Below are 44456 nucleotides of genomic sequence, written 5' to 3'. Positions count from 1 at the left end.
CCCTACCTCCCCCACTCATTCACTAGGTTGTAGCTGATTAGGTGTTTTTTTCAAGCTAATACTTGCTGCACCTACCGTAACCAAGATAACTCCGATCACTTGGGCAATATTTAGGGATTCTTGTAGCATTACCCCAGCAAAAATTACGGTTAAAATTGGGACTGTAGCTCCAATTAAAGAGGATACAGGAGTGCCTAGGTTACGAATGCCAAAATTATTGAATAAGTAACCGCACAAAGTCAAGACACCTAATATAAAAGCACTTAACACCAATTCCAGGATATTCGATGAGCTAATTGCTAAACCTAAATTACTGGGTAAAGGGATGATTAAGCAAATAAAACTTAATAACAACATGGTAGTGAAGTTAATTGAAGTCAAAGATACTGGATGTAGTTTGAGTTTAGTAGCGCATATTCTCGTCAGAATAACATAAATTGCAAATGCTATCCCGGACAGAATGGCCGTGGTGCTTCCTAGTGAGGTATTATTCACCCCTACAGACTGACTGCCTAAAACTAATAATTCACCACAAAAAATTGCTGCCATTGCCCCTGTTACCATTAAACTGGGACGTTCCTGAAATAGAACCCAGGATAGGAAGACACTCATAACTGGATAGATAAAGAAGAGGGCGATCGCTATTCCTGTTGTGACTTCACCGATAGCAATGTAAATAAATACCTGGGATAAAAATAATAAACAACCGCTAATTACTGACAAAAACAAGGACTGTTTAGTTTTGTTCTGAACAGGGGTTGCATTTGCCCGTAATGAAGCAAATAAATTTTCTAGCTCTTGCCAAATAGGAGGATGTAATATCGGCGATAAAAGTAACATTAATGGTACAACCACTAATAAACGTAGCATCAAAATTAAGAAAATATTCCCCAATGTGGGAAAGATTAACTGTTGGGTTGGCAATCCGCCCAAGGGGTTAGAAGCTGTAAAGAAAATTGCTTTAATTGCTACATTATAAAGAGACGAAACCACTGTAGACAAACAGATCAAGAGGAAACCTATTTGCAACTGTGACCAGTTGGGAGAGGTGCGGGATCTTTGTTGTCTAGGAGTTTCTGGTTGTCTAGGAGTTGCTGGTTGCTGAGGAGTTGCTGGTTGTTTAGGCGTTGTTTTTTGTTTAGATGTTGTTTCGCGCCTTAATTTTGGTGTTGGCGGTCGTCCTGTTGATAAATTAGGAGTTAAAACAGAAACTGGTTCAGGTTTTGTCTCTCCTAATGTTGGTGCTGTTAATACTTTAGAAGTCAAAACAGCACTAAGTTCAGAGTTTTTGTCTTCCAGTGATGTATCTGGATTTACGAAAGAACTGAGTTCAGGGCTTTGATTTTCCGGTATTGCTGGTAAATCTGGATTTACGAAAGAACTGAGTTCAGGGCTTTGATTTTCTGGTATTGCTGGTAAATCTGGATTTACGAAAGAACTGGGTTCGGGGCTTTTCTCTGTTGGTGAAGATAATATAACCGCATTGGCTGCTGATGTAGAATCACCCTGTGGGGATTGGTGAGGAATTAAAGTAACTGGTTCGACAATGATTTTTTGTGAGGATTTTTCCCCATTTCCATTTTGATGAGTTATGGCTTCACCACGCAGACTATCAGCTAGTTGTAAAACTGTGGGTGGGCCCCCTGTTATTACCTTGAGAGAGTTTGCATCTCGATTTTTTTCTACTTCACTGCGGAGACGATTTACAAATTCTGCTAATATTGCTTCCCCTTGCTGTTGTTGGCTATACATCCGTGACAACTGTTGGGAAAGATCACCTTGATAGTTTTTGAGTTCTTGTAATAGGGAATTAAAGGCAATAGTGACGTTATCATCCAGACTGTCTAGCATATTAGTGACATTCTGTCCGATTTCATTAACTGTATTATTATTTATTTGAGCATTTTGCAACGTGACTAGATCAGAGGGATTATATTCTACGGCTTGAGTAGCTAAAGTTTTTAGTGAGGATTGTAATTGGGAAGATATGTGTTTGGCTAAAACTTCTGCTAATTGACGGATTAATACTTGCTGTTCCGTAATTTGCCGTGATTGTTGTAACTGTTCTTTTTCCTCAATTAACTTTTGAATATCGGTAGATAGTCTGGTTTTTTCAATTTCTAAGCGTTTTACGTCTTCCTGTAACGACCTCAATAGATTTTGTTGAAGATTTTCTAAATCCTCAACTACATCCCATAGGGCATTTTCTGCGGCTCTGGATAGCTCACCTCTAATGCGTGGGTTTTCTGGTCGCTTCTCAAATCGCCCCATCAGTTTCTAGCCTCTAACACCTTGATGATTAAGTTGCTGCCCCGGATACCAGACCAACATCTGTATTAAGTTTCCTTGAGAAAAGACAGGAAACTGAACAATTTCACTGAACTTATAAATTTAATTAACTTATTACAAGATTATTATCTATCATTTTTTTCAGGAATGATAGTGATGAAAGTCTTACAAATGAATACCTAACTACAAGCATCAAATCAGTGCGGAATACCTATTGATTGATAGTTGCCATTGATTTTGCCTTTGGAACGAGGGGTCAGCCTATGGCCTTAACATAAGTCTTGTTGTTCTCGAAGAGCAAAAAGCTGTTAACTGGGTAGGAAGCCTATACTTACCCGCAAGGGAAGTGTAGGTAGTTCACTGCCAGAAAATTGCCATGAGGGTAAAAATAGTGGCACTCAGGGCGGCACTGATGGGGACTGTAATTAACCAGGCCGCAGCGATATTTTGGATAGTAGCAAATTTTATTGATTTAATGTTCTGTACCAGTCCAATACCCACAACTCCACCGACAAGGGCGTGGGAGGTGGAAACGGGTAAACCTAAGCGGGAAGCTATTAAGATGGTGATGGCTGTGGCCAGTTCGGCACAAAATCCGTTACTAGGTTCTAAGGAAATAATATTTTCGCCGATGGTAGCGATAACTTTTTTACCCCAAACTGCTAAACCTGCGACAATCCCCATCGCACCGAGAACTAGAATCCAGAGGGGAATGGTGAGTTGATCACTGGGGACTTTACCTTGTTGATTAATGTAGGAAATTACTGCTAGGGGGGCGATCGCATTACCAACATCATTAGAACCATGAGCAAAGGCCACGAAACAAGCACTCAAAACTTGAAATTTGGCAAATAAACCTTGAATTTTATTGTCAATTTGACTATTTGCCAATTGTCGCCAACTGATCAAAGTCAAGCTAATTGCAGCCATTCCACCGATGAATAGGGTGATGTCATGGGGGGGAATATTCAATTTTCCCTCTGTGAGTAAGAACTGACTCAGAGGTTGAGTGATTGTGGGGAGAACGATAATGCCAAATACACTCAATAGCAATGTACTTAACCAGGGAATCCATTCCTGTAACTGGGATAGGGGCTGGGGTTGGTTAAAAATCCAATGTTGAATCAGACTATAAAACCCAGCGGCGATCGCGCCACTAATTATTGGTGTTAAAATCCAGCCAATGGTAATTAAACCAATGGATGACCAATCTATTGCTTCTATTCCTAAAGCTACCCAACTAAAGCCAGCGATCGCTCCCACAATGGCATGAGACGAAGACACAGGTAAACCCCTAGCTGTAGCAATTTGTAGCCAGATCCCAGCCGTTAGCAGTACCGCTATCATTCCCATCACTAAAGTTTGTGGTGTCGTCACAAATAAGGCTGGATTAGCGATTTTCGTGCCAAGGGTAGATGTTACCTCTTGTCCAAACAAGACAGCACCCAGAAACTCTAACACCCCAGCAATAATGATTGCCTGTTTGAGCGTAATAGCCCCAGAACCCACAGAAGTTCCCATCGCATTAGCAACATCATTTGCACCCAAATTCCAGGCGACATAGAAGACTAAAAGAGCGACTATCGCAGTTTGCAGTTCCATAAAATAAACCATTCACACCTGTTAACAGGTAAAAATTGTCATGAATGATTTACATTTTCCATTTTTTTGGCTATAAAAATCTGGACGAGCTATAAAACTCGACACACTCAACAAAACTTAATTTTATCTATGTTTGATATTTTCACAAAATTAAGCTACCAAGCTCTGCAATCAGGGAAGAATTACTTTGCTTTTGCTCACAAAACCGTAAGTTCACAGATCAAAAACCTAATTTATCCATCACTTCAGCCCAATATCAGTCCTTTATCCCCGAAATTGCTCACACAACTTCAAGACAATATGAACCAGTTATTGGCAAGAGACTGGGAAGATAGTCAAGCAGGTGTGTATCCCCAAAATTTATTATTTGATAATTCTTGGGACGATTTCTTCCGTTACTATCCATTAATATGCTTAGACTTACCAAACATCTGGGAACGCATTAAAAACCGAAAATATCAAGAATTTTCTCAAGAAATAGCCACAGACAACTATCCCAGCTACTATTTACAAAACTTCCATTACCAAACAAATGGCTATTTGAGTGAACTGTCCGCCAATTTATATGACTTACAGGTGGAAATTCTGTTTGGTGGCTCAACTGATGCCATGAGAAGACGCATCCTCTGTCCTCTCAAATCCCAACTAACAGCATTTGACCATATTCCCCAAGAACAACTCCGAGTCATAGATATTGCTTGTGGTACTGGACGAACACTGAAGTTAATCAGAGCAGCTTTACCCGACGTATCTTTATTTGGTATAGATTTATCCTCAGCCTATTTGCGGAAAGCCAACGAACTATTATCCCAAATTCCTGGAGAATTACCGCAACTCGTGCAAGGAAATGTCGAAGAGTTGCCTTATCGAGATAATTATTTTCATGGCACAACTTGTGTTTTTCTGTTTCATGAGTTACCAGCGGCAGTTCGTCAAACTGTAATTGAAGAGTGTTTTCGGGTCACAAAACCAGGAGGCGTTTTTATCATCTGTGATTCCATTCAAGAAAATGATCTACCGGAGATGGAATTAGTTGTCAAAAACTTCTCAGAGACTTTTCATGAACCTTATTACAATCATTACGTTACAGATAACCTGGTAGAGCGGTTAGAAAAAGCTGGATTTGAGCAAATAGAAACCCAAGTTCACTTCGTCAGTAAATATTGGATTGCTCACAAACCAAGTCACTAGAAATTCAGTATTCACAATGAAGGTTGATAACTAAGAAAAGTTTTCTTTTTCCTCACTTCCGGTAATTGTTCCCACCTACTAACGCCCAATGTGTACCGGGCGCGATTACCACAGGTGAGATTGGTACGTGTATTAGTGAATTGGTCACCAATACACGCCAAGGTTTGAGTAATTACCGGATGTTTTGATGAAATATTGAACAATTTTCGAGAGATGAAGTGCTGTAACTGTCTATGTTTTTAGCAGAGAAATTGCAATACTGATAGCTTGCGTGACGACGCAGTAGCCGTGGGACTGATCAAAGATATAGTGCTTGTAACTATCTATATCTGGTGTCAGTGAAAGGGAAATTTACAAACGATAGAATCAAACAAGTGTAGTGCTGTAACTGTCTATATCGTTTCGATTCAAGAAGTGGTATGCAGGATTTAAAAGATCCAATAATCCGGTAATATCATTTCTGGGTTGGCAGGTTTTACGCTTTGACGCTTCCATAACAGAACTGAAATTGCCAACTTATCCATCTAATCCTCTACGACCACTACCTCGGTGAGGATTGGGCTTTTCGGGTTGGTTGGGGCTAGGTTTGGAGTTATCAGCCAGGTTGAAACTCTGGTTTAACACCAAAGGTGAAAGCTGGTAATCGGACTTAGCCATTGACAGAGCGGAAAAACGAGTCTGTACTGCTTCGCAGTTAAAAGCTAAGGAGCCAAGGACCAGACTCGATACTAAAAGTGAAATGGCAGCACGCATAGTAGATGTCTATTTTAGAACTCTCTACTTCACTAATACTTAACTTTTATATGTCTGTCCGGAAAATTCGGGAAAAAGTATTGTAGTTTACTGAATAAATGTTCATTTTATACTTCTTCAAGATGCTCAACAAGTAACCAATTTCCAGAGAAATTTGGTCGCCCCCAAATCTTGAGTATTTTTTCTGGGGTCAAAGCTTGCAGTTGTTGGTCTATATCAGATTTCAACGTCACAAGCTGCCAATTTGTTGTAGTTAAATTGGTGTCATTTGTAATATTAAATTGGTAATTTTGCTCACCCAGTCGTCGGAATTTGCCTGTAAAGCAGTCGAGATCTAATTTATTATCTTCATCGACTAAAATACAAGGACAGTTACCATCGGCAGGATAAGCTTCTGGGTGGTCTAAATAATAAGTTTGCCAGTACAACCAATCGGGATGATTAGTTAATAAGTTAAACAAGGGAACAATTGGGCTAGGTGCATCGTCGTCTGTCAATAATGCAGCCTGCAAACTCTTCACTGGTAAATCCCTGGGTTGACATTCTAGCACAATACAAAGAGAAGCTGCCATACCTGCCGCTTGTCCAATTCCCATGACTATTGGTTGAAGTCTAGTAGCGCCGTTAGCGATGTGGGAAACGGAAATGTTTTTTTCACAAACTAGCAAACCATCTGTAGTAGCAGGAACCAGGGCGCGATAGGGGATAGTGAAGGGTGTTCCTGTCCATCTTCCACCCCAGCGGATAGATTTAGGTTGCAGTGAGAACTCTACACCAGGATAATGGTGATCGTTGGCATAGTTACCAACAGCGATAGCATCAGAAAATGGTAATGCGGTATTACTGTTGGCTAAAGGCAAAATATCCTGTTCACAAACGGTAGTTAAGCCTACTAGACGGCGACTTTCCCGATAATAGGGATGGAGGGCAAAGGCGGAGTTAGGATGGGGAAACAGGTTTTCTGCTAATCCGTAACGCCTACCAAACTGGGTTTGAATGAAATGGGCAAAATTCTGACTGTGCCAATAACATTCTTGCACAAATTCGCGCTTTTTCACTGAGTCTAGCAACCGATTGGCATTTTGGCAGTAATCGTTGCCCGCAATAGGCCAGTTAATCATAAATCGATCTGCTGGTAAGCGTCCATAGTTCAAAAATTTTTCTGGACTATAGTTATCCCAAGCTCCTGTAAACTGAGATGGATCATAGTTAGGGGCTGGAAGAATTGCTGGGGCGGTATTTTCGCCAAAGTCTTCCATGACTACTACCCAGGTTGGTGCTTGGACTGGATAAGTTTGGGTCAGGGAGTTAAAATTTGTTGGGGCGCTGGGTTCTCTCCATTCTGACTGTAATTCCCAACCCCAACGGTAAGGTATTTCTCCTAATGCTAATAAGTCTCCTAATTCTGTGCCGTCAAGGATAATTTTGGCGTTGACGGTGAAATCTGCAAAGCGGACACCTGTGATACAGTCTTGGGTTCGCAACACTGCTAATGGCACTTGTCCCGAAATCCACTGAAGATTCGGTAATTCTCGCACCCAGTCGGCAAATATTTCTGCACCTATCCGCGGATCATAACTGAAAAAGCTGACCCAACTATGATCTAATCCCCCTGGTTGTCTACGTTGCAATTCTTGTAAAAAAGCTCCCCATAAACCTGTTTGCAATGCTTGTAATTCGTTTCCGTCTGGTGCAGATACACCGGCAGAGGTTAGCATTCCTCCTAACCAGGGAAATTCACTCACAAGGATTGTTTTTACACCTCGTCGTGCTGCTTGGATAGCAGCCGCTGTTCCACCTGTGCCTCCACCAACTACTAGGACATCTGTTGTATAGGTTTGATTCATAATATTAAGTCAATTGGTTATTGGGTATGAGGAGACGTTTATCACAGATCATCCGGTTGTGATTCAGTATTAATTCTTGCTTTGCTGGTGTATATTATTCAATATTGAATTTAGATAATTTATGAATAATATCTTGCGAATAGGGACTTTGCTGAGAGAACGTTACAAAATTATCGATCTTTTATCTCATCATACTGGTTTTGGCATTACCTATAAAGTTAAAGACTCTAATCATCCAAATCAACCAATTCGGATTTTAAAACAACTCAAAAAACCTACTGCATCTAAATTAGATATTGAAAACTTATCTATTTTACAACAGCAAGAAATATTAAATCAATATTGGCAAGAATATTTAAGGCTGTTCAGAATAGAAACGCAAGCATTAGGTAAACTTGGTGAGAAACATGAACAAATTCCCACAATTTATGAACGATTTTCAGAAGGTGGAGAAGAATTTTATGTACAAGAATATATTGAAGGAAATTCTTTAAGTCAAGACGTCAGACAAAATCAAAGATTATCAGAAGAAAAGACGATATCTTTATTAATTGAGATTCTAGAAGTCTTCGAGTACATTCAAAATAATCCTGGTTATGCAATTATTCATCGAGACATCAAACCAGATAATATTATTCGCAGAAGTAGTGATAATAAATTAGTTATCATTGATTTCGGTTTAGCGAAAGAAGTAACCGTTCCGGGAATAAAAGTAGGTTCAGTTATGGGAGGAACAAAAGGATATATTGCACCAGAAATATTATTGGGAATAGTATCTTTTGCTAGTGATATTTATTCTATTGGTATGATTGGAGTCTTTGCTATCACGGGAGAAGATCCCAGTTATACACCTTTACTAGCTGAAAATTGGCGAACAAAAGCAAATGTACGTCCTGAATTTGCTGATATTTTAAATAAAATGATTTGTGAGGATTATACAAAACGCTTTCAAACCGCCAAAGAAGCCTTACAAGCATTAATGGGAAATCAAGCACCCCCACCTCCAGCACCTCCAATTCCCTGGAAATTAATTCTTGGCACTATTTCAGGAATCATCCTGATTATTAGTGTAGTTATGGCTGTTATGTCCATATTACCCAAATCTAATGATCAACTAATAGCTGATGGTAAAGCCAAATCAGGACAACTAACATCATCAGATCAAAAAGAGTTATCCAATAATAAAACTTATGATGTTTATACTTTTAAAAGTGATCAAAGACAATATTTAACAGTGCAAATAATCAGCAATGATTTTCAACCACAACTCACGATGATGAAACCAGATGATAAATACTTTAATCCTGTATCTAATGTAGGAACAAAAGATAATGATTTCACCGCTTCTATTATGGTAGAAACGGGTACTTATCAATTTAAAATTACATCAACAAAAGCAGCAAGTGGTAATTATGTAATTAAAGCTTGGGTGACAGATAGGTAATTAGTGATAAAATCCCCATATTCATCCTGTACATCCTTAAATCCTGGACATCCTGATTCAGACAATAAAGATAATAATCCAGCACAAAGACAATCCCAATTATGAAAAGTTATCAGTGGCTATTATTTCCAAGTATACTCATTTTAAACCTCACATTCACAGCGTGTCAAAAATCTGAAAAGGTTGTTTTCTCCTGTGAAACAGACGGTAATGGAGAACCTGTTGCTAAGGTTAAATACCAAGACAAAACGCGAGATTTAATAGAGTGGAAACGCACGAATTTTGTAAAAGCTGGTTTTCCTCCTCAACGAAGATGTCAGGAAGTAACACCAAAATTACAAACTGCTTATGATAATGGAAGTTTGAAAGATTTAACTTGGGGTTATTCTGAAGCTGAAAATGACCCTCGCAAACTCTTAAAGTCTTTATGCACCAGCACAGGCAAAGATTGTCATACTTTGATTTTAACATTATTAGATACAGATGATGCTGATGTGGAATTAAAATCTTTTACTGCGGTGTTAAATGGTGATGCCTCCAAAGCGTATCTAACTTCTTCTTGTGCAGTAAAACCTCGTAGTAATTTAACTTGTACTGTTGATATATTCAAAGTGTTTAATAAATAAAGATAGGAACAAAGCCAATAAAGCCAATAAAGCCAGGGAATAAATTCCCTGTCTCAAAGCTAAAGTCGGTTAAAACCGACTGAATGGAAGGATTTTTTGGATTTTTTAGTCCGTTTTAACGGACTTGCGCTATTAGACTGGGAATTCATTCCCAGGCGGGTTATGAAGCAAATCGAAAATTAGCCAATAACCAAATTATCAAATACCAATGGAAGAATTTTTTAGTCCGTTTTAACGGACTTTCGCTATTAGACGGGGAATTGATTCCCCGACGGGTTATGAAACAAACGGAAAATTAACCAACAACAAAATTACCAAATACCAGGATTACCATCTATGAAATTACACAAATTATCCCATTTATTATTATTCTTTGTTCTCCTATTTCCCGCTTCTCCTATTATTATCAATGGTTGTAATTCTTCCTTGTTCGCACGCAAACCAGGGACTTTATCAGAATCAGAATTAAAAGATGTCTTAAAAGAAATTACTGTAAAAGTCCTAGTTGATGATAAAGAAGCAGCTTCAGGAACTATTATTAAAAAACAAAACGGCTTTTATACTGTTCTCACTAATTATCATGTGATAGAAAATGCTAAATCTGTGAAAGTTGTCACTCCAGATAATCAAATTTATCCCGTTGAATTTTCTAAGGTAGATAGACAAGATAATAAAAAAGATGATTTATATGATTTAGCTAAATTGACTTTTAGCAGTGAAACCACTTATTTAGTTGCTGGTTTAGGGGAAGAGAATATTAAACCAGGAGAAAAGGTTTTTGCTGGAGGATATGTTAAAGGTAATTTGCAAACTACCAAAGGTACAGCGAAATTATTTTTAAATCAGCCGTTAATTAAAGGACAACAAATAGCCTATGATAATGATATTCAACAGGGGATGAGTGGAGGAGCAATTATTAATGAAAAAGGTTATTTGGTGGGGATAAATAGTAAACTTGCTCACCCGGTTTTACAAACTGATTTTCGATATTTACAAGGTGAACAACCTGATGAGAAAACTTTAAAGGAATGGGGTAATTATAGTTGGGGTATTGCAGTTAATTTAGTGGATGAAGCTGCACCTGATTTAGCTTTGTTTCCTGAGAGGGTAATTAGGAAAATTGGCGGTATTCCGGCTAAGGTTTTAGATATTGCTAAACAGTCTTCGGTGCAGATTAAACAGGCTAATGGTGGTATTGGTAGCGGGGTAATTATTGCTAAGGATAATGATATTTATTATGTGCTAACGGCTGCTCATGTGGTGGAAAATAAACAGGAGTATCAAGTTGTTGCACCTGATAAACAAGTATATAAGGTGGATAATCAGACTATTCGCACCAGACAGGGACTTGATATGGCTGTTTTACAGTTTCGTAGTTCTCAGGTTTATCAAGTTGCTACTTTGGGGGATTATAAATTGTCTGATAAAGCACAATATGTATTTCTTTATGGTTGGAAGGGGGAAGAATTAAATCATCCTTCATTATTTAGTGTGGGAACTATTGAAACAAATACAGATTTTTGGGCTAAACCGAGAGGGTATGAATTAGCATATAGCAATCAAGGGTATCCGGGTATGAGTGGCGGGGGGATTTGGGATACAGAGGGGAGATTAGTTGGTATTCATAATTTTGCTGAAAAGGATGTTTTAGGATATAGTTTGGGTTTGTCTATTGAAAGTTTTTTGTTCTATCAAAAGGATGGGTTATGGCAGTTACCCCAAGCTAAATTAACTGTAGCTAAAATTGAACCAAAATCATCTGATTTTAATTCAATTAATTTAGCATTCTTCCCAAATATTTCAGCACCTGACCCTGTGAATGGTAGTGGTAAAGATTGGCTGAATTATGGTATTCAATTATGGCGCATTGCTGATATAGATAATGTAATTGCAGCGATGGAAAATGCCATTGGCAAAGATCCAAATTCTTGGCAAGCTTTTTATAATGTTGCTTGGATTTGGCGAGGACAGAAAAAATATGATTTCGCTTTAGCTGCTATCAATGCAGCAATTAGAGAACAACCAACTTTTTATCGTTCCTATTTATCAAAGGGTTCGATTTTTCAGGCTTTAAAACAATATGAAGATGCTTTGTTAGCATTGCATCAAGGAATTACGGAAGCTAAAACAGACAATATAGTTGATTTTTCACTTTATCAAGTGCGGGGAGAAATATTTGGTGAGTTGAAAAAATATGATCAGGCTATTGCTGATTTTACCCAAGCTATTACCATTAATCCTCAATTTGCAGCAGCTTACTATAATCGTGGGGTTGCTTATAGTAAACAAGGAAAGACTGAGTTAGCTATTGCTGATTATACCCAAGCTATTATTATAAATTCTAAGTATGAAAATGCTTACTATAATCGAGGTAATGCTTATAGTAAACAAGGAAATTTAGATCAAGCCATCCAAGATTACACTCAAGCTATCACTATAAATCCCCTAAATAGAAAGGCTTATTATGGTCGAATCCTAACTTATATTCTCAAAGGTAATAAACAAGAAGCAATTAAAGATTTAGAAACTGCAAAACAACTATTTCAACAACAAGGTAATACACAAAATGCTCAAAAAACACAAGAATTATTGAATTAATTATAGCTACTATTATCTTTATTTTACCTTCTATTCTCCACCCATACATTAACCAACCCTAATCAAAAACAACCAAACTAACACCACAACCACTAGTACAGGTTGGCGCAAATAACATGACCATTAAAAGCTCCGAAAATTTGATTGACCACAAGGCTAAAAAATGGTTCATTCACTTACGCCGCAGGGTACTAGCTGCTTCTGCTAACCGAGAATCAAGAATTGCTAATTTCCCTTACCTGAAACTACAATTAGAGTATAATTAAATAATGCCAATATGCCAGCCAAAGATATCTACCATAACGAAGTCAAAAACGCATTGATAAAAGACCGTTAGACTATCACAGATAACCCTTATATTATCAAATACGAGGATGCCGAACTATACGCAGACCTAGCAGCAGAAAAACCAATTGCCGCAGAACGTCAAGGACAGAAAATAGTTGTGGAAATTAAAAGTTTTGTCAGCAAATCGCTGATGTATGATTTTCATAACGCCTTGGGACAATATATAGTATATCGGAATCTCATTCAACTTACAGCACCAGAATATAAACTCTATTTAGCTATTGATGATGTTGTCTATGAGAAATTTTTTCAACGAAAATCTGTACAAGCTGTAATTCAGGAAAATCACCTGCTGTTAATAGTTGTTAATACAGAAAAGGAGGAAATTCAGCAATGGATAAACTAGAACAATACCGGAATATTATCAAAAAAATATTGACTGAATATTACGAAATGAGTAATACTCAAATTTCAAAAAAATATGAATTTGAAGTTAGTGAACGTTTAGCTATTGATGAAAACAGAGATCAATATATTTGGTTTCGTTTTGGTTGGGATGACAAAAAGCAAATACAGCATATCATCATTTATCTTACCATTAAAAACGGCAAAGTTTGGGTAGAAGAAGATGCAACAGATTTATGTATAGTTGATGATTTACTATCAGCAGGAATACCGCAAAATGATATTGTTTTGGGTTTCCATCATCCCAGTAAAAGAGTTTTCACAGAGTTTGCTACGGCTTGAAATAACGAGAATATTGTAGGGGTTTAGCAATGCTAAACCCTTACCTTTTATGTTAAAATAAACATAGATGTAACCCTCATAAAAATTATGAAAAGTCGCAGTTTTACAGTCATAATCTACAAAGAAGATGATATGTATATCGCTGAATGTCCAGAAGTTGGTACTGTAGATCAAGGAGAAACTATAGAACAAGCAATAACAGGTTTAAAAGAAGCAACACGACTTTATTTAGAAGAATTTCCTTTACCAGAAACCTCTCCTAGATATGTGACTAGCATAGAGGTTACTTATGCCTAAATTACCACGAATTTCTAGTAAAGAAGCAATTCGGACATTAGAACGTATGGGTTTTTATCAAATTAGACAAACAGGTAGTCATGTAATCATGAAAAAACAAACAATTAATGGAGAAGTTGGTTGTGTTGTACCATTACATCCAGAATTAAAAGTAGGTACATTAAGCGGTGTTCTTAAACAAGCACAAATTACTCCTGAAGAATTTATAGAAAATCTATAAAAACTATATCTCTAGTTTAAACAAAGATTTATGAACAAAACACCAATGAATCAAGAAGATGATTTTGATGCTGGTGATTTATTACCAGAGTATAATTTCGATTATACAAAAGCTCGTCCTAATCGGTTTTCTACTACCTCAGAAAATAAAATTACTGTAATTCTTGATCCTGATGAAGAATAAAGTTTTTCAAACATCAGAAGATGTGAATCGTGCTTTACGTTGTTTGTTATCTGCTATTCCTGAAAAATAAAGCCATTACATTATTGAATATATTGACATTCTGTAGGGGTTTAGCAATGCTAAACCCCTACGAGATGTTATGGATTTTGCAAAATTGCTGTAACTTGTCTTTTCAAATTAGATAAATTTTGTTCAATAATTTGCCAAACTAAATTAAGATTTACCTTTAAATAATCATGAATTAAAACATCTCGTAAACCTGCCATTTGCTGCCAAGGAACATCAGAATATTGACTTCTCAACTCAGGTGATAATCTCTTTGTTGCTTCCCCAATGATTTCAAAATTGCGAATTACAGCATCTTGAATCATCTTGTTTTGCATAAATTCCTCTTTACCACCTTTCGTATATTCTTCTATTCGTTCAATACATTCTTTAATATTACTTAAATACAAACGCTCATCTTTCATAAAGGTACAGCCTCACTTAATACTTTATCTCTAATTAATTCATGTAAATTACCAGGTTCAGCAATATCCACTTTTCGTCCTAGCAATGCTGCTAAATCTTGCATTAAACCAATATAATCAAATAAACTACTTTGTGGTTTAAGTTCTACTAAAAAATCTATATCACTATCTGGTGTTGCTTCACCTCTAGCAACAGAACCAAAAACTCGCAGATTACAAGCACCATACTTAGTGGCAATTTTTAATATTTGTTCTCGAAATGGTAGCAATAATTCTTCAATTCCCATAAGTTATTTTTGAAAAAGATTAGCCCTTTCTATTTTATTAAATTGCATCAGTATTTGTCAATACAGAAAAGGAGGAAATTCAGCAATAAAACTTATGAAAATTCGCACCTTTACAGTAATTATTTACAAAGAAAATGGTAAACATTTATCTTTAGCTAAATCCTGAGAACAATTAATTAATGTGGCTTGAAATGTCACAATTTTCCAAGGTTGAATATTTTCCTCTAATTTAAGACAATTCTCTAATAAATCAACTGGTTCTCCTAAATTTAAAATCTGACTTTGTAAAGATAAATTCGCTGTTTTTCCATGACATTCATAAAAGCGAAGAATGAATTTCTCCGAATCATCTTCACTGGGTTTAAGTGCCATTAAAATCAAATTATCTGCTGATAAATATAGAAAACTTTGACTTTGACAACCATCTGAATTACATTGATAATTATCTGGATTTACTAATACTTCAAAAGGCACGTTTAACTCATAACCACGTTTTACAGTTTCTGCTTCTTCCCAACTGCCCAAATGAGGGTATAAACTATAGGTAAATTCGTGTATTCCTCTATCAGCTTGGGAGTCTGGCCAATGGGAACTTCTTAGCAAAGTCAGACGCAGTTGGCTAGGTTGGGCATCGTAACCATATTTACAATCATTGAGGAGACTAACTCCGTATTTTCCGACTTCTGTATCTGTGGTTAAATCTGCCCAATGTAAAGCGGGGACTTCCCATTTTGCCTTTTGGGCGGGGGTTTGGGGATTTGTGGGACGACGAATAGCACCGCAGGGGATTTCGTAAGTGGCAAATTCGGCTTGGAGATTGAGAGGAAAGGCTGTTTTTACTAATACCTGATTTTCTTGCCAATTTACAGTATTAGTTATTTTCAAAATTGGTGAACCAAGTTCCAAAATGTAATCTTGACAAAATTCCGATTTTCCCAGTTGACGCACTACTCGCAACCGTTGGTGAATTTCTCCATATTCTTGCCATTGAATTGATTTTAATTCGGTTGGAGGTAGGGGTTTTGTGTTATAATTGGGATCTATATTCCAAGCATCCCAATATTGGCCGCTGTCGGTAAAAGCTTGAAGTTGATTTCCCGCACCGGTTAAAATTTCCCTTTGTTTAATTTTATCAAAGACGCTGGTTAGATCTCCGGTTTCGGGGTTAACTTGAATTTGCAGATATTCGTTTTCTAATATCCAGTTTTTGGGGAATATTTTCGGCTGGGGGGAAGAGGGAGAAATCCAGAAAATGCTGTAACCTATAGATGGGATGGTTGCGAAAAATAATAAAGTTGAATTTTCGCAGTTTTGGCATAAAATTTCTTTTCCTTGAATATCAGCAACTTTCCAGGTTGGATAATTTGGGGTGATGATTTTTGATAAGTCAACTGTAACAACTTCCGCACGTTCCCAGTTGAGAGAGTTAAAAATTATGACGGGAATACTTTCAGAATTGGGAGGTTGTGGTATATTGATTTTGGATGTGATTCCGATTAAGGACTCTTCTAATATTTTCGTTCCCATTTTTTCCACCGCTTCCCATTCGGGTATTGCGTCTTCATAAACTTGGGTAATGGAAGAACCGGGTAAAATATCGTGAAACTGGTTAAATAAAACTTTTTTCCACGCGGTTTCTATTTCTGTTTGCGGAAATTTCGCACCACAAAGGATATTTGCTAAAGTTGCGAATAACTCAGCACTATATAATAGATGTTCAGATTTACGATTCCAGCGTTTTTGGTCTGCGTGGGTAGTATAACATCCTCTGTGGAATTCTAAATAAAGTTCGTTTTCCCAAACTGGTAAATTTTGACTTTCAGATTTTATGAATTGAAGATATTTTTCCGAAGTTGTAAATTCTAACTTGGGGAAAATTGGGGAATGTTCCCAACGTCTTCCAGTCTCCAGCATATCACGAGTTGGACCACCACCATGATCACCAACTCCGGGAAGCCAAAGGGAATCTTGTAAACCTGTTTGAGTTTTCCACTCACAAGCGTACTTGGCCATTTTAACAGGTTCGATGGTTTCGCCGATAGGTGCGGACATGAAACTTAATGTTTGACTACCATCGAGCGATCGCCACCAAAATAAGTCATAATCAAATTTAGTTGTATCATTCCAGCGGAGTTTTTGCGTCACAAAGAATTCAATTCCCGCATTTGCTAAAAATTGGGGTAATGTCGCACAAAAACCAAAGGTATCGGGAACCCAAACTACAGAAGATGTTTTTCCGAACTTCTGCAAAAAATACCTTTGTCCATATAATAACTGACGAACTATAGACTCACCAGCAATTAAATTTAAATCCGGTTCTACCCAAAAACCTCCCAAAACTTCCCATTTTCCGGCTTTAACTTGGTTTTGAATTTCTCTAAACAAGTCGGGACGGTTTTCTTCTACCCAAGCATACAACGCCGGTGTGGTATGACAGAAAATCAATTCGGGAAAATCTTTTTGGAGTTGTAAAACTGACTCAAAAGTATTTTGTGCTGCTTTCCAAGTTTCTGCTACAGGCCATAACCATGCTAAATCTAAATGGGCATGACCTAATAAATTGATTTTATATTTTTGGGCGTTGATAAATTCAGCTAAACCCACATAGGTTTCTCGCAAATTCACCAAATATGTTTTCCAATCTTGATTTTCTGCGTCTTTAAGATTTGTAACTTTCTCAACTTCCCTAGCTAGATTTGGAATTTTTTCTGGTGCGAAGTTTTGGATAAGAATTTCCGTAACTGCTAATTCATCAGCAATAAAACCAGCATCAGGATGATTGTAATCTGTTGATTCATAAATTGCAAGCGATCGCATCAACGCCCCATCACAATGTCCCGGACTCACCAACCGCAAAGCTATGGTAAACTCTTCCCCAGGAGTTACACTAGAACTGAGTAATACTCGCGGTGAAGAATCAAACAAATCTCCCGTCAATACTAACTTATCATTAACATATACTTCCGCTAAATCTGCCCACCATACCAAAGCCACGCGCAAAGACAAACCCGTTAAGGGAAAGTTGTGTAAATTCTCAGGAACAGAAAATTTTTGTCCTAACCATAATACCTGTTTTCCCCCTTTCCAGAAAATATGATCTTTTTCATTTAGCTCAACAGGTTGCCAATCAGTTAAACTAAATGGGATAAAATCAGTAACTACCTCGTCAGTTTCCTGATATCTCCAGGTGGACTGGATATCAACTTGACAACAAGAACGCAAATTTTCAATTGCTGTGGATATAGATTTGGTATTTAATGAGGATACAGGGAGATTCATATTGCCAATAAAATAATATAAATAATTGACACTGACGAAAATTTACAACTTGCTGGGAGTTTCATAACCTCACCCTACAACTTACACATAATTACCTACCATGTCTTCCGATTCTTCAAACCGCTATCAAAGCAAACTCTTTAACTTTGTCTACCAGCATTCTCGACGGTTGACACAAAAATGGGAAAACACCGTCAAAAATTTGCAAGTTGCTACTGGGTTGGGTGTAGGTTCTCTACTTTATCCACTTTACCAATTATGGCAACAAAATGGCACAGCAAAACAATTACATTCATCAACTCCCCCCTCTAGTGACGCACCAATTCAAATTATATTAGATGTTGTCAAAAATCTTCCTCCTGGAGATGCTGATTTACCAACTTCCCCAAAAACAAATCCCTTCACATTTTTAGGATCTTTGTGGGAGAAAATTTTTCCCAAGCCGAATTTTCCAACTTCAGAAAATACTCTCCAACAGCATATACCCACGGTACAGGGAATTGCTATAGAATTACAAACCCGAAACTTAGTCTTAGTCAGTGCTGATAATCGGATTTTCGATGTTTTAACACCGCAGCAAAACGTCAAATTAGCAGATAGAATTAATAGCGAAATTAGCGAATATCGGTATTCTTTACAATTAATTGCTTACCAGCAAAAAGAATTATTGCCCAAAATTGATCATCTGCTGAATAAGCTAACTGACGAAGATTCTATCATAGCACGAAAATCTCTATTAAATCCCATTAAACTTTTTGGATTTCTCGATCAATTAATTGCTAATTTAGAAACTACGGCTTTAGTTCCTGTCCAAAAACATAGCCAGGAAATTGTCAATCATTTCCAAAATCAGGTTAATGGATTAGCAGTTAATCACGATGATTTAAAATCTCCGCAACTACAAATTTCTGATTTAATAGCAGCCGCGATAAATTACTTTTTTGGAGGTAGAAATAATTATCAAATTGACTCAAATTCTTCTCCAGAAAAACTCCAAAATAAATCTGATTTTAAAAAGGTTTTATCATCAAATAATCAGTTAGATTCTCGTGATTCTTTAGGAGATAATTGGTTGACATGGAATGATTTATTTGGTGAAACGAATACCAAACTTGAGGAATCAGTACAGCAACCTCAAGCAAAAAGAGAATTCTCTAAGATTCACCGCAAAATAGGTCAGCAAGCAACCGAACCCAAAAATGAGGAATTTCCAGAAATAGATAGTCAAACCAGCCAAGGATTTAATTTTAAGCCTGACTGGATTGATATTTCTGCCACATCATTAGGTTATGAAAAACACCCATTAGAACAAATTCTGGAATGGTTAGATCAGTCTATATTATGGATAGAACAGATATTCACAAATATGATTTATTTCTTTAGAGGTTTATTGTTAGGGAGATAATTGAAAAACAAGAAAAACTAGATCCCCGACTTCTTTGAGAAGTCGGGGATCTGAAATCTAAAATCTGTTAAAATTCCAGAATTACTGGTGTATGATCACTAGGTTGAACTAACTTCCGGGGTTCAATATCAATAGTGCAACTTTGGGCGCGTTCATACAAAGTTGGTGTAAGATAATGATGATCTATTCGCCAACCTAAATTACGCTTAAAAGCAGCAGTCCGATAATCCCACCAACTATAATTTTCTCCTGCGTTGTTAAATTTACGAAAAGCATCTCCAAAACCTAAACTGAGAACATCTCGTAACGCTTGACGTTCTAATGCAGATGCCATAATGTGATTATCTATCTTTACCTTATCATTAATATCTATATCTTCTAAGGCAATATTAAAATCACCACACATAGAAATAGCAGGATTTGATAATAGTAAAGTCTGTAAATATTCCTTGAGAATTTTTAACCAGCCTAACTTATATTCATACTTGTCGCTACCGATAGCTGAACCATTGGGAACATAAAGATTAACAATTCTTACTCCTTCAATTACACCAGAAATTACCCGTTTTTGTTCATCCCATGCTGATGCTATTTCTGGCAAAATAGCACCAAAACCCACATTTACATCTGTCAAAGGTTGACGACTAATTAAAGCCACACCATTATAAGATTTTTGCCCGGAAATATACGGATAATAGCCTAAATTTTCAAACGCAAGATTAGGAAAGTCCTTGTCTATGACTTTGGTTTCTTGTAAACACAAAACATCAACCGGATTTTCTGTTAACCAATTGATAACCTGTTCTAAACGTGTCCGCACAGAATTCACATTCCAAGTAGCAATTTTCATGAGTTAATTATTAAAACGACTGCAAAATAATGGTAAAGTAATTATCTCATGAAAATTATATATTTATGATCCCTAAGATAGATGAATAAGGACTATACTAGTTTATAGTTTGATAATGTTCTCACAGGTTTTCATTGGTTTGATCAAAGAATCAGCTTGGATAAATATCCCATAAAGCTGGTTAATTTAGCATTTATTGAGAGGTTTTTACCACCAATTTCTCTAAATCTGAGAATTGCGAATGGGGGAATAAAAAACTATAAAAAATGAATGTTACTAAATAAACCATAAATTTAGAATTTTGAATTGTTTAATGGTGATGTCGAGATCAATCATAACATTGCCAGGGTTTAATTTTTTTAAGGAGGACATTTTATGAGTATCATAGTTAACACCTGCCCCTGCTGTGGTGGTTCGGTTCTGCGTCATGTCCGTCATCATGAGGTTTATTGGTTTTGTCTTTCCTGTAGACAAGAAGTACCAGTTTTAAATACAAGTAGTGGATCTAATCTACTATCTAAGTTGGAAACCCGTAATCAAGAAGTTTTACCCCAAACGGCTTTGAGTTCTTGAATTTTTCAACATGGGGAATAGAAAACTCATCAGCATAAATTTAGGTAAAAGCAGGAATTGCTAATTTTAAATACAAAATATATGCCGATGTCATTAAGTATGGTATAAAAGCGTATTTAATAGGTTTTGATAGCGTGGTTTAAGCCATACTTCTTTTTTATGGGTGAAAAATTTTGTTAGCAGCACTACTCTACGGACAAGAGGATTTACGCCTAGAACAAGTTCCTGACCCGACTCCCGAAGCCGGCGAGGTGGTGATTCAGGTGGAAGCAGCCACTACTTGTGGGACAGATTTGAAGGTATGGCGACGTGGTGGCCATGCTAAAATGTTGACACCGCCGACACTGTTTGGTCATGAAGGTGCAGGACGGATTGTCGCTGTCGGCGCTGGGGTGACGAATTGGCGGGTAGGCGATCGCGTGGTAGCAAATAATTCTGCTCCCTGCATGAAATGTTTATTTTGTCAACGCCAAGAATATTCTTTATGTCCCCATTTAACTTGGAATAATGGGACATTTGCGGAATATCTGAAAATTCCTGCTCCTATAGTTGAGCATAATTTATTACCAGTTCCTAAACATTTACCCTTAGTATTAGCGGCGATGACTGAACCGCTGGCTTGTGTATTACATGGTATCAGCCGTTCTGGTGTCAAACCCCATGACAAAGTAGTGGTTTTGGGTGATGGCGCAATTGGCTTGATGTTTGTGGCAGTATTAGCGAAATATACTGAGGTAATATTATGGGGTGGGAATAACCAACGGTTAGAAATTGGTGAAAGGTTCGGTGCAGCAAAGACTTTTAATTATCATCAAGTTACGGATATTGCCAACACAGTTAGGGAATTAACCGCTGGTTGGGGTGCAGATGTAGTTATAGAGGCTACTGGTGTACCGAGTGTTTGGGAAACGGCGATCGCTTGCGGTCGTCCTGGTGCAACTATCAATTTATTTGGTGGTTGTCCAAGAGATACCACAATTTCTGTCAATACCGAACAATTGCACTATAGTGAACTTACTCTCAAAGGCGTATTTCACAATACACCAGAATATGTGAAAGCAGCCTTATCGCTCATCGCTAGTGGTACAATTCCTTTTGACTTACTTATTAGTGAACACCGACCTTTACAGGATTTAGAACAGGTATTCATGGATATGAAGGCACGGAAAGTAATTAAAGTAGCGATGTATAACTAAAAAAATAGCTATTTCGTAATTCATGCTTCTAACTGGTTTCCATTTGGCGTAAAAGTTACACTTTACCAATATATTAGAAGCATCTAGCCCAGGAAGGTTGCAATTTTTCCCCAGAATAGTTTATTATCCTGATTTTACTGTTTAATTTGGGAAAAAACTCAGTATCAATTCCCTATTTCCTAATTTTATGATTATTACCTTATTAGTAGCTTGGATAGTTTTTATCATTCTCTGGAAACTAATTAAAACCACGATTAAAACGGCCATTATCTCTGCCGCTGTTGTCATGTTATTATACTTTGGTTTCGGTATTACTCCCCAAGATATTTGGCAGCAAATCAGCCAATTTGCTCAAACTTTCTCCCAAACGCCAGTGAAAAAGTGACAATTAAAAATTAAAAGCAACTCTTCCCAATTATCTACCGATGGAAGAAAATTTGCAAGGCTGAAATCTATTAAGCGGTGTAAATTGTGAGTTTTGATAATGTTTGTAAAATCTTAGCTGAAAAATATCCCCTTGATTTTGCCAACTGGTTGCTACCGGAAACAGTGGAAAAAATCAAAGTCTTAAAAACAGAACTCAGCATAGAACCAATTCGCGCAGATTCCGTTATATTGCTACAAACAAACAACAGAATCCTACATCTAGAATTTCAAACGAACACCAAATCAGAAACACCCATTCCATTAAGAATGTTAGATTATTTTGTCAGATTAGTTAGACAGTATAATCTACCTGTCACCCAAGTAGTGATTTTCTTACAAGAAACAAGTAATGAAATCGCTTTTACCGAAGCTTATCTTGATGAAATGACAAATCATCGCTATCGAGTCATCCGAATGTGGGAACAAGATTCAGATTTATTTCTCAATAATCCAGCATTACTTCCATTAGCACCATTAACAAAAACAAATTCCGCACCAGGGTTATTATCCCAAGTAGCCACAGAAATTGCTAAGATTACAAATGTGGCAGCCAGACAGAACACTGCTGCTTACACAGAGATTTTAGCAGGTTTGCGATTCGAGAAAAATCTAATTCGTCAATTATTGAGCGAGGATATTATGCAAGAATCTGTAATTTATCAGGATATTTTGCAAAAAGGTGAACTCAAAGGAGAAAAAATAGGAGAACAAAAAGAAGCTTTTCGTTTCTTGAATCGTCAATTAAATCGGCGGTTTGGTGAAATATCTTTACCAATAATTGAAAAGATGCGCTTATTATCCACTGAACAATTAGAAATATTAGGAGAAGAGTTTTTAGACTTTTCAGCAATATCTGATTTAGTCACTTGGTTAGATAGACAAAAGTAGATAATTTTGGGCAATTTCAACCTGGATATTGCCCTAAAAAATCTAATTTTTCATTTTTAATAATTACCCAATCTTCCGAGATCCAGAAATCTTCGCTAAAGCATCTTGAAACGCGGGTGGTAACTGCCGCATAATTTTCCCCTTTTCCCGATCTAAAGCCACTAACGTCACCTGAGCAGTAATGTATAAATCCTGACCATCAGGAGAAACAAGGGTATAGTCCCAGTTCATTCGCACTCCAGTCACCTCAGCCATCCGTGTTTTTACTAAGACTGACATCCCTAACTGCACCGACCGATGATAACGGATTGACAACTCCACTACAGGCAAATCACAACCTAACGCCACTAAATCAGCAAATTCAATGCCAATAGAACGCAAGCATTCTACCCGTGCTTCTTCCATCCAGGTCAAATAAGTGCCATGCCAAACAATACCTGCATAGTCCGTGTGGTGAGGTTGCGCCCTAACTGGATATTCAAACCAATTTTCAAATGCAACATTAGTTACACTCTCAATGGCACTAGTTGGTGGTAGTTGGGGTTGATTTGTATCTTTAGACATATTAATAATTTTTACAAGCAGCAGATTTCTAAAAAACAGATAAAACTTTGTAAACTGTTTCTAATTCTACCAGATTGTCAAGACGTTGCGTCAAACGCCCATGATTCAGAAAATTTGAGCAATACTGGTACATGACGGAAGATCAACAGAACTTACAAAAATGACGATTCAACCTACAAATACAGCATTATTAGATTGGACTGGTGATACTTTAGCCATTGGCTTATTTGAAGACGCAGTAGAGTTAACTGGTGATCTTGCCAGCTTAAATGATAAATGTGCGGGAATTGTCCAAGAAGTTATTGCCGAAGAAGAATTTACAGGTAAGGCAAATAGCATCATCGTCATTCGCTTAGGTGCGACTCATGCCGTGCGGAAGCTGATTTTGGTGGGTTTAGGGAAACCAGACGCGCTGAAATTAGAAAATTTACGCCGGGTTGCGGCTACTGTAGCCCGAACCGCCAAAAAGCAAAAAACCAAAACCCTGGGAATCAGTTTACCATTGTGGAACAATGATTCAGCCGCCACAGCCCAGGCATTGACTGAAGGCATAGAATTAGCACTTTACCAAGATATTCGCTTTAAATCTGAGCCAGAAGATAAAAATCCTCAAATCGAAACTATTGATTTACTTGGTTTAGCAGGACAAGAAGCTGCTATTGCCCGTGCTAATCAAATTGTTTCTGGTGTGATTTTGGCGAGACAGTTAGTAGCAGCCCCAGCTAACGCGGTTACATCTATTACTATGGCAGAAACTGCCCAAGCGATCGCTCACGAATACGGGTTAGAACTGGAAATTCTCGAACAGGAAGAATGTGAAAACCTCGGTATGGGAGCATTTTTGGGAGTTGCCCAAGCTTCTGATTTACCACCAAAATTCATTCACCTCATCTACAAACCAGCCACCACACCGAGACGAAAACTGGCAATTATCGGGAAAGGCGTAACTTTTGATTCCGGTGGTTTGAACATTAAAGGGGCTGGTAGCGGCATTGAAACCATGAAAATGGATATGGGTGGTGCAGCCGCAACTTTAGGTGCAGCCAAAGCCATTGGGCAGTTAAAACCAGATGTAGAAGTTCACTTTATCTCCGCCGTCACCGAAAACATGATTAGCGGTAAGGCTATGCACCCTGGAGACATCTTAACCGCATCAAATGGCAAAACCATCGAAGTTAACAACACCGATGCTGAAGGGCGATTAACATTGGCTGATGCCTTGGTTTATGCTGATAAATTGGGTGTGGATGCGATCGTTGATTTAGCTACTCTCACAGGTGCTTGTGTGGTAGCTTTGGGTGAAGATATCGCTGGTTTATTTACACCAGATGATGCGGTAGCTTCCCAACTGCAAACAGCCGCTGATAGTGCTGGTGAGAAAATTTGGCGGATGCCAATGGAAGACAAATATTTTGACGGACTTAAATCTGGTATTGCCGACATGAAAAATACCGGACCCCGTTATGGCGGTTCTATTACTGCGGCTTTGTTCCTCAAACAGTTTGTTAAAGATACCCCTTGGGCGCATTTAGATATTGCCGGACCAGTTTGGGCTGATAAGGAACATGGCTACAATGGTGCAGGGGCAACTGGTTTTGGTGTGAGAACACTGGTTAGCTGGGTTTTGAGTTAATTTAATTTCCTCTAATCTGGACAAGACAAGATCCCCGACTTCTCGAAGAAGTCGGGGATCTGAAAAAACAAATGGGAGTCTTATCTGGAAATTAATGGCTGATTTTCTAAACTTTTATCTTTAAATGTTTGGGGTACAGATACACCTAATAAAATCATATTACTTGTCATGTAAGACAATAAAGTAGACCACAATAAATGATTATTATGAAAATACCAAGCTGCAATTAGTAAGGGGATAAAACCCACTACAAAAGATAATAATACCGTATTACGTAAAGTTGCCCCTTCCTTTAAGCCAATAAAATAACCTTCTAGCATAAGAGTAATGGCAGTAATTACTAAAATAGGCAGTAACCAAATGGTATATTGATTAATCTCTTGATTCACTTCTGTGTGATTAGTTAATAATCCAAATACCTGATCAGGGAAGAAAATAGATGTCCCGGCAAAACCTAATGCAATCACCACACTAGTCACTAAAGAAACTATTAATAAAGGGATGATCTGTTGAGTATTGTCTTTGCTTTTAAAATTCGCTGTCAGGGTTTGCATTGTTACTCCTACCCCTTGAATTGTAAACTGACTCAAAAGAGCAATTTGGAGTAATAAACCATTTTGCGCTAAAACAGTTGTTCCCATGGTTGCACTTAAATTAGTAAAAATAGAATAGACAGAAACTAATACTAAAAACCGAATCAAAATATTACCTTTTAACGCAAAAGTTTCCTTTAAAGCTACCCAATCAAATAATTCTTGAATGGCTGCTGGTACAGCTTGCCAAGGAATAGTAAAAAACATCCATATTAAACCCACGATTAAAGCTAAATACTGGCTTAATGCTGTTGCTAAACCTGCCCCTACACTTGCCCAACCCCATTTAGAAATCATCAAATAATCTAACAATACATTAGAACCATTACCGACAATTGACATTAATAGCATCACCCAATTCATTTCTCTACCTAAAAACCAACCAAATAAAACAAAATTGAGGAGGACAGCAGGTGCGCCCCAAATTCGCGCATAAAAATAATCAACTCCAGCAGATTCAATATCTGAAGAACCACTCAAAATGAAAAAACCAATTTTTTGTAAAGGATATTGCAATAAAACAATAATTAAACCCACTAGTAAAGCAATTAAACCACTCCGTAAACCAGCTAAAACTACTGCTTTATCATCATTTTTACCAACAGCTTGAGCCGTTATAGCATTGGTGCTAGAACGCATGAACTTTAATACTCGATAAAGATAATCAAAGAGAATAGTTGCTAAAATTACTCCTGCTAAATGTCGAATATCTGTTAAATGCCCTAAAAAAGCAATATCTACCAAACCAGCCAAAGGAACCATCATATTAGCAAGCACGCTGATGCTTGCCAGTCGGTAAAATCTGCCTAGAAAATTGTAGTTACTGGGGACTGTAAATCTCATTTTTGTTGTTTGGTCTGCTATAATTTCAGTCTATTATCATCTAGAAAACGCCTTTATAGTAATTAGCAAGGGGTAGTTCATTCACATATTTTCCGGTGAACGGTAAAAGAGCATAAAAAAGCTTTAACCTTACCTTTCCCAGTCCTATTCAAAATACCTGTATGCTTAATTAGGTATCGTTATATTTCAATTAATGCAAGCTCCTGAATTCTCTTAGTTGCAGAAAAAATAGATTTTCTTATGCTTTTTTGAGAATTCTGAATTTTTAAGTATTGCAATCTGATAAAATTTGTAAGGTTTCTATAAGCTCTGAGCAATGGGATCGACTGGTGTAAGGATCGCAATTGACGCAATGGGGGGAGATCATGCACCCGCTGAAATCGTCGCCGGCGCACTGCGGGCGCGAGAGGAATTGGGTGTAAAAATATTACTGGTTGGAGATCCCCAACAAATCGAGGCTGTAATGCCGCCAAAGACAACTATGGCGGATTTGGAGATTGTTCCTGCCGAGGAAATGATCGCTATGGATGAAGATCCTCTCAACGCAGTTAGACGCAAGCGGAAATCTTCCATCAACATAGCGATGGATTTAGTTAAAAATCAACAAGCAGATGCTGTATTTTCTGCTGGACACTCTGGGGCAGCCATGGCCTCAGCTTTGCTACGCTTAGGAAGATTACCGGGAATTGACCGCCCAGCAATTGGCACAGTATTCCCCACCATCAAAGCAGGCAAGCCAGTAATGATCCTGGATGTCGGTGCTAATGTAGACTGTCGCCCTAAGTTTTTAGAGCAGTTTGCAGTCATGGGTTCAATTTACAGTCAGTATGTTTTGGGAACAGAAAATCCCAAAATAGGTTTATTGAATATTGGCGAAGAAGATACTAAAGGTAACGAAGTAGTTCTTCGCGCCCACCAATTGTTACGGGAAAATACTCAAATTAATTTCACTGGTAATGCTGAAGGGCGTGATGTATTGTCCGGTGAATTTGATGTGATTGTTTGCGACGGCTTTGTGGGTAATATTTTATTAAAATTTGCCGAAGCAGTTGGCGGAGTAATTCTGCAAATTCTCCGAGAAGAATTACCCCAAGGGATACACGGTCAAATCGGTACAGCGATTTTAAAACCCAACTTAAAACGCGTTAAACAGCGCATGGATCACGCTGAACATGGAGGCGCTTTGCTTTTGGGTGTCAGCGGTATTTGTTTTATTGGTCATGGCAGTTCCCAAGCACCATCTATTTTTAGTGCCATTCGCATGGCTAAAGAAGCCGTAGATAATCAGGTGTTAGAAAGACTTCAATCCCAATATCAAATTCTCCAAAATGAAAGTAGTTAACTATTACTTCTCAAAAGTAGAGATCCTCCGCTAACAGCCATTTGTCACTTGTCATCCAATTTTAGATTGCGGATTTTAGATTCATAATTACTTTTATAAATCTATTGTTCTTGATCTCAAATCTAAAATTGGGATTGTCATTGGTACTCGTTATTAATGCTTACAAACAAGACAACTGACAATTTACAAATGACAATTGACAATTGAGGAAAAAAAGAAGTGCAAAATTTTTTTAACGGTGGTATAGCAATTACAGGCAGTGGTTCAGCAGTCCCAGCAACTTGTTTACACAACCAAGAGTTAACTCAACTGGTAGAAACATCAGATGAGTGGATTGCCTCAAGAACAGGAATTCGTCAAAGACGGTTAGCGTTGCCCCCTGACTCACTGGCATCATTGGCCACTGCGGCTAGTCAACAGGCCATTGCTGCCGCCGGGATCACAGCAGCAGACATAGATTTAATTTTATTGGCCACCTCCACCCCTGATGACCTATTTGGCACTGCTTGCCGTGTTCAAGGCGAATTAGGTGCTACCAAAGCAGTCGCCTTTGACTTAACCGCCGCTTGTTCTGGTTTTGTCTTTGGTTTAGTTACAGCCGCACAATACATCAGAACAGGTGTTTATCAAAATGTACTCTTAATTGGGGCTGATATCCTCTCTCGGTGGGTAGATTGGCAAGATAGACGCAGTTGTGTGTTATTTGGTGATGGGGCTGGGGCAGTGGTATTACAGGCTAATAAGAGCGATCGCCTATTAGGATTTTGCCTCAAAAGCGATGGTTCTCAAAACAATTGTCTTAACCTGTCCTATAACGCCTCTACCACAGAACTGACACCAGATATTCATGTATCTACAGGCAAATATCACCCCATTACCATGAACGGCAAAGAAGTCTACCGCTTCGCTGTGCAAAAAGTCCCAGAAGTAATAGACAAAGCCCTGTTTGCAGCTAATCTCAAAGTTGAAAATATAGATTGGCTGGTATTACATCAAGCAAATCAAAGAATTATCAATTCCGTTGCTGAACGCTTAGAGATTCCCGAACATAAAGTGATCAGTAATGTATCCGACTATGGTAACACCTCCGCCGCATCTATCCCCCTGGCGTTAGATGAAGCAGTGCGAGCCGGGAAAATCAAACCCAATGATATTATTGCTGCATCTGGTTTTGGTGCCGGTCTTTCCTGGGGTGCAGCCATTTTTAAATGGGGAAGATAAACAATTCAAAATTGAGAATTAAAAATTAAAAATCAGAAAATTAATAACAACGAACAACTGACAACTGTACGGGCGAAGCATTTGGAGAACTATTTTTGGCAATGACCGATAATTTATCTTCCAAATGCTTCGCCCCTACTGACAACTAACAACTAACAAAGAACAAATGACTAAAACTGCATGGGTGTTTCCCGGACAAGGTTCTCAATCGCTGGGAATGGGAATAGACTTGTTAAATCTACCATCTGCCAAAGAAAAATTTATTCAAGCTGAGGAAATTTTGGGCTGGTCTGTCACAGATATCTGCCAAAGTGATATTGAAACCTTATCACGGACACTTTATACCCAACCTAGTTTATATGTAATCGAAAGTATTATTGCTGATATTTTGCGGGAAAAAGGACAGCAACCAGACTTAGTTGCAGGTCATAGTTTAGGTGAATATATCGCCCTTTATGTGGCTGGTGTCTTTGAATGGTCTGCTGGGTTGCATTTGGTAAAACGACGGGCAGAATTAATGGATAGTGCTGCTGGGGGAATGATGGCCGCACTAATGAACTTTGACCGAGAAGAATTAGAAAAAGTTATTAGCGAAACACCTGATGTAGTTTTAGCAAATGATAACAGTCCTGCCCAAGTTGTCATTTCTGGAACTCCTGAAGCTGTACAGGCTGTCATGTCGCAAGTCAAAGCTAAACGGGCTATTCCCTTAAAGGTTTCGGGCGCATTTCATTCCCATTTAATGAAAGCAGCAGCAACAGAATTTCAACAAGTTCTCGATTCAGTAATTTTTCAGTCAGCAACCGTCCCAGTTTTGTCTAATGTAGATCCAATTCCGGCGGTAGCAGCGGAAACTTTAAAACAGCGTCTTTCTCAACAAATGACAGGTCCTGTGCGTTGGCGAGAAATTTCTTTGCAATTACCAGAAAATGGTATTGAGAAAGTTGTGGAAATTGGTCCGGGGAACGTCTTAACAGGTTTGATTAAACGGACTGCAACTGGCTTGATTTTAGAGAACATTCGTAATGCTGGGGAGTTACCTGAATAGGTAATTGCACAAATTAATTCACAATTAAATAAGTCATTATGTAGATGAAATTGGCAACATAACCTTTCTATGATGTCTATTTTTATTGTCTCAAAATTTATTTGATGAACTTCATTAGGGTTTGCTGAATAAGTACCCAAAGCGAACTTAGATGCCACACAGTTCTAAAAATGGTGGTTTGGGAGATTGGTTTCCAAATTCACCCCCTGATTTTCCATAGAAATGCAAGGATTTTGAGGCTCTCAATGCCATAGCCTTGCACTTTTTTGTTCTCAAAATCCGCGAAACCCTTATTGAGAAGTGGTTCTAGCTTTACTCAGCAAGCCATCATTAATTTGTCAGGATAAAAGTACAGCACTTCCCGGTGTTATGAGCTACAAGAACCCCACTCCCAACCCCTCCCCGCCAGCGATGAGGGGGCTAAGATGTACCTCATAAGAGCGGAAACCGCTGTAACATAACCCCAAAAAATCAACCTTACACTTCCTTGAAGTTTCTAAAAAACTGGCTTAATAAATCTGCAAACAAAACTCAAAATATTTCATGAATATAATTCAAAAAAACACCGATATATGAAAAAATATCCTAGACTTTTAGCTTTTGGTTACATGGTGGGACCATTTTTAATAATAGTAACCCACTTAGGATCATTCCTTCCCTTATTCACCGGACTCTCATGGAGGAGTATTCTTTGGGCAGTTGCCCTATATGTTATTAGAATGATGAGTATTACAGCCATCTACCATCGGCTGATTATTCATAAATCTTATCAGGCACCGATGATCATCAAATGGATTGGTAGCATTATTGCCTGTTCTTCAGGACAAATGGGTCCTAACTGGTGGAAGGGTCATCATATTCAGGGACATCACAATAACTCTGATAAACCAGACGATAGCCACTCCCCCCATGCACCATTTACAGGTTTTAAAGGCTTCCTATGGTCGCAATGTGGATGGTTGTTATCTCGAAACTTTTTTCCGCCTAGTCTTCCTGCTGATTTGGAAGCAGATTGGGTACTTAAAACCATAGACCGGTTACACTTTATTCCCCTCATTCTTTTAGGGGTAATTTCTTTCTGGATAGGTGGACTGGAGTTTCTTGGTGCTTTCTTCTTGAGTACAATGATACTTTTCCATTGCGTTGCCTTTGTCAACTCTCTTTCTCATATATTTGGAGAAAAACCGTTTGTCAGCAATGACTACAGCCGGAATAACTGGTTTGTGGCACTACTTACCTTTGGTGAAGGGTGGCATAATATGCACCACGCATTTCAGTGGTCAGCCCGTCATGGTTTCTCTGTCAAGGAAGGTAAAGTTATCTACTTGATAGATCCCACTTATGAGTTTATTCGGCTTCTGGAAAGACTACACTTAAGTTCTCATCTGAAACTACCCTCTGAAGTAGAACTTCTAGAAGCGGCATACAGCGTCAGTACAGAGCCAGAAATGATGGTTGGTATAGTTAAAAAATAAATTTGTACACCAAGAAATTGCTTAAATGCTAATTTTTCGGCTATTTTTAAGGTACAAATATTACCATAACCATCCTTATTGCAATAACTTTCAGTTATGAAAAAAGCTGTCTATTGGATAATGGGCGAAAGGGCAGGGCGAACCATAGTTGGGACTTGGAACTGGTTATGGGGAATGCCTGTAGAGTCTGGTGGTAAAGTGGCTGTAGCAGTTGCTGAAGAATCCCTTCAGTCAATGCAAGAAGCCGTTCAGAAACTAGCGGGAGCAGTTGCGGCTCAAGAGGGCGCATATAAGACTGCTAAACGCAAATATGAGGCAAAAATTACAGAATCCAAAACTCTAGAGCAACAAGCTATGATTGCTCAACGTAGTGGTAATGAAGAAGCTGCGCGAATGGCCATGAGTAAGGCAATTCAAACAGAGCAAATTTTGCCCAAACTGGAGGAAATGGTTAAACAAGCAGAAACTGCGGTCAAAGCTTCTAAAGATAAACTTAACCGTGAGCGCATGAAGTTAGAAAGCTACAAAGCCGATATGCAGAATATGAAGGATATGTCAGAGGTAAATGAAGCTCTGGCTATGATTGCTAAAGTTAATAATGAATTTGATATTGGCTCGGCTAAAAGTGATTTTGAAAAGGCTAAGGGGGCTGTAGAGCGTCGAAATTTACAGACGGAGGCTTTGGTGGAATTATCGGAAAATCCTACCGAAAAACTCCAGGCTGAGATTGAAACTATGACATTAGATGACGAAGTTGCTCGTCGTTTGCACAGATTACAAGATTCCCAATCTAAACAATTACCAGAATAATTAGGAATTTATGAGTCAGAGAAGCGGTCCACCTCCTATTGTGTTTATTTTGCTATTTTTAGGGTTTTTGGGTGGTGGTTACTGGTGGTTTTTTATGCGTAATCCTGCCCCAAATCCGACAGCTACGCAGCCAGAAAGTAATTCTCCTGCTGGTGCGACCTCTGGGGCTTTTCCGTTACCAAAGACAGTGGCTAGTGGTACGACTGTCAAAATAGACGGTTCTACGAGTATGGTGACAATTAACCAAAATCTCAAAAATGGCTTTGAGAAACAGTTTCCCGGTACAAAAGTAGATGCTGTAGCGAATGGGACAGATAAGGGAATTCAGGATCTTTTAGCTGGTAAAGTTGAGATTGCGGCGGCTTCTAGACCATTGACAGTACAGGAGCAAAGTCAGGGATTAAAGGATGTTACTGTAACACAAGATGCGATCGCTCTGATAGTCGGTAAAGCCAATCCTTTCAACCGAGGATTAACCAGCAGTCAAGTTGCAGATATATTTCAGGGAAAAATTAATAATTGGTCAGCCGTAGGTGGTTCAGCCGCAACTATCCGCGTCATTAATCGTCCAGCAATTAGTGGCACACATCAAACTTTTAAAGAATTAGTCTTAAAAGGAGCTAATTTTGGGACTACACCCAATATTACGACCTTACCCCAAGATGCCACAACTCCCTTAGTTCAAGCTTTGAAAAAAGATGGTATCGGCTATGCGACTTTTGCTCAAGTTGCTAATCAGCAAACCGTGCGAGTCGTGGCTATTGAAGGCTTGACTCCAGAAGCGGCTAGTTATCCTTTCAAACGTTCACTGTATTATGTCTATAAAGACCCTGCTAGTGCTGGAGTTCAAGCATTTCTAGGTTATGCTACTTCACCTCAAGGACAACAGGCTTTAACGGTAGGAAACTGATGTAGGCAAAATCAGCAGTTAGATTTGGGAGTTAGAGGTTAAAATAAGTTCTGACTCCTGAATTCTGACTTTTGGATTCTATTTTATTTATATTATCTTCTGTGACTAGAACTCGTGAACCCTTAATTAGTTTAGCACTGTATCACGCCTTTAAGTGGTCGGTAATTAGCCCTTTGCTGCACACATACTTTCGCGGCAAGATTTATGGTGCGGAAAATGTCCCCCAATCTGGAGCGGTCATAGTAGTTAGTAATCATGCTAGTTACTTCGACCCCCCGATAGTTTCTACTTCTGTGCGTCGTCCAGTTGCTTATATGGCTAAAGAAGAATTATTTAAAGTTCCTGTTTTATCACAAGCCATTAAATTATACGGTGCGTATCCTGTAAGTCGCGGTAGTGCTGACCGCAATGCTATCCGTTCCGCTTTAGAATATTTAGATAATGGTTGGGCTGTGGGTGTGTTTTTAGAAGGTACACGCACGCCAGATGGTCGCATTCATGACCCCAAAAGAGGTGCAGCCCTCCTCGCAGCCAAGGCCAAAGCTCCTTTTTTACCTGTGTGTTTATGGGGAAGTGAGAAGATTTTACAACCTGGTTCTTCTGTACCTCATTCAGTCCCTTTGACTTTGAGAATTGGCAAGTTAATTGATGCTCCTAGTTCTACTAAGAAGGAGGAATTGGAAAGGGTTACTCAAATGTGTGCGAACGCAATTAATGCCATGCACGATTTGGGTAGGTAAGAATTTATTATAGGGCAGGCAGGATGCCTACCCCATAAGGGTTTTCAGTATACATAATAAATGCGTTATTATCTAAGTATATTATCAAAAACATTCTAATGCAATTAGACATTCTGCACCAAATTGAGATGAAGCTGCATAGAATAAGATTTAAAAGATAATCAAACGCAGATAAACGCGGATAAACGCGGATAATTTTTATTCTGTGCAGCCTTACATAAAATTGGTATTACACGAATAAATATACAAATGAAATCCTCTTCCTTAAAAGTCATAGATGTATTTTCCGGTTGTGGTGGATTATCACTAGGATTTCAGAATAGTGGATTTGAAATTGTTGCTGCTTTTGAAAACTGGAAATCTGCCATAAATGTTTATCAGCAAAACTTTCATCATCCGATTTTTGAATATGATTTGAGTCAGGTAAATAATAATTATTCAATATTTAAACAATTTTTACCTGATGTAATTATTGGTGGTCCACCATGTCAAGATTTTTCTAGTGCTGGTAAGCGTAATGAAGATTTAGGGAGAGGAGATTTAAGTATTACATTTGCTGAAATAGTAGCTAATGTCTCTAGTCAATGGTTTGTTTTAGAAAATGTAGAATTGTTTAGAAAATCCCACAAATATCAAGAGTTTAAGCAAATTCTTAAATCTGCTGGTTATGGTTTAACAGAAAAAGTATTAGATGCTAGTTTATGCGGTGTACCACAGAAAAGAAAGAGATTCTTCTGTATAGGAGAACTTGGTGGTCAAGATGATGATCTCAAGACTTATCTAGAAGCTAATTTATCTAAAAAACCGACAACTATTAGAGATTATTTAGGGAATAGTTTAGGGATTGAATATTATTATCGTCATCCTAGAAGTTATCAAAGAAGGGCTATTTTTAGTATTGATGAACCAAGTCCGACTATTAGAGGTGTGAATAGACCAATACCTAAAACTTATCAACAACACCCCGGAGATGTTGCACCATTAACACCAGATTTGCGTCCATTAACTACTCGTGAAAGAAGTTATCTTCAAACTTTCCCTGATAATTTTATTTTTGCAGGTTCAAAAACAGATTTAGAACAGATGATTGGTAATGCTGTACCCGTTAAATTAGCAGAATATGTTGCTAAATGTCTGCTAATGTATATTGAAGATTATAATAAATACCACATATCTAATGTTATGATGCCACTGACTGTTTAAATAAAATTCATGACTTCTAAAAAATTGGTTTCTGAACCTTTAACTCTGAGAATTGGGAAGTTAATTGATGCTCCCATTTCTACTAAGAAAGAGGAATTGGAAAGGGTTACTCAAAGGTGTGCGAACGCAATTAATGAAATGCACGATTTCGGAGGGTAAAATTTTTTATATGGCAGACAAGACTTGTACTGAGCCTGCGATGCCCTGAGCCTGTCGAAGGGTCGAAGTATGCCTACCCCATAAGGGTTTTCATCAATATTTGCAGGTTATTCTCTGAGGTCGGACTCAGGTAAATGACAGATTAGCTCGCACTCCAGTACCCATTGAGAAGTGCAACGAGGATAACTGTTTGGATCACAAGACCACACTAGTTTATGGTGACAGTTTTCACCTTCCTCATCGTTGGGATTAGTTTTATTATTGTCAGGATTGTCTCCTGTGGGAGTGTTGTTATTAGTTGTGTCCATATTTTAAGCTCCCTTTAACTTTTTTTTAATTTATTCTTAACTATTTTATATACCAACTTACGGGCAAAAAGTAAATTACTACCGTAGATTTTGTAATATTTATTTACATAGTTTCGCATCTTATAGGTATATCCCTGCACTAACTAGGGCTTGCTGATCAGGTAAAATGAAACTAATAATCAATAAAGTGGGGAATTATGTCGGAATTACGGGAAAAATTACAGCAAAATCTCGATGAAGCAGAATGGGAGTGGTTAATTCCCCATGTCCAAAAAGATGCGGTGATTTTGGTAGCGGAGAATTTAGACTTATTAGATGTGGGAGAAGCGATCGCTAGTGATAATATTCTTTCAGTGCAACATTGGATAGATGAACAATTATTAGCCAAACCGACAATAGATCAAGTGGGAGAATGGAATCTCAACCGTGAAAAGCGATTTAATGCTCTGATTGTTGAACCTTATGTGATCATCAAAGAAATCATCACGGTCTAAAATACTGCAATTTTGAGATATTATTAGGGGACTGCAAACAATAAATGATCTTATTTACCAATACAGAAGCGGCTGAAAATCCGATCTAAAACTGATTCTGTAACTTCTTCTCCGGTTATTTCTCCTAATGCTTGAATTGCTCCTCTTAAATCAATTGTCCAAAAATCTAAGGGTAATTTATCGGTGATTGTCATTTGCACTTGTGCTAAGTCAATCTTGGCTTTTGTTAAAGCTGCTGCTTGTCTTTGATTAATTGCTAAATCCAGATCAGCGGCTTGAACTTTTCCCTGTTGAACTATTTCTAAAATCGCTGTTTCTAAATTATCAATTCCTTGATTTATCGCTGCGGCTGTGACAATTTTGGATTTTGGATTTTGGATTTTGGATTGAAGATTTTCTTGTTCTGCTGATGAAATCAGGTCAATTTTATTAATGACTAAAATTACCGGACGGTGTTTTACTTGTTGATAGATTTCTTGATCTGCTGATGTCCAACCGGAGGCCGCATCAATGGTAAATAATACCAAATCAGCATCATTAGCGGCACGATGCGATCGCTCTACACCGATTTTTTCTACCTGATCTACTGTTTCCCGAATCCCCGCTGTATCTAATACCTGGACGGGGATTCCTCCCACAACCAATTGAGATTCTACCACGTCGCGGGTTGTTCCTGGTAAGTCGGTGACAATGGCGCGATCGCTCTGACTCCAAGCATTTAATAAACTCGATTTTCCCACGTTTGGTCGCCCCACTATCGCCACTTTTAGACCAGTTCGCAGTAATTCACCCTTGTCTTTTGTGGCTAATAATTTACTAATTTCCGCCGTCACTTGCTCAATATCTGCAATAATTCTTTGCTGATCTAAAGGTGGTAAATCTTCCTCAAAATCAATTCTGGCTTCAATTTCTGCCAAAATATCTAAACAATTAGCCCGTAATTTGCGGATAGGTTGGGCTAATTTACCTTGTAATCCAGCCAAAGCCGTTTGAGCAGCTTGAGGTGATTTTGCTCCCACTAAATCTGCTATACTTTCCGCTTGGGTTAAGTCTAATCTGCCATTTAAAAATGCTCTTAATGTAAATTCTCCCGGTTGAGCTAATCTTGCGCCATTTTCCAAGCATAATTGCAATACTTGTTGCACCGCCATAATTCCCCCGTGACAATGGAATTCTACCACATCTTCACGGGTAAAAGACCGAGGGGCTTTCATTATTAATAATAAAGCTTCATCAACAATTTGCTTAGTTTGGGGTTGACGAATATAACCATAAATGATGCGATGACTTGACCAAACTTGTCGCCCTGGGGCGTAAAATAGAGTGTGCGCGATCGCCATTGCCTGATCACCAGAAACCCGCACAATACCTACACTACCTTGCTGAGGGACAACAGCAGTAGCGATCGCCGCAATAGTTCCAGTATTAGCTAATAATTCCGACATGAGCCGTTTTTCTACAAATTTAGAAGTAGGAGGAAAGCGCAATCTTAAACCCCTACAGTACACTAGTTTAAGAAACAAATTAGGTAAAATTTATTTGCCAAGTGAAAACACCCAAATTAGAGAGGAATTAATTGTGGAGCAAAAAATTAACTGTGCTGAAGCCTGTGTTAACGGTTGCGTTTTAGGTGATAAATGTCCCAATATCGAGTTTAGAGAATCAACTTCAAAGTTTATTGAAGAAACTTCTTTAGACAAAATGCTAGAAATAGCTGAAGAAAGATTGCGGAAAAAAATCACAGAACCACCAACATGGGTATTTCCAGAAGATTCTTAATGAGATGAAATTTGGACAGGCAATATTCCCATTTCACCATCATTTTATTTAAATATGGTGTGTAAATTAGAGAATTTCCTGGTATTAGCAAATAATTTTCTGCAACTTATTTTGAATTGATTTCTTTACTTTACCTAGTGAAAACTTGGTAGAGCAAGTCATATCTTTGATTAAACAATCTCAGTGTATTTAGACCTGAGATTGTCAATCTCTTAAAACATCAGGCAATAGTTCTGTGAGAGTCGTTTCTAGCTTCAGACAATTAGCACCATTTACCTGTAATTTATACTCTACCTTATCCATCAACCGATTCATAATTAACCAACCATAACCACCTTCTTGTCTGTCAAGGGGGTTGGGTGGAAAATAAGTAGACAGATCAAAACCTTCACCATGATCCCATATCTCTATTGATAGATCTCGGTCTTTCAGTTCTAAACGCAGTAAAATTGGTAAATTTAGCTTTTCTTTATGAGCATGACGAACAGCATTAGAGTATGCTTCTATCAAAACTAATCGTAACAGACTTGATTGTTTTGTCCAATCAACAGATTCCCCTAGATGCAATTGTAAACATCCCAATAACCAGTTTTCTACAATATTGATAAAACTCAGGTCACTAGGAACATGAAGTTCACTTTTCATAACCTATAAAATCTCCAAACAGAGTATAGTTTGATCATCTTCTTGGAGATCATTGTTGGCTTGAATAACAGCTAATAAATTATCCAGATTAAGTGATTGAGTTTGTTTTTTAATCAGTTGCCACAAACCTGCTTGATTGAGCATAGAACGATTAGTTGTTTGGGGATTGTCTAAATTTTCCCATACAGTTGCTTCCGTGATTCCATCACTAGCCAGCAGTAATGTATCTCCGGGAGCAAGAATCAAACGGCCAGATTCTCCTTGCCATTTAGGTAATATTCCCAAGGGAATACTCCGAACTTTCAGATAATGGGGAGAATCATTAAAAATTGTTTTTTGTGACCACATAAAAGGATAAATATGCCCAGAATTAGCATAGACAAGTTCTCTTGTGCTTGGGTGATAACGGGCTAAAACCATCGTGATAAAATAATTACTGCTGATTAAGTCATCACTCAGAGCATAATTCAGATTCTGCATCATCACATTTGGCTCTACAGGTACTTCTTGAGATAGTTCCCGACGCAGCAGAGAAATCGTACTAGCCATAAACAAAGCCGCTGGCACGCCCTTACCAGAAACATCACCAACTGCTAACCACAAATCACCATTAGCATGGACAAATACCTCAAAAAAATCACCCCCAACCTCTTTTGCTGGATAGCAACAAGCTTGGATTTTTACACCTGTGATTTCCGGTAAGGTTTGCCGTAATATATTATGTTGAATTTGGCGAGCTACTTCCAACTCCAGGTGAATTTGTTGTTGTTTTTCTTGCAGACTTTGATAGAGTTTGGCTTGGGAAATTGCTAAAGCAGCTTGTTCGGACACATCTGTAATTAGTTGAATATCTTCTTGATGCCAAATCTGATCGCTTCCTAACTTACAAATAGCAACAATAGCTAGTAAATGTTGTTGATAAATGAGGGGAATAACCAAGTATTGATAAGGGATATCTTTATAAAAATTTTCTGTTATTTGATAATGTTGGGTTTGGAAAACTTCAGCAATTAACTCACTAGGTTCTGGAAGTAAATTACAGATTTCAGATTGAGGATTTTGATAGCAAAATGGCTGTTGTATTAATAAATCATCTTCTACTGGTTTGAGTAAACAATTATGAGCCGCAAATGTCTCTCCCATCGTGGCAACAACTTTTTGCAGCATATTGTTATAGTCTAAAGATTCTCTAATTGCCTTTGTCATAGCATTAAATAAAGATTCCCGTCGCAATGCCCGAGATAATTCTGCTACCCGTTTTTTAACTAAGCGATATGTGTCACTAGCTTGCTTAACTAATAATTGAAGTTGGTTGGGATTCCAAGGTTTAGTAATGTACTTAAATACGCGACCAGAGTTAATTGCATCTACTAAATCTTCCACATCAGTAAAACCAGTTAGCAAAATCCGAATTGTATCAGGAAAACGCTCAACCGTCAAACTTAATAATTCACTACCGTTGATGTCGGGCATTTTCTGGTCAGAGATAATCACAGCCATTTCACCTTCTTTTTCTAAGATAGCCAAGGCTTCACTGGCATTATTAGCTCTATAGACTTTAAAATCTTTCCAAAATGTGCGATAGAGTAAATCTAAGTTATCTAACTCATCATCTACCACCATGAGCTTGAGCTTATCTAACTTTTTATCAGTCATAATTTGACTCAACTTTCCACATCTTTGAATGGCAAGATGTCCTTAATTTAATAATTATGTAACTAAGCCAGAACGCAGAGCAATTACTGCTGCTTCTGTACGATCATTAGCACATAATTTATTCATAATATTGCTAATGTGTGTTTTCACAGTTCCAGTTACAATATAAAGTCTCTTGGCGATATCATCATTACTACAACCTTTGGTAATCAATTTTAACACTTCTAATTCTCTGTCTGAGAGAATACTAGAGTTAACAGGTGGTTTATTATCATTGGATTGGACAAAATCTGTCTTCTGCTGTGCCTTTTCTAAAATAATCCGAGCAATCATCGGATCAATCCAAGGATTACCATCAGCAGTTACCCGTATAGCTTCGAGTAAATTATCAAACCGGATATCTTTCATACAGTAGGAATCTGCACCAGCGCTAAAGGCTGCAAGTACAGATGCTTTATTATCAGATGACGTTAGAATTAATACCTTTGTATTTGATAATTGACGATGATTAGCGATCGCTTTAATTTCCTTGGTTAATTCAATCCCATCTTGATCTGGTAAACCTATATCCACAATTGCCACATCTGGCTGTAGCTTCTTTAACATTATTAGACCATGACGGGCATTACCAGCTTCTCCAACTACTTCAATTTCGTTTTTTTGTTGTAATGCTTTGCAAATAGAGAAGCGAGTGAGGTAATGATCTTCAATAACGACAATGCGAATTTTACTCATATCGAAATGCTGCTAGATATTAAATAATATATAGCCTTTTGTTGCTGAAATTATGACTAAAAAAACTTAATATCTAGATAACTGACTTATAAATTTACATTATCTCTGGGCTACTCGGATTAATAAAAATAAACCCGTTACTAATCCAAATAAATTGGGCAACCAAGCACCAATTATGGGAGAAAGTATACCAGCCTGTGCTAAAGCTCCAGAAACAGATAATAGTAAATAATAACTGAAAATCACAATCACACTAATACCAAAACTTGTCCCGCGTCCAGTGCGTTGAGGGATGCTACCCATAACTGAGCCAACTAAACCAAAAATAACGCAAACAAAGGGAAAGGCGATTTTTTGTTGAATTCGCACTCGGAGCTTGCGAATTTTCTGATCATTACCACCCAAACGTTCTATTTCTAGTTGTTCTAGGGCTTGAGAAATATTCATTTCGCCATAGTCTCGGCTATTTTCGGCTAAGGTTAAAGGAGTGCGCGGGAGTTGTAATTGCTGATGTTCAAAGCGTAAAATATTCCGATAAGATCGATCAGTTGCTACCAAATAGATAGTCCCATTGTAAAAATCCCAAACTTGTTTTTGACCGTTCCATTTAGCTGATTCGGAAACAACAATTTGATCAACTCCGCCGCGAGAACGATCTATAATTGTTAAACCTTTCATTTGCTTACCATCAAATTGGTCAGCATAAAATAAGCGAGAAAGTATTTTATTTTTACTACCATCTGCTTCTTTAAATTCTCGATATTCAGGATAGTAAATATTTTGTTGTTTAAAGGAAGGTTGGTCTGACTTGAGGGCTTGTGCTAGGGTAATAGTAGCCTTATAATTTGCCGCAGGGGCAATTTGCTCATTAAATATATAAGTCATGATCGTGACGGCAAAACTTAACACTACAGCCGTAAAAACCATCCGATAAACACTAACTCCACACCCACGTAAAGCAATTAATTCACTTTCGCTAGACAGGCGACTATAGGTCATTAAAGTAGCTAACAAAGTGGACATGGGAAAGGAGTAAACCATGACATAAGGTAGCTTTAATAAGAAAATCTCTAAAGCAATATTCAGCGGTAGCCCAGATTCTACAACTTTTCGTAATAATTCAAATAAACTATCAATTGCTAAAACTACAGAAGTAAATGCACCGACACCAAATAAAAATGGTGAAATTAATTGCATCGCCAAGTAGCGATCCATGATGGAAAATGAAAATAGGGAAATGAAATTAGAGAAGGGTTTAAACTGTTTATATATCATAATTTATGTTTCGCGCAAAGACGGGAAGGAGCAAAGGCGCAAAGTTTAAACTGCGAAATTATCACCTAAATAATATTGTCGTACTAAGGGGTTATTGTAGAGTTCATCAGCATTACCAAAAGCGAGAATTTGTCCTTCGCGCATGATGTAAGCCCGATCTGTAATGGCCAGGGTTTCGCGGACATTATGATCTGTAATTAAAATGCCCATACCGCGATCGCGTAATTGGCTGACAATCTCCTGAATTTCAGATACAGCAATGGGATCAACTCCAGCAAAAGGTTCATCTAAAAACAGAAATTTCGGTCCCTCTCTACCTGCGGCTAAAGCTCTTGCTAATTCTGTGCGTCGTCGTTCCCCACCAGAAAGTTGAATACCTTTGCTAAGAGCTACCTTTTCTAAGCGAAATTCCTGCAATAAAGTATGTAGTCGTTGTCTCCATTCCCTCCTGGGAACTTGAGTTTGCTCAAATACTAGGAGAATATTATCTTGCACTGAAAGATGACGAAATACACTTGGTTCTTGAGCTAAATAACCAATACCCAATCTAGCCCTTTTGTGCATAGGAAAATTAGTAATATCAAAATTATCTAACCAAACTTTGCCATGATTGGGTTTTTCTAAACCTGTAGCAATATAAAATGTTGTCGTTTTCCCAGCCCCATTGGGACCTAGTAAACCGACAATTTCACCCTGGCTAACGGAAAGATTCACGCGATTCACAATTAATCGTTTACCGTAAGATTTGTGAATATTCTCTAAAACAATTTTCACTATGAGGTTTTATCTAGGTTGTAGATACTAATTAGAACGTTTTAGGGCTGGAGTTTTTGGTGCCGGTTTAGTAGTTTGTCTACTGGGATTGGCATCCTCCACCATATATGTAGATTCTACCTGACGATTAGATTGGGGTAAGGCGATAAATTTACCTTCATCAATTAAATAAGTGACTTTTTCCGCGCGAATACTATTGCTACCTTGTTGCAAAATGTAAACATTCCCACTGAAATCAATCCGTTTTTCTTTACTAAAATATTGAGCTTGAGCAGATGTGGCTTGAATTTGACGAGCCGGATACACCATTTGCACATTACCACGGGCAGTAATTACTTGGGTTTTCGCGTCATATTCTTGAGTATCAGAGCGGATAGTCAGGGGACGATTCCCCCCAGATTGGGCTGTAGCTGGTGGCAATTGGGTAGGCAATCCTGCTACACCTAAAAGGGAAATTGGCAGTACCAAGGCTAATCCTAAGCGGCGGATCTGTGATTTTAGCAATTGATAAGGAGGTATCATAGTAATTAGGGAACGGGGAACGGGGAACAGGGAGATAAAAATCAAATATGAGTCCTATAGCAAAAATGGACGGTTTTTTAAACTTTAAGTTTCGCTTCCAGAACCTTTGCTCACAACTGGCAAAAATTTGTTAATTGTTACCGAATTATCAAGTCTGACACACTTACAAAAAATTAAGCAAATAAATCCCATAAATCATAGTTTAGACAATGATCAAGTTGGAAACACCCACCAAAAATTAAGCAAATAAATCCCATAAATCATCAAA

The 44456-nt window shown here is 38.0% G+C and carries 43 protein-coding genes and 2 pseudogenes; 27 read left to right on the top strand and 18 right to left on the bottom strand.

Going from position 1 to position 44456, the window contains the following annotated elements; genetic code table 11:
• Nucleotides 1-15: 15 nt before the first annotated feature.
• Entirely contained in the window at nucleotides 16-2271 is a 2256-nt protein-coding gene (locus FJR09_RS02935) for an EamA family transporter (RefSeq protein WP_015078259.1), read from the bottom strand.
• Nucleotides 2272-2646: 375 nt separating this feature from the next.
• On the bottom strand, nucleotides 2647-3891 hold the full coding sequence (locus FJR09_RS02930) for an inorganic phosphate transporter (protein ID WP_168633614.1): 1245 nt from the start codon (nucleotides 3889-3891) through the stop codon (nucleotides 2647-2649).
• Between the two features lie 129 nt (nucleotides 3892-4020).
• Between FJR09_RS02930 and FJR09_RS02925 the strand changes: the two genes are divergently transcribed.
• Complete coding sequence (locus FJR09_RS02925; protein ID WP_168652956.1) at nucleotides 4021-5082, top strand: class I SAM-dependent methyltransferase; 1062 nt, start codon at nucleotides 4021-4023, stop codon at nucleotides 5080-5082.
• A 516-nt stretch (nucleotides 5083-5598) separates the two neighbouring features.
• Here the strand turns inward: FJR09_RS02925 and patX are convergent.
• Both patX and FJR09_RS02915 read right to left on the bottom strand, forming a co-directional pair.
• On the bottom strand, nucleotides 5599-5835 hold the full coding sequence (gene patX / locus FJR09_RS02920; RefSeq protein WP_015078262.1) for a heterocyst-inhibiting protein PatX: 237 nt from the start codon (nucleotides 5833-5835) through the stop codon (nucleotides 5599-5601).
• Nucleotides 5836-5942: 107 nt separating this feature from the next.
• Nucleotides 5943-7685, bottom strand: coding sequence for an FAD-dependent oxidoreductase (locus FJR09_RS02915; protein WP_168652972.1), 1743 nt, complete (start codon nucleotides 7683-7685; stop codon nucleotides 5943-5945).
• A 118-nt stretch (nucleotides 7686-7803) separates the two neighbouring features.
• Between FJR09_RS02915 and FJR09_RS02910 the strand changes: the two genes are divergently transcribed.
• From FJR09_RS02910 to FJR09_RS02870, 9 genes and pseudogenes are all read left to right on the top strand, one after another.
• On the top strand, nucleotides 7804-9126 hold the full coding sequence (locus FJR09_RS02910) for a serine/threonine-protein kinase (protein ID WP_168652957.1): 1323 nt from the start codon (nucleotides 7804-7806) through the stop codon (nucleotides 9124-9126).
• Between the two features lie 101 nt (nucleotides 9127-9227).
• Nucleotides 9228-9752, top strand: coding sequence for a COP23 domain-containing protein (locus FJR09_RS02905; RefSeq protein ID WP_015078265.1), 525 nt, complete (start codon nucleotides 9228-9230; stop codon nucleotides 9750-9752).
• Between the two features lie 336 nt (nucleotides 9753-10088).
• Nucleotides 10089-12350 (top strand): tetratricopeptide repeat-containing serine protease family protein, encoded by a 2262-nt coding sequence (locus tag FJR09_RS02900; RefSeq protein ID WP_174783236.1) that lies wholly within the window; start codon nucleotides 10089-10091, stop codon nucleotides 12348-12350.
• 116 nt (nucleotides 12351-12466) lie between these two features.
• Nucleotides 12467-12616, top strand: a complete 150-nt coding sequence (locus tag FJR09_RS02895; protein ID WP_158310494.1) for a hypothetical protein — start codon at nucleotides 12467-12469, stop codon at nucleotides 12614-12616.
• Between the two features lie 11 nt (nucleotides 12617-12627).
• A pseudogene (locus FJR09_RS02890) lies at nucleotides 12628-13044 on the top strand (XisH family protein).
• Nucleotides 13032-13385 carry a XisI protein gene (locus tag FJR09_RS02885; RefSeq protein WP_015078277.1) on the top strand — a complete coding sequence of 118 codons (354 nt, stop codon included), beginning with the start codon at nucleotides 13032-13034 and terminating at the stop codon, nucleotides 13383-13385. Before FJR09_RS02890 ends, FJR09_RS02885 begins: the two are co-directional and overlap by 13 nt.
• 87 nt (nucleotides 13386-13472) lie before the next feature.
• Nucleotides 13473-13682 (top strand): type II toxin-antitoxin system HicB family antitoxin, encoded by a 210-nt coding sequence (locus tag FJR09_RS02880; protein ID WP_015078278.1) that lies wholly within the window; start codon nucleotides 13473-13475, stop codon nucleotides 13680-13682.
• A complete protein-coding gene (locus FJR09_RS02875; RefSeq protein ID WP_015078279.1) occupies nucleotides 13675-13902 on the top strand; it encodes a type II toxin-antitoxin system HicA family toxin in 228 nt (75 codons plus the stop codon). Before FJR09_RS02880 ends, FJR09_RS02875 begins: the two co-directional genes overlap by 8 nt.
• A 30-nt stretch (nucleotides 13903-13932) precedes the next feature.
• A complete protein-coding gene (locus tag FJR09_RS02870) occupies nucleotides 13933-14085 on the top strand; it encodes a hypothetical protein (protein WP_235081923.1) in 153 nt (50 codons plus the stop codon).
• A gap of 137 nt (nucleotides 14086-14222) precedes the next feature.
• Here the strand turns inward: FJR09_RS02870 and FJR09_RS02865 are convergent, their stop codons facing one another.
• The 3 genes from FJR09_RS02865 to FJR09_RS02855 all read right to left on the bottom strand — a co-directional run bounded on the left by FJR09_RS02865 (nucleotide 14223) and on the right by FJR09_RS02855 (nucleotide 18121).
• A complete protein-coding gene (locus tag FJR09_RS02865; RefSeq protein WP_015078280.1) occupies nucleotides 14223-14555 on the bottom strand; it encodes a DUF86 domain-containing protein in 333 nt (110 codons plus the stop codon).
• Nucleotides 14552-14842, bottom strand: coding sequence for a nucleotidyltransferase family protein (locus FJR09_RS02860; RefSeq protein ID WP_168652958.1), 291 nt, complete (start codon nucleotides 14840-14842; stop codon nucleotides 14552-14554). The genes FJR09_RS02865 and FJR09_RS02860 overlap by 4 nt, the downstream gene beginning before the upstream one ends.
• A 123-nt stretch (nucleotides 14843-14965) precedes the next feature.
• Nucleotides 14966-18121 carry an alpha-mannosidase gene (locus FJR09_RS02855; RefSeq protein WP_168652959.1) on the bottom strand — a complete coding sequence of 1052 codons (3156 nt, stop codon included), beginning with the start codon at nucleotides 18119-18121 and terminating at the stop codon, nucleotides 14966-14968.
• Between the two features lie 100 nt (nucleotides 18122-18221).
• On the opposite strand from FJR09_RS02855, the gene FJR09_RS02850 reads away from it, so the two are divergent.
• Nucleotides 18222-19526, top strand: a complete 1305-nt coding sequence (locus tag FJR09_RS02850; protein ID WP_015078283.1) for a hypothetical protein — start codon at nucleotides 18222-18224, stop codon at nucleotides 19524-19526.
• A gap of 67 nt (nucleotides 19527-19593) precedes the next feature.
• On the opposite strand, the gene xth is transcribed toward FJR09_RS02850, so the two are convergent.
• Complete coding sequence (gene xth / locus FJR09_RS02845) at nucleotides 19594-20376, bottom strand: exodeoxyribonuclease III (RefSeq protein ID WP_168652960.1); 783 nt, start codon at nucleotides 20374-20376, stop codon at nucleotides 19594-19596.
• A 375-nt stretch (nucleotides 20377-20751) separates the two neighbouring features.
• On the opposite strand from xth, the gene FJR09_RS02840 reads away from it, so the two are divergent.
• The 4 genes from FJR09_RS02840 to FJR09_RS02825 all read left to right on the top strand — a co-directional run bounded on the left by FJR09_RS02840 (nucleotide 20752) and on the right by FJR09_RS02825 (nucleotide 23459).
• Nucleotides 20752-20949: a hypothetical protein gene (locus tag FJR09_RS02840; RefSeq protein WP_148763472.1), complete on the top strand. Its 198-nt coding sequence runs from the start codon at nucleotides 20752-20754 to the stop codon at nucleotides 20947-20949.
• A 173-nt stretch (nucleotides 20950-21122) separates the two neighbouring features.
• Entirely contained in the window at nucleotides 21123-22145 is a 1023-nt protein-coding gene (locus FJR09_RS02835; RefSeq protein WP_168651704.1) for a zinc-binding dehydrogenase, read from the top strand.
• A 187-nt stretch (nucleotides 22146-22332) separates the two neighbouring features.
• Complete coding sequence (locus FJR09_RS02830) at nucleotides 22333-22530, top strand: hypothetical protein (protein WP_168634219.1); 198 nt, start codon at nucleotides 22333-22335, stop codon at nucleotides 22528-22530.
• A gap of 86 nt (nucleotides 22531-22616) precedes the next feature.
• The gene (locus FJR09_RS02825) at nucleotides 22617-23459 is read left to right on the top strand and encodes a DUF4351 domain-containing protein (RefSeq protein WP_015078288.1); all 843 of its coding nucleotides are present in this window, start codon (nucleotides 22617-22619) and stop codon (nucleotides 23457-23459) included.
• A gap of 63 nt (nucleotides 23460-23522) precedes the next feature.
• Here the strand turns inward: FJR09_RS02825 and FJR09_RS02820 are convergent, their stop codons facing one another.
• A complete protein-coding gene (locus tag FJR09_RS02820) occupies nucleotides 23523-24023 on the bottom strand; it encodes a thioesterase family protein (protein WP_015078289.1) in 501 nt (166 codons plus the stop codon).
• A gap of 160 nt (nucleotides 24024-24183) precedes the next feature.
• Here FJR09_RS02820 and FJR09_RS02815 point away from each other — a divergent pair, with 160 nt between their 5' ends.
• Nucleotides 24184-25656 (top strand): leucyl aminopeptidase, encoded by a 1473-nt coding sequence (locus tag FJR09_RS02815; RefSeq protein ID WP_168652961.1) that lies wholly within the window; start codon nucleotides 24184-24186, stop codon nucleotides 25654-25656.
• 80 nt (nucleotides 25657-25736) lie between these two features.
• Here FJR09_RS02815 and gntT read toward each other — a convergent pair whose 3' ends face one another.
• Complete coding sequence (gntT, locus tag FJR09_RS02810) at nucleotides 25737-27092, bottom strand: guanitoxin biosynthesis MATE family efflux transporter GntT (RefSeq protein ID WP_168652962.1); 1356 nt, start codon at nucleotides 27090-27092, stop codon at nucleotides 25737-25739.
• 316 nt (nucleotides 27093-27408) lie between these two features.
• Between gntT and plsX the strand changes: the two genes are divergently transcribed.
• The 9 genes and pseudogenes from plsX to FJR09_RS24535 all read left to right on the top strand — a co-directional run.
• Entirely contained in the window at nucleotides 27409-28434 is a 1026-nt protein-coding gene (gene plsX, locus FJR09_RS02805; protein WP_015078292.1) for a phosphate acyltransferase PlsX, read from the top strand.
• Between the two features lie 219 nt (nucleotides 28435-28653).
• Nucleotides 28654-29655, top strand: a complete 1002-nt coding sequence (locus FJR09_RS02800) for a beta-ketoacyl-ACP synthase III (protein ID WP_015078293.1) — start codon at nucleotides 28654-28656, stop codon at nucleotides 29653-29655.
• Between the two features lie 166 nt (nucleotides 29656-29821).
• Nucleotides 29822-30703: an ACP S-malonyltransferase gene (gene fabD, locus FJR09_RS02795; protein ID WP_168651187.1), complete on the top strand. Its 882-nt coding sequence runs from the start codon at nucleotides 29822-29824 to the stop codon at nucleotides 30701-30703.
• 572 nt (nucleotides 30704-31275) lie between these two features.
• A complete protein-coding gene (locus FJR09_RS02790) occupies nucleotides 31276-32178 on the top strand; it encodes an acyl-CoA desaturase (RefSeq protein WP_015078295.1) in 903 nt (300 codons plus the stop codon).
• Nucleotides 32179-32274: 96 nt separating this feature from the next.
• Nucleotides 32275-32988, top strand: coding sequence for a PspA/IM30 family protein (locus FJR09_RS02785; protein ID WP_015078296.1), 714 nt, complete (start codon nucleotides 32275-32277; stop codon nucleotides 32986-32988).
• Nucleotides 32989-32998: 10 nt separating this feature from the next.
• Nucleotides 32999-33898: a phosphate ABC transporter substrate-binding protein gene (locus tag FJR09_RS02780; protein ID WP_168652963.1), complete on the top strand. Its 900-nt coding sequence runs from the start codon at nucleotides 32999-33001 to the stop codon at nucleotides 33896-33898.
• A gap of 101 nt (nucleotides 33899-33999) precedes the next feature.
• The gene (locus FJR09_RS02775) at nucleotides 34000-34638 is read left to right on the top strand and encodes a 1-acyl-sn-glycerol-3-phosphate acyltransferase (protein ID WP_168634226.1); all 639 of its coding nucleotides are present in this window, start codon (nucleotides 34000-34002) and stop codon (nucleotides 34636-34638) included.
• 249 nt (nucleotides 34639-34887) lie between these two features.
• Complete coding sequence (locus tag FJR09_RS02770; protein ID WP_168652964.1) at nucleotides 34888-35841, top strand: DNA cytosine methyltransferase; 954 nt, start codon at nucleotides 34888-34890, stop codon at nucleotides 35839-35841.
• 36 nt (nucleotides 35842-35877) lie between these two features.
• A pseudogene (locus FJR09_RS24535) lies at nucleotides 35878-36000 on the top strand (1-acyl-sn-glycerol-3-phosphate acyltransferase); the annotation flags it as partial.
• A gap of 107 nt (nucleotides 36001-36107) precedes the next feature.
• Here FJR09_RS24535 and FJR09_RS02760 read toward each other — a convergent pair.
• Nucleotides 36108-36308 (bottom strand): hypothetical protein, encoded by a 201-nt coding sequence (locus FJR09_RS02760; RefSeq protein ID WP_148279009.1) that lies wholly within the window; start codon nucleotides 36306-36308, stop codon nucleotides 36108-36110.
• A gap of 197 nt (nucleotides 36309-36505) precedes the next feature.
• Here FJR09_RS02760 and FJR09_RS02755 point away from each other — a divergent pair, with 197 nt between their 5' ends.
• Nucleotides 36506-36802: a DUF2288 domain-containing protein gene (locus FJR09_RS02755; RefSeq protein WP_015078300.1), complete on the top strand. Its 297-nt coding sequence runs from the start codon at nucleotides 36506-36508 to the stop codon at nucleotides 36800-36802.
• Nucleotides 36803-36852: 50 nt separating this feature from the next.
• On the opposite strand, the gene mnmE is transcribed toward FJR09_RS02755, so the two are convergent.
• Nucleotides 36853-38247 (bottom strand): tRNA uridine-5-carboxymethylaminomethyl(34) synthesis GTPase MnmE, encoded by a 1395-nt coding sequence (gene mnmE / locus FJR09_RS02750; protein ID WP_168651184.1) that lies wholly within the window; start codon nucleotides 38245-38247, stop codon nucleotides 36853-36855.
• A 133-nt stretch (nucleotides 38248-38380) separates the two neighbouring features.
• Between mnmE and FJR09_RS02745 the strand changes: the two genes are divergently transcribed.
• Nucleotides 38381-38581: a hypothetical protein gene (locus FJR09_RS02745; RefSeq protein ID WP_015078302.1), complete on the top strand. Its 201-nt coding sequence runs from the start codon at nucleotides 38381-38383 to the stop codon at nucleotides 38579-38581.
• A gap of 204 nt (nucleotides 38582-38785) precedes the next feature.
• Here the strand turns inward: FJR09_RS02745 and FJR09_RS02740 are convergent, their stop codons facing one another.
• From FJR09_RS02740 to FJR09_RS02715, 6 genes are all read right to left on the bottom strand, one after another.
• The gene (locus tag FJR09_RS02740) at nucleotides 38786-39226 is read right to left on the bottom strand and encodes an anti-sigma regulatory factor (RefSeq protein WP_168651183.1); all 441 of its coding nucleotides are present in this window, start codon (nucleotides 39224-39226) and stop codon (nucleotides 38786-38788) included.
• Nucleotides 39227-39229: 3 nt separating this feature from the next.
• Nucleotides 39230-40882 carry a SpoIIE family protein phosphatase gene (locus FJR09_RS02735; protein ID WP_168652965.1) on the bottom strand — a complete coding sequence of 551 codons (1653 nt, stop codon included), beginning with the start codon at nucleotides 40880-40882 and terminating at the stop codon, nucleotides 39230-39232.
• Between the two features lie 54 nt (nucleotides 40883-40936).
• The gene (locus FJR09_RS02730) at nucleotides 40937-41617 is read right to left on the bottom strand and encodes a response regulator transcription factor (RefSeq protein ID WP_168652966.1); all 681 of its coding nucleotides are present in this window, start codon (nucleotides 41615-41617) and stop codon (nucleotides 40937-40939) included.
• A 99-nt stretch (nucleotides 41618-41716) separates the two neighbouring features.
• Complete coding sequence (locus FJR09_RS02725; RefSeq protein WP_041457537.1) at nucleotides 41717-42832, bottom strand: LptF/LptG family permease; 1116 nt, start codon at nucleotides 42830-42832, stop codon at nucleotides 41717-41719.
• A 105-nt stretch (nucleotides 42833-42937) separates the two neighbouring features.
• Entirely contained in the window at nucleotides 42938-43666 is a 729-nt protein-coding gene (gene lptB / locus FJR09_RS02720) for an LPS export ABC transporter ATP-binding protein (protein WP_168652967.1), read from the bottom strand.
• A gap of 27 nt (nucleotides 43667-43693) precedes the next feature.
• Nucleotides 43694-44188 (bottom strand): LptA/OstA family protein, encoded by a 495-nt coding sequence (locus FJR09_RS02715; RefSeq protein WP_168634641.1) that lies wholly within the window; start codon nucleotides 44186-44188, stop codon nucleotides 43694-43696.
• Nucleotides 44189-44456 lie beyond the last annotated feature (268 nt).

This window comes from Dolichospermum sp. UHCC 0406, assembly GCF_009712025.1.
GTDB lineage: Bacteria > Cyanobacteriota > Cyanobacteriia > Cyanobacteriales > Nostocaceae > Dolichospermum > Dolichospermum lemmermannii.
The sequence above is the reverse complement of the archived record's forward strand: the minus strand, read 5'-3'. Positions and strand labels throughout refer to the sequence as shown.

Bases quoted from the DNA above. Each gene is read 5' to 3' on its own strand.
- FJR09_RS02935 (WP_015078259.1), bottom strand. From the start codon at position 2,271: ATGGGGCGATTTGAGAAGCGACCAGAAAACCCACGCATTAGAGGTGAG.
- FJR09_RS02930 (WP_168633614.1), bottom strand. From the start codon at position 3,891: ATGGAACTGCAAACTGCGATAGTCGCTCTTTTAGTCTTCTATGTCGCC.
- FJR09_RS02925 (WP_168652956.1), top strand. From the start codon at position 4,021: ATGTTTGATATTTTCACAAAATTAAGCTACCAAGCTCTGCAATCAGGG.
- patX (WP_015078262.1), bottom strand. From the start codon at position 5,835: ATGCGTGCTGCCATTTCACTTTTAGTATCGAGTCTGGTCCTTGGCTCC.
- FJR09_RS02910 (WP_168652957.1), top strand. From the start codon at position 7,804: ATGAATAATATCTTGCGAATAGGGACTTTGCTGAGAGAACGTTACAAA.
- FJR09_RS02905 (WP_015078265.1), top strand. From the start codon at position 9,228: ATGAAAAGTTATCAGTGGCTATTATTTCCAAGTATACTCATTTTAAAC.
- FJR09_RS02900 (WP_174783236.1), top strand. From the start codon at position 10,089: ATGAAATTACACAAATTATCCCATTTATTATTATTCTTTGTTCTCCTA.
- FJR09_RS02895 (WP_158310494.1), top strand. From the start codon at position 12,467: ATGACCATTAAAAGCTCCGAAAATTTGATTGACCACAAGGCTAAAAAA.
- FJR09_RS02885 (WP_015078277.1), top strand. From the start codon at position 13,032: ATGGATAAACTAGAACAATACCGGAATATTATCAAAAAAATATTGACT.
- FJR09_RS02880 (WP_015078278.1), top strand. From the start codon at position 13,473: ATGAAAAGTCGCAGTTTTACAGTCATAATCTACAAAGAAGATGATATG.
- FJR09_RS02875 (WP_015078279.1), top strand. From the start codon at position 13,675: ATGCCTAAATTACCACGAATTTCTAGTAAAGAAGCAATTCGGACATTA.
- FJR09_RS02870 (WP_235081923.1), top strand. From the start codon at position 13,933: ATGAACAAAACACCAATGAATCAAGAAGATGATTTTGATGCTGGTGAT.
- FJR09_RS02865 (WP_015078280.1), bottom strand. From the start codon at position 14,555: ATGAAAGATGAGCGTTTGTATTTAAGTAATATTAAAGAATGTATTGAA.
- FJR09_RS02860 (WP_168652958.1), bottom strand. From the start codon at position 14,842: ATGGGAATTGAAGAATTATTGCTACCATTTCGAGAACAAATATTAAAA.
- FJR09_RS02855 (WP_168652959.1), bottom strand. From the start codon at position 18,121: ATGAATCTCCCTGTATCCTCATTAAATACCAAATCTATATCCACAGCA.
- FJR09_RS02850 (WP_015078283.1), top strand. From the start codon at position 18,222: ATGTCTTCCGATTCTTCAAACCGCTATCAAAGCAAACTCTTTAACTTT.
- xth (WP_168652960.1), bottom strand. From the start codon at position 20,376: ATGAAAATTGCTACTTGGAATGTGAATTCTGTGCGGACACGTTTAGAA.
- FJR09_RS02840 (WP_148763472.1), top strand. From the start codon at position 20,752: ATGAGTATCATAGTTAACACCTGCCCCTGCTGTGGTGGTTCGGTTCTG.
- FJR09_RS02830 (WP_168634219.1), top strand. From the start codon at position 22,333: ATGATTATTACCTTATTAGTAGCTTGGATAGTTTTTATCATTCTCTGG.
- FJR09_RS02820 (WP_015078289.1), bottom strand. From the start codon at position 24,023: ATGTCTAAAGATACAAATCAACCCCAACTACCACCAACTAGTGCCATT.
- FJR09_RS02815 (WP_168652961.1), top strand. From the start codon at position 24,184: ATGACGATTCAACCTACAAATACAGCATTATTAGATTGGACTGGTGAT.
- gntT (WP_168652962.1), bottom strand. From the start codon at position 27,092: ATGAGATTTACAGTCCCCAGTAACTACAATTTTCTAGGCAGATTTTAC.
- plsX (WP_015078292.1), top strand. From the start codon at position 27,409: ATGGGATCGACTGGTGTAAGGATCGCAATTGACGCAATGGGGGGAGAT.
- fabD (WP_168651187.1), top strand. From the start codon at position 29,822: ATGACTAAAACTGCATGGGTGTTTCCCGGACAAGGTTCTCAATCGCTG.
- FJR09_RS02790 (WP_015078295.1), top strand. From the start codon at position 31,276: ATGAAAAAATATCCTAGACTTTTAGCTTTTGGTTACATGGTGGGACCA.
- FJR09_RS02785 (WP_015078296.1), top strand. From the start codon at position 32,275: ATGAAAAAAGCTGTCTATTGGATAATGGGCGAAAGGGCAGGGCGAACC.
- FJR09_RS02780 (WP_168652963.1), top strand. From the start codon at position 32,999: ATGAGTCAGAGAAGCGGTCCACCTCCTATTGTGTTTATTTTGCTATTT.
- FJR09_RS02770 (WP_168652964.1), top strand. From the start codon at position 34,888: ATGAAATCCTCTTCCTTAAAAGTCATAGATGTATTTTCCGGTTGTGGT.
- FJR09_RS02760 (WP_148279009.1), bottom strand. From the start codon at position 36,308: ATGGACACAACTAATAACAACACTCCCACAGGAGACAATCCTGACAAT.
- FJR09_RS02755 (WP_015078300.1), top strand. From the start codon at position 36,506: ATGTCGGAATTACGGGAAAAATTACAGCAAAATCTCGATGAAGCAGAA.
- mnmE (WP_168651184.1), bottom strand. From the start codon at position 38,247: ATGTCGGAATTATTAGCTAATACTGGAACTATTGCGGCGATCGCTACT.
- FJR09_RS02740 (WP_168651183.1), bottom strand. From the start codon at position 39,226: ATGAAAAGTGAACTTCATGTTCCTAGTGACCTGAGTTTTATCAATATT.
- FJR09_RS02735 (WP_168652965.1), bottom strand. From the start codon at position 40,882: ATGACTGATAAAAAGTTAGATAAGCTCAAGCTCATGGTGGTAGATGAT.
- FJR09_RS02730 (WP_168652966.1), bottom strand. From the start codon at position 41,617: ATGAGTAAAATTCGCATTGTCGTTATTGAAGATCATTACCTCACTCGC.
- FJR09_RS02725 (WP_041457537.1), bottom strand. From the start codon at position 42,832: ATGGATCGCTACTTGGCGATGCAATTAATTTCACCATTTTTATTTGGT.
- FJR09_RS02715 (WP_168634641.1), bottom strand. From the start codon at position 44,188: ATGATACCTCCTTATCAATTGCTAAAATCACAGATCCGCCGCTTAGGA.